This is a genomic window from Adhaeribacter sp. (assembly GCF_057359045.1).
In genome coordinates this window covers 1-45,788 of record NZ_JBMQUD010000132.1, presented here as the reverse complement: position 1 = coordinate 45,788, position 45,788 = coordinate 1, and the positions used below count along the sequence as shown (strand labels likewise).

Sequence of the window (45,788 nt, the reverse complement as noted above, 5' to 3'; positions counted from 1 at the left end):
TATTCACTAATTTTTGAATAAAAATCTTCGTCAGAAATTCGTTCTTTCATTCCTTCGTCCGATGCAGAAGATAATTTGTGCAGAAAATGACCATCCAACACTACTATTCCTAATTCCCTACCAAAGTCTTTAACCTCTTGTCTCCTGTCTGTGGTTGCAACTATTGCGTTAGTAGCTTTGGTGGCAATACGCAATCCCTGGACCCAGAAAATTCTCTCAATAGCTTGGGGGGTTCTTTTGTTTTTGGAATCTACTATAGTTATTTCACGAGAGACAGACGATGTCCTACTATAAAGCCAAAGGTCAATATCAGTAACGTCAAAACCTTCATAAACAAATGGTACGCCACGAACAACATAATACCCTGATTTAAGGAAGTAATTTCTTAATAATTCTTCCATTTTATATCCTTTTGGTAAAGGTTCTCCTACTTTACTCATAATTATAATTTACCTCCTGTTCGAAGAATTGATAACATATCATTAGTAGCTTTAGGACTCATGCTAGTTTGCTTTCTCCGAATTTTTTCCCGATTGTGCTCTGGGCCACTAAATTTAGTAACAGCTGCAGTTGGTAATGCAGTTAATGAGTGTTCGCTTACATCACCTTGTCGAATAGCTTGGAGAGCAAGTTCACCAACTTCTTTTTTTAGAAGTTTTAACATTGGGCCAGAACGTCCATTTTTTATCCCATCCGCAACTTGAACAACACCTTTTAACTCCAATATTTTATAATCTTCTGCAATTGCTCGGACTGGACCAACCCATTCACCTCTAACTAATGCGGATAATAACGCATCTACCATAGTTATTTGCCCTCTCGCATATGAACTTTTTGTCATTCCATATGTGATTGAACTAACAAAAGCCTTTGCAAGGTCAAATGCATCATCGACCATAGAATCGCTAAATTTAGAAAATGCCGATGGAAGAGTTAAAAATCCAACATTTTCTGTTGGATTACTTACTACACTTATATCAAATAAACCAATAGCAGCTACTTTTTGAAATAAACTGTCCCCTAATAAAGCTTGTGACTGTTCAACACTTAAACATGCGCATTTTTTTAGTATTTCTGTTAACTCATTAAGTTTCAACTGCTCTTCAGGTTTAAGTGAATCAAGGACAGTTTTTATTTTTAATGTTGTTTCTCTTCTGAAAAGATTGCCATTAAAGAGTAATTTATCTTTAGTTGAAATGTTTTCAGAATCTACAAAACCAATGGTTTCAGCATCTTGAAATATCTGATTAATTTCTTGTGCGGGAATTTTATATGTATCGGCTAGCTCTTCGGATATATCACTTACTAAAATTGGTGAAATTGATGCACGTTCAGCCAAACTAATTACTGCTATTTCATTAGGTTTTGGACCAAATGTGTCAAATATATCAGAAGTGTGTTGTAAAGCACTGCTAGTAGTAACACCAAGAACCGCAATTCCACTCGAACTCTTATCAATAAGTTCTTGCTTTTGAAGGATATCAACAAGCTTTGGGAGTTCAAATGTAATATTAATATTGGCTGCTTGGGCTAAAACTGCTAATCGGTCATTTTTAATAGTTATGTCTTGATTTGCAGAAATAGCTGAAAGAAGAATTCCTGCTTTGCCAGCAACAAAAGTACTATCATAGCCATTTTGATTTGTAACAGCTTGTAGTTTATTTGTATGGTGAATCAGCCATGAACCTTTAGTTTTTTTATCCATAATTACCAGTGATATTTACATATATTGGGTTCTAATTAGAAAGTGCTAATTAAAGCACTCAAATATACTTTTATTAGACAATAAAATAAAATGCCCAGCAAACAATCCATGTGGATGGTCCGAGCCGGAGAAGATGCTTACCTGGTGGATGATTTTCTAACGAAAAATGTAGTAGCCATCGGCTGGAATCAGGTAGGCGATTTAAGCTAGGTAAAAGATTTAGAAAGCCTGAAAGCCAAACTGCAAGCCGCTTACCCGGATTATACAACCGGCAAAATAAATAATGTTGCCGGCCAGATTTACCGCTTCCGCTTCGAGTTTGCCCCGGGCCAGAAAGTAGTAACCTATAACCCTGCTACCCGCACCTACCACCTCGGCGAAATACTTTCGGATTACGAATATTCCCAGACCAAAACCGAGTTTTACCACACCCGCCAGGTAACCTGGCAAACCGGCATTCCGCGCGATAATTTATCTACGGCCGCCAAAAACAGCCTGGGCGCCATCATGACCTTGTTTAAGCTCCCCGATTTCCTGGCCGAAGAACTGCTGAACCCCGGCACCACCACCGCTCCTAACCCGCAGCCCCTAAGCCCCGAGCCCGCTACCGCCGAGAGCACCGCCGAAACCCTGGAAGAAATAAAAGAAGACATTGAAGCCAAGGCCTACGGGTTTATAGAAGATAAAGTGTTAGCCCTAAACTGGGAGCAAATGCAGGAATTAGTGGCCGGCATATTAAGAGGCATGGGCTACAAAACCCTCATCAGTCCCAAAGGCGCCGACCGCGGCAAAGACATTATTGCCTCCCCGGACGGCCTGGGTTTGCAGGACCCTAAAATAGTAGTAGAAGTAAAGCACCGCACTGCCAGCATGGGCTCGCCGGAAGTCCGCAGTTTCCTGGGCGGCCTCCGCTCCGGGGACAAAGGCTTGTACGTATCTACGGGCGGCTTCTCCAAAGAAGCCCGCTACGAAGCCGAGCGCGCCAACATCCCCCTCACCCTCATCGACCTGGCCATGCTCGTGCAACTCATCATCCAGCACTACGACAACTTCGACTCCGATACCCGGGCGCTAATACCATTAAAGAAAATTTACTGGCCGGTTTAATATTTATTTTTTACTTTAGTGAAATATATAAAAAATTGAATATTTACAGGTATGTCGAAATTTATTACGGGGAAAGAACTAGGAGAAACCATTTATAATATTATTTGGGAAGCAGAGAGCGAGCTTTTAATCGTTTCGCCATACATTAAATTAGACGCTTATTTTAAAAAGCTTTTCAATAAGCACCTTACTAATCCAAAAATTCAGATTACGATTGTTTTTGGTAAAAATGAAGGTCAGATTAACAAAAGCTTTAATAAAGAAGACTTAGAATATTTTAAGCAATTTTTAAATGTAAGTATTGTTTACGTTCCCAACCTGCATGCTAAATATTATGCAAATGAATACCAGGGCATTTTAACATCTATTAACCTTTACGATTATTCGTTTATTAATAACATTGAATTTGGAGTGCTGTATGAAAATAAGTTTTCAGGTAACTTCTTTAAAAGAACAGATGAAGATGCCTGGCAAGCTTGTATGAATATTGCCGATGCCAACCAACTTGTTTTTGTAAAAAGACCAGTGTTCCAAAAGAAATTGTTTAGTAAAAACTATATGAGTTCTAAAATAATTATAGATAGAACTGAAGATTTCTATAGTGGTAAAAGCATTCAGAAGAGTTTAGTAAAACTTTCTGATATAAATAAGGAGCTTGATTATGCTGAAAGTTATTCAGAAAGACCTACCAGAGAAGAAATAATAAAACCGGCATATCAAACTCAAGAGATTATAGAAAAACCAGCCCAGCCCACCCAAAACGAACCAAAATTGCCGGCAGCTCCGCCTGGTATGGGCTATTGTATAAGAACTGGAGTTATCATTCCATTTAATCCGGAGAAACCTCTATGTTACCAGGCTTATAAAAGTTGGAGCCAATTTGAAAATGAGAATTTCCCTGAAAAATATTGCCATTATTCTGGTGAACTTTCTAATGGAGAAACCACTATAAAACGTCCAATTTTATATAAAAACTGGCGTAAATCTCAGCAAGTTTACCAGTTCTAAAAATTTGCATTGCTCCTGCTTTTAAATTCTTCTAATTATCCACCGTAAAAACACTTCATCATGATTAAAACCTTACTAGAGCAGAAATATGGTCAATTTGTTACAAACCAATTGTTAACTGAACAAAATGAAGTAATAAAAGAGAATTGGAATAAAGATGGAGTTGAAGAACAGAAAAATGTAATTCAGACTATAAAAAGCTTCAAAGATTTAAATGGAGATAATTTAGTACCAGATAATTTCTGGAACCAGCCCGTAGAATGGGGCTTTGATTTTTCCAGCTGGGTAGGCAACTACGACAATAAAGAATTTTTTATTATTGGTGCAGAACCGCATATCCATAATAACTACCAGTTAGTTTACGATTTTGGCAACCTTAAAGGTAAAACTTTACATGAATCGGCTAATGAGCATTACGCAAATAAAAACGATATATGGCATTACCTAACGAATATATTTGTTGATAATCCTACCCCTGATAGTATCACCGAGTTTTTAAATAAGTGTTATATCACCGACCTCTGCCATGTAGTACCAAAAGGCTGCGGACAGGTAAATACTATTTGTGAAAAGCTATCAATCCAACCAGGCGAGTGGTATAAATTCAGGACGGCGGTGGCTAAACGGTTTCTGCTGGAAGAAATAAAAGCAGTCAATCCAAAGGTGGTAATTCTACATGGCAATGCTTCCCGCGAATTTTTTCAATATGAGCTTGGGGTAAAATATACCCATGTATACCCAATCGACAATTGTAAATATACTATAAAAGTTGGGGCGTTAGAAGGTTACAAAATTATTTCCATACCACATTTAAAAGGTGACATGAAAAATAAATTGTGGAAATGCAAGCAGCATCCTGAACGGCCGCTAAGTGCTAAAAAGCTTTTAAACGAAATTATCAGCCAAGATAATACTATGCTTCTTATGCCGCAGGAAACAACTATCAAATCTGATACGGATATTAAAAGTTGGGTGGATGGTGCCTTTCAGAGGTTGCGCGAAGCCACCAGCATTGCAGAAGTTGAATTGATACCAGACTACTTAAAAATATTACCCCAAAATAAGTTAAGTACCGAGAGCTACCCGGAATTAAAATATAGCCTTACAGTTGAGGAAATTCAGGATTTAAAAGGGAAAGGGTTAATACAAGAAAATAACACCTTTTCAGCTGACCTGCCGGCTACTGACTTAGACCCAATTGCCAAGTTGTTATATGCTATTGCCTGGAAGAACGGCGATTTACAGAAGGTTAAACACATTGTGGCAGGAGTTCTAGATTGCAAAGAAACTGATACCCATAACTGGGAAGAGGGCATTGTGTTTTACCAGTTTGGCCGCTATCTTTCTAAAACTCCTGGTGAACCTATTATAGACCAGCATGTATTGCGCGCCTTTGGTATTTCTCAGACAAATGACTTATCAGAGATAAAAAGGCTCAGAAAGCGTTCTGTTATCACAAAAAAAGAAAACAAGATAATTAAAGCTTATAAGAGTTGGTTACAAACGGGCGAAGGCTTGCAGGAGAGTTTAAGGAAAGAAGAAGGTTATACTTACCACCTGGATAAGCTGTTATTTGCTATTGGTAAGACAGTCAAAATTAAATAAAAAAGATAAGAACTATGACTAAAGGCTGGTCTGTTGTAGTGTCCGCATTTTCTTTCACTTCTGTCCATTTGCTTTTCTAGCGGCTCCGCCAGCGATAGATTAGGCTCTCGCTGATGCCTAATGATTTGGCTATTTCTCTTACCGAGCGCCCGTTGGCAATCATCTGCAGCGCCTGCTGCTTGAAGTCAGAACGTACTTGCGACACTACTCTTTAATCTTTTTTCTTTCATTCCGGTTTGCTAAGTTAAGCAAATCAACTGTCCGTATTTATTAGCGCATCTCACACTAGTTGAATAGGTGCCAGCGAATATAGCATTTTATAAGTGCTTTTAGCCTGCATCAACACTAAATCTACAACAGAGTACTTCAACTTTTGCTTGACAGACTTACCGTTCTGTTAAACGCGTGCAAGATAGATAGTAGATTAATCTTTCAATGAAAAATACTGAAAATTCAGTATTGCCCTTTATTTAATTACTTAAGAAATTTCCGAAAATTAGTAACTCCACTTATAAATAATATATTCCTAAATAATTAGAAGTATGCAGTTTTTACTAAAGAGTTTTTTGTTAATATTTCTTAATTTAATTATTGTCTTCACAAGTTGTGCGCAAAAAAATAAAGTTTATTCTAAAGGTGTTGTTCGAAAAGGTAGAGAAATATTGGAGTTAAAGATTATTGAAACAGACCCTATTTTAAAATTAGCTAAAGAGACTGTACCATTTGATCGATCATTCTTTATTAAACTCAAACGCCCATTAAGAGGAAACAACGCTGAAATATTAGCAACTAGGGTTAAAAAAACTGATTCTACAGAAATTATAAAACCTAATCCGAATTTAGAAATTAAAAAATCTATATCTAGGGAGTTTAAAAGTCCATTAAATAAAGAAAGAACAATTAACGTGCCTTCCCAAATTTCTTCCATTATTTTAAAATCAAATAAAAATAATCAAGAAATCATTATTGATAAAAGTGTTTATCCTTCTACTAATGGCAAAGTTTATGAAGATAATAGCAGTTCAGAATTTGTTTACATAGAAATTCCAAATTTGAGGCCAGATCAAGGGTATGATTTGGAACTTTTATGGGCTGATACCATTAATGAAATATATTCATTTACTACTATTCCCCCTACCTTGGAAAAACGATTAAAACAACAAATAATTCCGCAGCTAGGTGTCGCAACTCCAATTTTTAAGAATGGTAAAAACTATTCTTTTGAACCAAGTTTAATGTTAGGATTCTATATTCATCCTAGGAGTATTGATCCTGATATACCCTTCTATAACTATAGCTATTTTTCTCTACAGCGATTTTCTTATTTTGCTGGACTAACAATTAATAGTATAGCTGAAGAAAATTTAAGAGGTGATCTAATAGGCAGTAGTAATATAATGATTGGTATTGGATATCAGCCATTCAATGCCATAAGGATTTCATATGGAGGGTTATTATTTAGTGAGATCAGTCCGAATAAGCTTATGGCAGATAGAAAATCTTTAGCAATTACTTCTTATATTGCCTTAACTATAGATATAAAATTAAAAGATATTCTTGGTGGAATAGTCACTACTTTAGGTTTTAAATAGTTATGAAAAAACTATCACTTATAATAGGATTGTGTTTTTCTTTATACTCTTGTTATGATTATAAAAAGGATATGGAGCAATTAGATAAGAATCTATTGCCCAAAGTAGAGATTACACCGTCTAATGGAGCCCTTGCCAATGGAGTAGACACAATTAAAATTAAAGTATACTTTCCAAAGAATTCAGATAGGAGTCTAGTTAAGGTAAATTTTATAACAAAAGAGGGGGTGTTTTATGAAAATGGTAAGGCAGAATATTCAAGTTCAGAAGTATTTGCCCAAGGTGATGACCGATTCATTTTTGCAAACCTTAGAACAACAACTAAGCAAGGAAGACATAACATTACTATTGAGGTACCAGATGTTTATAAAAAGTTTACATCAGCCGTGTTTTTAAATTCTTATCCTTCTACAATAAGAACTAATAAAAATAAATTTGCTGTTGCAAGTACATTCAAAGATGAAATTCAGTTGTTCGCCAATCTTGGTGCTCATAAGGGACTACCTTCTGAAGGAACTGTCGTCAAATTTATTGTTGCAGATAGTATAAATTCAGATAACTCTAGAAGTTTTCGAGGTTTAACAAGAACCGATGCGAATGGTCAAGCCTCTGTATTTTTCACTCCTGGCTCTTTGAAGGGCTATACGGGACTAATTTCGTACAAAGCAACTACTTCAAATGAATCTGGAGATATTATTATAGCCAATGGTTCCTTTGAGGTAGTTGAACCTGAAAAATAGATGATAATAATTATTTAATGGTGAAAGCAAATAGAATTAAAGGTAGTTAACCCTTAGCTTGTGCGAGCATGTTCCCACATAGTACGCATTTAACGATGTGTAAAGCATGCCAAAGTTATCCGGAAAATATTCTTAGCCCAATGATAAAACTTTTGCCATGTATAAAAGGCTACGGCAGAACAACTCTTAATTAGCGCGCATTACACTTTGCTAAACGCGCGCTAATTAAGGCAAGGACTCCGGAAAAGCGCTTGGTTAAAACTAAAGCAAAAGGGCATCTGAATCCAGATGCCCTTTTATTTCAATGCTATCGGCTGGCAGCAAAATCAGATACTATTTTATCTGAAATGTAGTCCTTGTTTTACCGGTTTTTCCAATAGGTTTTACCTATTTAGCCAGATTTTCAGATTTTTATAGCCGTAGTTATTAAATGCCAGCGCCGGTTATTTATCTTTTTTACCGTTGTAATTGCTCCATTGCGCCACACCTTCGGGTTCGGCACTGGTTATTTCGGCACTTTTAAGTTTACTTAATTCTTTGTTCATTTTTTCGGTGGCCTTCATTTCTTTTTCAATGCCTTTTTCCCGGTCTTGCAAGCCGGCGGTTTCTTTTACGTGGGCAATCGGATCGGCTACATAATCCCAGCTTTTGCCGGTTATTGGCATTTCGCCTTCGTTCCATGGTCCGCGGGCGCTTTCTCCCTGCGATAAATTAAAATATTGGTTTGTAAAGCGCGGGTCGGCTTGTAATACCCCCGGCGGATAGTTGGGTTTAATAGAGGCCAGCGCCGCTTCAAACATTTCGTAATGGGCTACTTCCCGGGTCATTAAAAAAGAAAGCGTTTCTTTTACGTAAGGGTCATCGGTAAACTGCATCAGGTATTCATAAACCAGCTTGGCCCGCGATTCGGAAGCAATATTAGACCGCAAATCTACCGTTAGGTCGCCGTTAGAATGGGTGTACGACGAACACCACGGAATACCCTGGCTGTTGGTTAAACGGGGGCCACCGGCGCTTAATACCCCAAATTGCGGGTTAGATAATGCCTGGTGGATTACGGTTTCTTTGGCCGCTTTCCCATTCATTACCGCCATTATTTCCGATTGATCCGCGGCATCCTTCAACTCGCCATTTACACCTTTTAGCAACATCTGAATGGTAGCGCCCACAATTTCCAGGTGACTGAATTCTTCGGTGGCGATATCCATTAACATATCATATTTATCCGGATAAGGTTGTTTAGCCGCAAATGCCTGGGTGAAATATTGCATGGCGGCGGCCAGTTCGCCGTTTTCGCCCCCAAACTGCTCTAACAATAAAGCAGCAAACCGGGGATCGGGTTTAGAAACCCGGGCATTAAACTGTAACTCTTTTACGTGATGAAACATATCTTTCTTGTTTTTAAAGTCTGTAAACTAAGAAAACGATAAGTACTTAGGTTTGTTCGGTTTAATACTTAACTTGGCCCGGAAGCGCTGTAAATAAGGGTTTTATAGTATCATAAATTTTTTATTTACAAGGTTAGTCTACGCCAGATAGTATTTAGGTTGCCGGCCCCTGATGGTGCCAGGGTTCCCTGGGGCCTTTGCGAGCAATTTAATGCTGCCTAACCGGCTACTTGCGCGGGAAGTGGAATTGCTATTGCTGGAAATGGTTTTAGGCCCGCTTCCTTTTTCCCCGGCAGCGTTATTTTCGGGTGCCTTTTGTACCTGCGCCGTACTACCAGAAAAGTCTATAGCGGTATTATCGGATTTTGTAGATTTGTTTTATCATGAATAGTAGCGGAATGGCCCAAACGCTGCTAAATTAATTTTAAACCCAGGAGAATAGAAATTTAATGAATACACCAACATTCAGGTTCGCTTTGCTATTCGTGCTTTTCCTAACGCTGCATCTTACCGCTTTTGCCAAAGAAGTGTGGCCGGATGGCACGCCTATACCGGACTGGTTCCGGCAAAACCAACGGACGGATATAAATAAGTTGGGCAAGCAGTACCGCATTACCGACTATAACGTTGCCCACGACAGTACCCGACTTCAGACCCAACTTATCCAGGCGGTTATAGACAAAGCCGCGGCGGACGGGGGCGGCGTGGTAATTATTCCCCAAGGCGTTTTCCTGAGTGGTTCGCTTTTCTTTAAAAAGAACACCCACCTGCACCTGGAAGCCGGCGGCAAGCTAAAAGGCAGCGACGACATTAGTAATTTCCCGCTGGTTACGACCCGGATGGAAGGGCAAACCCTGAAATATTTTGCGGCGCTGGTGAATGCCGACGGTCTGGACGGATTTACCATCTCGGGTAAAGGAACGATAGACGGCAACGGGCTGCGTTACTGGCGTTCGTTCTGGCTCCGGCGGCAATTCAATCCCCAAACCACCAACATGGATGAAATGCGGCCGCGGCTGGTGTACATCTCCAACTGCAAAAACGTGCAGCTATCGGGCGTAAAATTAATAAACTCCCCTTTCTGGACGACGCACTTGTATAAAAGCGAAAACGTAAAGCTGCTCGACCTGTACATTTACTCGCCCAAAGAACCGGTAAAAGCGCCGAGTACCGATGCTGTGGACATTGACGCCTGTAAAAACGTGCTCATCAAAAACTGCTATATGTCGGTGAATGATGATGCGGTAGCGCTCAAGGGTGGCAAGGGCCCCAGGGCCGACAAGGACCCGAATAATGGCGGCAACTATAACATTATTATTGAAGATTGCACTTATGGGTTCTGCCACGGCGCTTTAACCTTAGGCAGCGAATCGGTGCACGACCGCAATATTATTTTGCGCCGGATTAAGGTAAACCATGCCGAACGGTTGCTTTGGCTAAAAATGCGCCCTGATACCCCCCAGAATTACGAATACGTGCTGGTAGAAGACATCGAAGGCCAGAACATTGGTAACTTTATATTTATACAACCCTGGACCCAGTTCTTCGACCTGAAAGGTGAACAGGTATCGGGCACGTCTACGAGCCGCCACATAACCATGCGCAACATAAAACTGGATTGTACTAATTTTTTTAATGTGGGTGCCGCCAAAGAAACCAGACCGGCGCAAGGCTTTGGCTATCAATTATCGGACTTTAGGTTTGAAAATATCCAGGTAACCGCCAAGAACCATCTGGAAATAAATACGTCTGTTATCGAAAATTTTAAAGGGAAGAATGTAACCGTTAACAAGCAGAAACTTTTCTAAAAAATATTGCTCCTTAAAGATGCGCCGGCCAAAATAATCTCCCGCCGGCGCAACCTGAAGCCGGAAAAAAGAAGGCCCAAGCGTGCCCGCGCCATATACCACCTAAGGCTTCAGCTCCGCAAGCGCAGAACAGTTGTAATACAAGTACTAGATCTAACCGGCAAAGCGTTAGAAACAATCCTGAAAAAAAGCAAAATTATTTTTGTAGCCCTAAATCCGGTCTTTTCTGCTCTGTCGTATGTCCGGGTATATTCTAAATTTTATTTAAAATAATGCTATGAAAAAAAATGGTCTTTTTTTCCGGGGAGTACTTTGTCTGTACTCGGCGGCGGTTCTTTTAACATCTTGTGCTAAAGAAGAATTAAACCCAATAGCGCAAGTGGGTGGTGCCCAAACCCAGGAAGCTAAAGTTAGCCGTACGGTTACTGTTTTTTACGCCTTAACCGATAACAACCAACTGGTAAAATATACAACCGGTAACCAGGTACAAGAAGCCGGTGCCGTACAGATTATGGGTTTGAACGAAGGCGAAAAAATAATAGCTATTGATTTTAGACCGGCTACCGGCCAATTATACGGCGTAAGTAACGGAAGCCGCCTGTATATTTTAAACCAAAATACCGGCGCTGCTACGGCCGTTGGCACCCAGCCTTTTACCCCGGCCATCGACGGCATGCAGGTCGGTTTCGATTTTAACCCTACCGTAGACCGCATCCGGCTGGTAACAGATAAATTGCAAAATTTACGCCTGAACCCCGAAACCGGGATGGTAGCCGCCACAGATGGTAACCTGAAGCCGGGTAACCCGGCGATAACCGCCGTAGCGTATACCAATAGTGTGGCGGGTGCTGCCACTACTACCCTGTACGATATAGATGTAGAAACTAACAAATTGTATGTGCAAAACCCGCCTAATGCCGGTACTTTGGTAGAAGTGGGACGTTTAAACGTGCAGGCCGTGGGCGAAGCCGGTTTTGATATTGCTCCGGATAATTCTTTGGCTTTGGCCGTTTTATTTGGCCGCGGCGGCGGAACCGAAAACCAGAAAGAAGACAGCAACGGAAATAAATACCGCTTTTACGCCATCGATTTGCAAACCGGTAAAGCCACTAATTTAGGCAAAACAGACCGTACTTTAATTGGCCTGGCCATACCCACCAATCCGGTAGCTTACGCGGTAGATGCGGGTAACAAGTTGCTTATTTTTAATCCTTACCAAGCGGGTGCCGTTGTTTCTAAAACCATTACGGGTTTAGCTACCGGCGAAAAGGTTTATGGCATTGATATGCGTCCGGCTACCGGCCAGTTATATGCTTTGGGTAGTTCTAACCAGGTTTACACCGTTAATTTGGCTACCGGCGCTTTTAGTGCCGTTGGCGTACCTTTTACCCCGGCGCTTACCGGAGCGTACTTTGGCTTCGACTTTAACCCCACCGTTGATCGCATACGGGTGGTAAGCAATACTGGGCAAAATTTGCGTTTAAACCCGGTTACCGGTCTGGTAGCAGCCGTAGATGGTCCCTTAAACCCGGGAACCCCGGCCGTAGATGCCAGTGCCTACACCAATAATTTTGCCGGCGCAACTACTACAGCCCTTTATAACATAGATTTTAACGCAGATGCTTTGTATATGCAAACCCCGCCCAACAATGGTACGCAGGTACTGGTGGGTAGCCTGGGTTTAGCCACCGCTGCCCACAATGGTTTTGATATTGGCGGCACCACGAGCAATGCCTTGGCGTTGCTGCAGACAAATGGCCAGGCAAGTATTTACACCATTAACCTAAGCAACGGCCGGGCCGCTAAAGTTTCTGATTTAGCGGGTACTCCGCAGAGCTTTGCCTTAGGGTTAGGGTTTTAAATTATATTTAACTTTTGCTTAACCTGCCCGGCCCGGTTTTCCTGGTCGGGCGGGTTGTTTTTGTTTTTACCTTTAGCGCAACATTCGTGGCCACGGCTTAGCCCGGTAATATTGCAATCAGCCGGATTACGTATTGCCAGCCAGGTTTATTGCTTCCGCTTAGATTTATTCAGAACTAAAAAAGGATGAGTTTTGCTTTTGATTTTTCGGTTTACCGCACTACCAGTCGTTGCCTCAGGGTGCCAGTGGGGGCGGTGAGTTCTACTATATAAAGGCCGGGAGCCATGCCGTTGGTGGTAATAAGCGCTTCTAATTGGCCGTTTACCTGGTAGTTTACTTCATATACTGGGTGCATTGCATAATGGTCAAATACCCGCAGTACAGCGTTGCCGGTGCCCAATTGCTGAGCCTTTACGGTAAAGTTTACTACCGCCGGATTGGGGTAAAGCAGCAAAGAAGTCTTGCCTTCGCCCGTGTCCGTTTGGGTCTGCTCCGGCGAGGCTTCCGTGTCTTTTTCTCCGGCCATCAGCGCCTCGGCGGGTAGTTGCTGCACGGGCACTTCTACTACTTTGTACTGGTAAGTTTTGGTGCGGGTCTCATTAATGGTACATTTTACCGGATAGCCCTGTTCATTGTAGTCATATACCCGGTCTTCAATAATGCGGCCGTTTGCCCGGCGGCGGGCCAGGTTGGTGAGGCCGCCGTTTTCCAAGTCAAGCTGGTACCAGCGCTCTACAAACATATTCTGGATGGGGTTGGGTTTGTTGTCGTGGAAAAAGTGGATTAATTGTGGATTTTCCAGTTTTTTGTAGTTATTGGCCAGTACTCTGGCGTACTGGATGTTGTTGCTTTTATCCAGTGTGTATTGGGCCTGGGTATACACTTCCAGAGCACTCATTTTGCCGCTGTTACTGGGTAGCGGCGTGCTCTTGTTTATGGTAAGGTGCACCTGTTTTCCGTTGCCGGCAGCGTTGGTAATTTCTTGCAGTAAGGTTTCTTCGCACAATACCCATTTGCCTTTTACAAGCAATTCCTGCGTAATTTTTACCAGGGTGCCTTTCTCGTCATAAAAGCAGCGGTACTTGCTGTTGGCGCTTATTTTAGACAGCAGCTTGCCCGTGGCCTTGTCATAGTTGTAGGCCATGGTTTCGCTGGATACCAGCTTCTGATCTTTCAGGTATTCGCGCTTGTGGGTTGCCGGCCGCCCCTGTCCATCATAGGTAAATGCGTGGCGGTACTGGTTTTTGTCGAAGGTTTCTACGAGCTGGGTGAGCCGGTGCACCGCCTGGGTACCGCCCGAAGCGGCAGTTTGGGCTTGGGTGTAGGTGGCTACAAACAGCAACAGGGCAAGGCAAAGAATTCGCATAGTAGGCATTAGTGGTATGGTATAAAAGGCCAGATAAATAACACGGGTAATTATTAGCTAAGGCCTAACGCGCGCTACACTTGCCCTGACAACGGTGGTTCTGTCTTGCTGGTTTTAGCCTGCTTCCCCCAAACAGGTTAAAATATTAAGCTTCATCAATTTCGGGTGAATATAGAAAATTATCTATTAACCTGATTGCCAGAAATACAAATATTTTTTACCAAAATTAAAATATTTGTTCGCTTCATTTAATGCTATTGCCGGCACCTCGCTGGTGCTAATTTCTGCCGGGCTCTAGCACTCTAGTTAGCTACCTTGTTTATAGCGGCCAGAGGCTGTGGCAGGAGGCACGGGCAAGGACGCCCGCGCTAACTATCACCACACCGGAGGCTTAATTTTCTAATATACAGGGTAAAAATTTGCAATAAGAGGCAAAAAAGGCGCAGTAGTTACTTCTGCGCCTTTTTATATTGTTTAAATTATTCAGGATAAATATTTAATTATCCGGTTACGGTAACCCGCCGCCGCCCATGGCTCCATACACGTGGCCAGTGGTGTAACTGGCATCGGGAGCGGCTAATTGCACGTAAATAGAAGCCAGTTCGGCTGGTTGTCCAGGGCGCTCTAGGGGGGTATCGCCGCCAAAGCTTTTGAGTTTTTCCATGGTGGCGCCGCCACTCACTTGTAAGGGTGTCCAGATGGGGCCGGGGGCTACGCCGTTTACCAAAATACCTTTGGGGGCCAGTTGCTTGGCCAGCGACCGTACAAAATTAGTAGTAGCGGCTTTGGTTTGGGCATAATCGTACAACTCGGCCGAAGGCGTGGTGGCCTGCTCGGAGGTAGTAGCAATAATTGCGGAGCCCGCTGGCAAGTGCGGCAAGGCCGCTTTTATAATCCAGAACGGCGCGTAAATATTCGTTTTAATGGTGCGGTCAAAATCTTCAGAGCTAATATCCAGGATAGATTCGTGGGTTTGCTGGTAAGCGGCATTGCTCACCAAAATATCTAACCCGCCCAGTTCCTGCACCGCCTGGGCTACCAGTTTCCGGCAAAAAGCTTCGTCGGTAATATCGCCCGGAATGGCCACCGCTTTCCGGCCTTCAGCCTGAATCAGGGCAATTACTTCCTGGGCATCCGGTTCTTCGGAGGGGTAATAATTAATAGCTACATCGGCCCCTTCGCGCGCGTACGCAATGGCGGCAGCCCGGCCCATGCCCGAGTCGCCGCCCGTTATCAGGGCTTTACGACCGGTTAAGCGGCCACTGCCTGTATAACTTTCTTCGCCGTGGTCGGGGCGGGGCTCCATTTGCCCCGCCAATCCGGGCCAGGGCTGCTTTTGTTCTTTAAAAGGAGGCTTGGGATATTTTTCCAGCGGGTTTTCCAGCTTTGCTTTATTTTTGTCTTTCATTGGGTTACAAGCTTAATTTTATTAGTAATTAAACCTGTAAGTAACCCGAAAGGTTGTTCTACGCCGCCTAACTTATGCCCCGAATCATTGGAAAACTTGGTAAATATTTTACCACCAATTACCTTTAACCAGAAAGCCAAAGACCCTGCTCAATGAAAAAGTTACTGCTACTCGTAATTACCGGTTTTTTAGCCTCTGCCTTTACGCAGCATACCGTTAGCTGGGTAGCTATTGGCGATTCTATTACCTACCTGAACGACCACCCGGAACAAACCGGCAACCGCATAACCAAAGGTTACCTAACGGGCGTAACCGAACAACTGCCCATGGTAAAATATATTAACCAGGGCCATAACGGCTGGACAGCCGGGGGCATTGCCGACAAGATTGAAACATTGGGTTTAATTAAAGCCGATGTGTATTCGGTATTTCTGGGCACGAACGATTGGTGGCAGGGGCGGCCCATTGGTATGCTGGCCGATTACCAGAACAACACCGGCAACAAAACTTTTTACGGCTCTTACCGGCTTATCATAAATAAAATCCGCAGCCTGAATCCCCATGCACCCATTATTTTAATAACGCCCATGCAGCGGGTAGATTTTGTGTACATTGCCAATGCCAAAAACAACGCCCACGGCTCTTACAAAGATAAAAACGGGCAAGATCTGGCGGCTTTTGCCGAGGCCATTAAGGCCATTGGCAAGCAGGAAAAACTCCCGGTGGTAGATTTGTACAACAAAAGCGGCATGACCCTGGAAACCCTGGTTAAGTTTAAACGCTTAAAAGACCCCGCTACCGGCGAGTACAAAAATTACTCTTACCCACAGTTTGTAAATATTCCCTTCAACCCCGAAACCGACGAATACCCGTACCCGCCCGCTGCTATTGACATGACCTACGATGGCCTGCACCCTTCTGATAAAGGCTACGCGGTTATTTCCCGGATGGTAACCAATGTGATGAAAAAAGAATTAAAACTAAAGCCAACCAAAGCGCGCTAAACGGTTAGCCGGGGTTTATACCACTAGTACGCCTGTAAGTAAGTTGCAGGTTTTTAATATTAAGTTGTAAAGCAATTATAAGTTTAGGTAAATATGTAAACTCCGGTTTTTGTTCCGCGTTTAAACAGTACTTTTGCCGGCGCTTTTACCTATTTATTAAAACTAAACCGGATTGCAACAACTATGAAAAAACTATTTATTCTTTTTTTAACAATTTTGGGAGTACAAATGGCCCGAGCCCAGGAAATTCAGTTTGGGTTAAAAGCCGGCATAAATACGGCCAATTTAATTTATAAAAATCAGGGCGAAGGCGAATTTAAAGTAGGCGCCCACGGCGGTGCTTTAGCCCATATTCACTTGTCAGATTTATTTGCGCTTCAGCCCGAAATAATGATTTCGATGCAAGGTACTAAGCGAATTGTCGCCAATACCGATGTGAATACCAACCTGAATTACCTGAACGTACCGGTACTGCTGCAATACATGTTCGATAACGGTTTTCGGGTGCAGGCGGGACCCCAGATTGGCTTTATGGTTAGTGCCCACGACGAAGTAAACGGTTCTAAAAGCAAGCGCATCCAGTACTATAAATCTACCGACTTTTCGATTCCGGTAGGCGCCAGTTATGTGCATGACTCCGGTTTGGGGGTTGATCTTCGCTGGGTGTTTGGCCTGACCAATATTAACGATGTAGGCAACCGCCGGCCGGTTACCCGCAACAGTGTGGGCCAATTTGGTATATTTTATATGCTGCACTAAGAGTACCATTCTTAATAATAAACCCTGGGCTACAGGCAGCAGCCTGTTTAGTTGCCCATCTTTTTTACAAAAGCAAGAACAAAGGCCGGTACCGGGTGAACTAAAAATCCGGCCGGCCTTTTTGTTAAAGAGGCAAAATAATTTAGATTACAGCCCTAAAACTTACCTGCGCCTATGAAAACCAGCATTCGTTTGCAACTATCGGTTATGATGTTCCTTGAATTTTTTATCTGGGGTGCCTGGTTTGTAACGTTGGGTACTTTTTTGCTCTCGAACCTGAAAACCACGGGTACGCAGGTGGGTGTGGCTTTTTTAACGCAATCTATCGGGGCCATTCTGGCGCCTTTTATTATTGGTTTAATTGCCGACCGCTTTTTTTCGGCGCAATATATATTGGGTATTTTACACCTGGCCGGGGCCGTTTTACTCTGGAGCGCAGCCCAGGTAACCGATTTCGATAGCTTTTACCCGCTTATTCTGGTTTACATGATTTTGTACATGCCCACTTTGGCTTTGGTTAATTCGGTGTCTTTCCGGCAAATGCAGGACCCCGGCAAAGAATTTCCGCCCATCCGGGTGTTGGGTACCATTGGCTGGATTGTAGCGGGCTTTACCATTGGCTACTTAAACTGGGAGCAAAACGGCGCTTTAGACCTTACTTTTAAAATGGCCGCTATTGCCTCAGCGGTATTGGGTATTTTTAGCTTTACGTTGCCCGCCACGCCGCCGGTTAAGAAGGGCGGCAAAGCTTCTTTAACCGATATTCTGGGTTTGGATGCGCTGGGTTTATTAAAAAACAAATCTTATTTATTGTTCTTTTTGTCGTCGGTGGCTATTTGTATTCCGCTGGCTTTTTACTACAATTTCACCAATCCGTTCCTGAACGAACTGGGCATGGCTTCGGCGGCCGCTAAACAATCTTTCGGGCAAGTTTCGGAGCTGCTGTTTATGTTGCTGATGCCTTTATTTTTTGTACGGCTGGGCGTTAAAAAGATGCTGGCTTTGGGTATGCTGGCCTGGGTGCTGCGTTACGTTTTATTTTCCTTCGGCGATACCGGCAGTAATTACTGGATGCTGCTGGTGGGCATTGTGCTGCACGGCATGTGTTACGATTTCTTTTTTGTTACCGGGCAAATTTACACCGATAACCTGGCTGGCGAGCGGTTTAAAAGCGCTGCCCAGGGTTTAATTACCCTGGCTACTTACGGCGTGGGCATGCTCATCGGTTCGCTTATTTCGGGCGTAATCGTAGATAAATGGCAGGAGCCCACGGGTCAGCACAACTGGCAAATGATTTGGTTAATACCCGCCGCTATTGCAGCCGTAGTAGTGGTATTGTTTCTGTTGCTTTTCCGCGATAAAAATACTGCCCCTCAGCCGGTGGCCGCGGCTGTTTAGATTGGCCAAAAGTTTAACTACAACTTCCTAAACGCATCCGTTTAAACCTTACGAACCAGTACACACGGGCACGTAATGTAAATATTATTAAGGGGCCAATCGTTCTGCATTCATGAAACGCTTACTAATTATATTTTTGTGCTGTTGCGTACTAATCGTTACTACGTTTCTTTTGTTTGAAGACATAGAAACCTGGATAACCACCAATGTCCATTCCGATAAGTCGGTTACTACCTATACCCTGCTGAGTTTTCTTTTTATGGCCCTGGATACGCTTTTACCGGTGCCATCGAGTTTACTCATGATTTTAAATGGCAAAATATTAGGGCCTTTCTGGGGTACGTTGCTTTCGCTGGTTTCAAGCCTTTTATCGTCGGTGCTGGGTTTCTGGTTGGGCCGCAGCGCCAATCCGTATTTCGATAAATTTTTCTCTGTGCAAGACAAAGCTTTTAGCAATAACCTTTTTCAAAAGTTTGGCAATACGGCCATTACCATTTCTAAAGCTTTACCGGTGTTATCAGAAGCTATTTCTTTTGTAGCCGGCACCACGTCTATGCCCTTTAAAATATTCCTTTTGTATTCGGCTATTGGTCATTTGGTGGTATCGGTGGCGTATGCGTGCCTGGGCAGTTATTCCAATAATATTCATTCGGTGTTGGTTACGCTTATTATTATAGTGGTGGCGGTGCTGTTTAGCTGGGTGGTGCAATTGGTGTTAAAACGAAATCATGGCAAAAACGAACCAGTACCGGAAAAACTGTAATGAAAAACCAAGCCACCAACTCAATTTATTTAGGTACGTGTAATACCTGAAAGTATGAAAGCCCTGCCATAGGGGTAAATAATAGATTTTCTATTTGCTTTTGTCATTCCAAAAGGGAGTTTTTTGGGTAGAAAGCCATACCGGCAACCAACTGTATGGCTTAATTACCTGGTTTATTTTCTAATCAGAAGATTCTTATTACAATGACGGACTTAGATAGAAAAAGTTATCTGCTGTGATAGAAACTGTTATTTACTATTTGGTGTAAATTATTTGCCGCACTATTCCTTCGCCAAGTTTAAAAATTATAAATCAAGGCTTATAAGAGTTCCTTTGCTTTTTGAATACTTATTTAATCCTGGTAATTAAATTATACCAAATCGTATTTATAAACTTCCATAGCTATTTTGTTGAAACCTGGCGGGTTTAGGTACGGCAGCTTCTTTTTACTATTGGGTATTATACGAGCACCAGCCTTTAATCAGGGAAATAACAAACAATTACAACAACGTTTCGGGGGTGGGTTTAACCTGGTAAATATCCCAGATAGAAGAGGCGGGCTTGGCTTCTTTCATTTGGGCCATTATAATACTATCGCCATTGCTGCGGAGGTTAATCATGCCAAACTGAATTAAGTTCTTCGCCAGATTGGTAGAACGGGCCAGCTCGGTGGAGAAGACCAAAGGTTTTTCGGCGCGGGAATATTTCCCGGCGCAGCCAATAGCATCGGCCCGCGGGTGCGAATAAGATTCGTTGTCGCCGGAAGAGATAACCGTGGCCAGCGGGTTCAGGGCTGCCATAAAGTCTACGGTAAATTCAGAAGCGCCGTGGTGACAGGATTTGGCTACGTCGGCTTGAAAGATATTGCGGTTTGGGTAGTGCTGGAGCAGGTGCGTTTCGCTCGGAATATTCAGGTCGCCGCCAAATAAAAGCGAAGTATCGCCGTAACTGACTTTTAATACCAGGCTATGGCCATTTACAGTATGGGAATCGTCTTCAAAATAAGGAAAAGCCAAGGCACCCTGGTACTGGGTGGGTACCGGCCCCAGAAATTGGATTTGTAAAGTTTTATTCCCAATGGTTTCTTGGAGCGCCGGGGTACTAAAATCGGCCCGGATAAAATTACCTACCCGCCCTTGCGCAATAGCCTGGTTAACGGCAATCGTAAATTTGGCCATTAAATCCTGCAAAGTTCCCTGCGCCTGGAAAGCATTTAACTGGGCAATAGAACTAAAAGTAGTAATCAGTTTGGTATTGGTACCGCTGCCCGTGGTTTCGCCTAAAACCGATTTCCAGTTGGCCGGATACCCCGGTTTTTCTTTGTTAAATTTAGCTATGCCGTTGTGGAAGATGGTGCCAAAGGTATAATGGTTGTTGTTGATAATATCAATCAGGCCTTTGTAATGGTCTTTATCGAAATGGCTGACAAAAACATAATCGAAATGGACTTTTTCGTTTCTATCGAAATAATATTTGTACTGCCACTTACTTAAATAATTAGCCAAATTTGCGCCCGGGCCGCCGTCGATGAGCATTTTAAAAGAATTGCCTACTTCCAGCAAGGCGGCATCGCCCTGTCCCACGTCCACGTAAAAAACTTTCAGGCCGGGTTCGTCGCCGATATGCTGGCTTTCAATCCAGCCTTCAGTCCCAAACGCTTTTACTTTGGTCCAGAGGCCTTGGTGCTGGTTTAACAGCAACACGTAAGAACCCATCAGGATGGTATTATTTTTACCAGTTCCTTTGCCATTTTTCAGGATGGTTTTGTAAGTATGGGCGTACAAACTCGTTACAATTTTATAGCTCATAAAAATAGGGTTGGGGAGGGCCGCTTTAAAAACCTTAGAAGTTAATGAATATTTTTAATGAAAGCGCAACATGCTGTTTATAAGTTACTAATACGGTGTTTTAAACCAGGTAGTGGCAAATAATATTAATTTATAGCGCCTCATGTACCCTCGTAAAGAACAGTATTGCCGGGAATAGTAGCCTAAAGGTTGGGTTAAATTTAAAAGAGAACTTTATGGTGAGATTTTACTGGTTTGGCCGGTTTATAGTTTGGGGCATACACAGCCATAATGCGGGCTGGCGGGGTAGCGGTTTATAACTTTCTTACCCGGATGCCCATGGCCGCCGCCGGGTTTTTGATTAAGAGTTGGTCAAAATCTTTTTCGGAAAAGCCCACACGCTGTAAGCGCGGGAAAAGCTCTTTAAAAATATTGGTGTAACCCTGGAAATCTTTTTGTGATTCGTGGGGTTTGTACCAGCCGGCATCGTGCGAAATTAAGGTGCGGTGGAGCAAACCGGCTGCTTTTAAACGGGCAATATTTTCGGCGTAGTTATCAAAATTGCCCCAGCCCAGGCCATCTAAACTAACCCAGGCTCCTAAACGGGCCGCTTGCAGGTGTAAATTGGGGTCTTTTTCGGTTTGGGCGTGTACCCACACAAAAGCATCGGGTTTTACGCCGGCTTCCTGTAATATTTTTATTTGGGCAAAGGCCGTTTGGCCGGGGCCGGTGTGCGAGCAAATAGTAAGGCCGGTAGCCAGGTGCGTTAGGGCGGCCGCTTGCACCAGTTTCTGGTGTATGGGCGATAATTCTGCGGCAGCATCAACACCAATTTTAATAAAACCGGGCCGCACGGCAGTGTTATCAATGCCTGCTTTAAATTCGGTTATCCAACGTTGAGCTAATTGGGCGGCAGTTTCGGTAAAAGCCCAGGGTGGTAAAAAAATATTATTGCGGGCACCGTAATAACCCGTGTTGGTGATAATCTGGAGCTTACTTTCTTTAGCCAGCAGTTGCAGCAGGCGCACATCGCGGCCCAAAAAAGCCGGCGTACAATCAAAAATACTTTTTACCCCCGCTTGCCGGGCAGCGTGTAAGTAAGGCAATACTGTTTCGGCTACGGCAGCGGGTTGCCACCGGTCAAAACTTATTTTGTCGGCTCCAATAAAATCTACCAGAAAATGCTCGTGAATAAGGGTTTTACCTAATTGCTGCGGTGTCACCGGGCCGTTTACCGTCAGGATAATGTTACGCGATTTGGTTTTAGCGGCGACTAAACCGCCTAAACTGGCCAGTATAAAAGCGCGGCGAGAGAGTTTAGGCACCATGTATTTGCAGGCTTGGGTTAACTGGTCTTGTTTTGGCAATATTATTTCCGGGCCGTATTGGGTACAAACTATTACGGGGCTTGCCTGCCCGGGTAAATCCGCAAAAGCATTTCACGTAGGTTGCCAACAGGCGCGACCGACTATAGTAAAAGCTAATTGCTGTCTTCGTTTTTTATGCCTTTCAGTAACGCGTATATGGCCATGGCATGTCCGTGCCCTAAGTCAAAATCTTCTTTTAACCAGCTTACAATATCGCCGGCTTTTACCCCTGCCTTAATAGTGCCGTTTTGGGTAAACCCTTTTTGTTCGGCCAGATTTTTAAAGTCTTCGGGGTCTTTACCGGTCTTGGCTTTAATATTATTGAGGTACGCCTGAAACGACATAATTGGTACGGTTTATTTTTTGATAATTACCTGCTTTACTTAGTTTGTGGTAGTAAATATGGGAAATAATAACAATTGCTAAAATTATAAGCGGAAATACGGTTAGTTCGCCAAAGCCATCTACCACCCAATGGCTAATGCAGGCCGCAATGGTGGTAAATACAAAGCCGGCGTAGGCCCACTCTTTTAAGGTGCCTTTTATAAAAGGTAAAATTAAAACCAGCGCCCCTAATACTTTAAAAACAGATAACATTACGCCAAAATAAGGCGGGTAACCCAAGTGCCTGATGCCTTCTACGGCAAGCTGGGTGTGGGAGGTTAAGGCTGGCATAACTCCTTCAAATAGAAATATTATTCCGGTTGCTACCCAGTAAATGATTTTGGTTGTTCTGATGGTTTGCATACGTCTTTACTTTAAGGATGTAGGGCAAAGTAAATCAATTAACCTTATTTAAAAGGGGTATAATAAAGGCAATTTGAAGGGGCATTTGCGACAAATTTACCACAGCATGTTCTTTAAGATTAGCCGTTGCTAATCTGGGTAAATGGCTCGGGTTAGCCATATTTAATTTGTCTGTTTTTTGCTTTTTACCTAACTCATTGGATTACAAAGTTTATTAGCTGAAAACTAAAATGTGAATATTTAAGAATTGAGTAGCTTATTTTCTTTTTGTAACCAATGTTTTTAAAAAAGCCGGGTAGGTTTCGCCTTGGGCAGTACCTTGTCCGTCCATAAAAGCGCCGTAAGTCATGCTATCGCCAAAGCAAATTATTTTCTGGTTCTTTTTTAACAGCCGGTTCTTTTTTAAATAAACATACAGGTGTTGTGCAATAAATTGGTAGCCGGCGGCAGTGGGGTGCAAACCATCGGCTTTGTTAAAATTGGCCTCGTTAATAATTAAAGATTGAACACTGCGGTTAGGCGACCCAACTGCTTTAAATAGTTGGTTTAAGTCCAGGAAGTGGATTTGCTGGGCCGCGGCAAACTGACGTAGAAGGCTGTTCATAGAATCGAGTTTGCGGTTGGGATCTTCGGTAAAGAACGCCCGCTGGTGCCGTCTGAAAAGATATGCCGTATCTACGGGCGGCGGGCTCATTAAAACCACGGGTATTTGCCGGGCTTTTAGTTTATTTACAAGGGTGGTATAGTTGGCTAGAAACTGCGCGTACGAAATAAATTTTTTAGAATTAAGCATGTCGTTGGCACCCGCCATTATAATTACTAAATCGGGTTGCTCGGCCAGTACATCTTTATCCAGGCGCCTTACCAAGTCTTGTGTGTTGTTGCCGCCAATGCCTTTATTTAGCACCTCGCGGTGTACGGCGCAGGAAGCTAGCATCAGCAAAAGAACGCCGGTAATTAACCAGTTTACTACTTTAACTTTATTATTATTTAATTCGGGCATTGGTTTGTGGTAATTGAGCTCTTAAAAAGAGACTAAATAAACTTTTGTTAAATAGTATATCGGGCTTAAAATTAGAAGCTTTGTTTTACATTTAATAAAAGCAGCCAGGCAAAAGCTAACCAATAAGCCGGTACCAGATTAAAATACCCCGTACTGCATTTTGCGTACTTAGTCTTACCTTTGGTAATTATTCGGCAGCAATATTGGCCCTAACCCATGCGCATGAAAAGCAAATTAACCGATGGCCTTAATTTTATATCTAAATTTACCTGGCAACGGGCATTCAATGCCGTTCAGGTTACCGGCAGTTATGTGCTTTCTAAAATCACGAAAAAGCCGCATTACTGGGGTAGTCCTTTAAGCATTTCTTTTGAACCCACTACCAGTTGCAACTTGCGGTGCCCCGAGTGCCCCAGTGGCTTACGGTCTTTTACCCGCCCTACCGGCATGCTGCCCGATAATTTATTTAAAAAAACTATTGATGAGCTGCACCAGAAGCTGTTGTACCTGATATTTTATTTTCAGGGCGAGCCTTACCTGCACCCCAATTTTTTAGATTTGGTAAAATATGCCGCCGGCAAGGGAATTTATACGGCTACTTCTACCAATGCGCATTTTTTAAACGACGAGAATGCCCAAAAAACGGTAGAATCGGGACTGGACCGCATTATTATTTCGATTGATGGCACCACCCAGGAAACCTACCAGGCTTACCGCGTAGGTGGCCGCCTGGAAAAAGTACTGGCCGGCACCCGTAACCTGGTAAAATGGAAAAAAGAACTTAAATCAAAAACGCCTTACATTGTATTCCAGTTTTTGGTGGTTCGGCCCAACGAACACCAACTTGATGATGTAAAAAAACTGGCCCGGGAATTAGAAGTAGACGATGTTTGGTTTAAAACCGCGCAGATTTACGATTATGAAAAAGGCTCGCCGCTAATCCCAACCATCGATTATTATTCCCGGTACCAGCAGCAACCCAACGGAAACTTCACCATTAAAAATAAACTGCTGAACCACTGCTGGAAAATGTGGCACTCCTGCGTTATTACCTGGGATGGCCTGGTGGTACCCTGTTGCTTCGATAAAGATGCCCAGTACCGCCTCGGCGATCTGAAAAGCCAAACCTTTAACCAGTTATGGCGCGGAACTCCGTACCGGCAATTCCGTAAATCGCTTCTGAAGTCGCGGAGCGAAATTGACATGTGCCGCAACTGTACGCAGGGTACTAAAGTGTGGGGCTAGGCCGTTGCTAAACTATGGACGAAGCAGAAGCAGATAATAATATTGTACTGGTAACGGTAGCTACTTTCCCGGAAGCCATAGAAGCGCACATTTACCGCAGCCGTTTAGAAACCGAAGGTATTCCGGCCGTAATTGCCGACGAAAACGTAGTTACAAACCAGCCATGGCACTCTATTGCGTACGGTGGAGTAAAGTTGCGGGTGCGCGCCCAGGATCAGGAAAAAGCTTTAACCCTGATAAACGAAATGCGGTATGGTACAGAGGCGTTTGCGGGGAGCCTGGGCACCGAAGAAGCTGAGCCCGGTAGTGCCCCCACCTGCCCGGTTTGCGAATCGAAAAGAATAAAACAGAAATCTAATACCGGTACCTGGTCGTTAATAAAGTCTATCCTGTTTTTGTTTCCGGAGCGTACCCGCAAAAAAATGGTATGTTTAAATTGCGGTTACCGTTGGCAGGCCGAACTCTAAAGTAATATTATGCTGGAGATAAACAATTATTTTAGCCTGCTGTGGCGCAAAATAGATTTGTGGATAAAGCAACTGATATTGATGTTGCCCAACCTGCTGATTGCGGTAATTGTGCTAACCCTTACCATTTTTGCGGCCCGCTTTATCCGGAAAGCTACCGAAAGGTTATTGCCGCGTTTCTCGCACAGCGTAGCCCTGAACAACCTGGTATCGTCGCTGGTATACATGTCGGCTTTAATGATTGGGCTGTTCTTTGTACTGAATATTTTACGCCTCGATAAAACGGTTACTTCTTTACTAGCCGGGGTTGGTATTATTGGTTTGGCTTTGGGTTTTGCCTTCCAGGATATTGCGGCCAATTTTATTTCGGGGGTTATTATAGCCGTGCGCAAGCCTTTTGGGGTAGGCGATGTAGTAGAGTCTAATGAATATTTTGGCACCATAGAGCGCATTAACATGCGTACTATTGATATCCGGCGGGTAACCGGCGAACTGGTAAAAGTACCTAACCGCAAGGTTTTCGAAAATGTAATGGTTATTTATACCCACTACGGCATTAGGCGGGTAGATATTAAAGTGGGTATTTCGTTCGGCGAGGACCTGGAGCGGGTGCAAAAAATTGTAAAAGAGGCCATGACCGGCATAACCGGAATGGTCGAAAACAAAGAAGTAGAGGTAGTGTACGAAGAGTTTGGCGATAGCTCTATTAATTTCCTGGTACGTTTCTGGATTAAATACCAGCGGCAGTTTAACTATGTAAATGCCCGCAGCGAAGCCATAATTAAAATCAAGAAAGCTTTTGATGCGAATGATATTGTTATTCCATTCCCAATTCGTACCCTCGATTTTAAAATAAAAGGCGGCGAAATGCTACGGGAGCAACTAACCGTATTAAACGAGAACGGCAACGAGCCCGAAGATCAAAATAAAAGCTGAAAGAATTTATTCTTTCAGCTTTCGGATTAACTGTTTTGGTTAAGATATTTTATTTACCGTGATCATCTACTTTTTTTCCTAAGTCTTCTACCTGTACCAGAAAGGCATCAATGTCGGCATCGGCTAAAGGTCCGTAAGAGTTAGAGATGGTGCCTTTGGTACCATCGTTGCATTCTATGGCGTACAAAATAGCCATATCGTCGGGGTTGGTTTCGCCTTCAAACCGGTAAAAATTCACGATTTTTACTTCTTCTGGCCCATAGGTTTTACTATTGTCATAAGAACAAAGGCGACCATCTGTAACCCGAAAGTCTTTGGTATATCCTTCCTGGTTAAGTTTAGCCTCTAGTTTAACCTGGGATGTTAATTCTTCTTTGTCTTGCATAGTGATATATTTTTAAGCGTTAGTTACCAAATATAGTATAGCTGCTATACGCAAAAAATAGAAAGAGTTAACCCGAAACGCAATAAAAATTAGCTTTTATGTGTTTTTGACCCTTTAAACCAGGTTTATCAACCGATTAATGAAGTCTTAAAAAGTGCTATAAATTGCGTCGTTTTAGTTCTTTAACCGCGTAATCGGCAGCCCGGGCCGTTAAAGCCATATAGGTTAACGATGGATTTTGCGTAGAAGTAGAAGTCATGCAGGCCCCGTCGGTAACAAACACATTTTTGCAGGCATGCATCTGGTTCCAGTTGTTTAACACCGATGTTTTGGGATCATGGCCCATGCGCACGCCGCCCATTTCGTGTATATCGAGGCCGGGCGCTTGTTTAGAGTCGGAAGTACGAATATTTTTAAAGCCGGCTTTGGTAAACATTTCGGTGAGCTGTTCAAAATAATCTTTGATCATTTTTTCGTCGTTGTTGTCGTAGCCAATCGATATTTTAAGCTGCGGAATACCCCATTCGTCTTTTAATTGGGGATCTAAGGCCACGTAATTGGTTTCTTTCGGAATGGTTTCGCCCATCATGTGGCTGCCTACATTCCAGTTACCTAATTGGGGGTTCAGGAGGTTTTCTTTTAACGTGGCACCCAAACCATCGCGGCTTTGGGTCTGGCCCCGCGAGGCACTCAGGCCGGCGGCGTACCCCCGCAGAAAATCGGTGTCTTGTTTAAATACATTCCGGAACCGCGGAATATACCCGCTGGTCGGGCGGCGGCCATCGGTGGTAGTATCTAAAAAGCCATCGTAAGAAGCCGAAATACGCGCCCGGTAATTATGGAATGCTACGTATTTACCCAGTACGCCACTATCGTTGCCTAAACCGTTCGGGAACCGGTTAGAGGTAGAATTTAGCAATAATAAATTGGTATTAATTGCCGCCGCATTTACAAAAATAATGGGCGCATAAAATTCAATGGCTTCTTTGGTTACGGCATCAATAATCCGGACCCCAGTGGCTTTTTCTTTTTTCTCGTCGTACAAAATAGATTGTACCACCGCTTGCGGCCGTAAAGTTAAATTGCCGGTTTTGGCGGCCCAGGGCAGGGTAGAGGCGTTGCTGCTAAAATACCCGCCGTAAGGGCAGCCCCGCTGGCATAATACCCGGTTCTGGCACTTGCCGCGGCCTTGTGCATGGTGTATAGCCTGGGGCTCGGTTAAGTGGGCACATCTTGAAATAATAACGTGCCGGTCTTGGTAGTTGGCTTTAACCTGTTCTTTAAAATATTTCTCGACGCACGATAATTCCAGGGGCGGTAAAAATTCGCCGTCGGGCAACTCCGGTAACCCATCTTTATTACCCGAAATGCCGGCAAATTTCTCAGTATAACTGTACCAGGGGGCTAAATCTTTGTACCGGATGGGCCAGTCTACGGCAAAGCCGTCGCGGGCCGGGCCTTCAAAATCGTAATCGCTCCAGCGTTGGGTATGGCGGGCCCACATCAGCGATTTACCGCCTACCTGGTAGCCTCTAATCCAATCGAAGGGTTTTTCCTGTACGTAGGGGTGCTCCTGGTCTTTTACAAAAAAGTGCATGGCATCTTCCCGAAAAGCATAACACCGGCTAATAATAGGGTTGGCTTCTGTAATTTCGCGGGGTACTTGCCCACGGTGCTCAAACTCCCACGGGTTTTTAAAGGTGGTAGGGTAATCGGTTACGTGTTTTACATCGCGCCCGCGCTCCAGTACCAGCGTTTTTAATCCTTTGCCGGTTAATTCTTTGGCGGCCCAGCCCCCACTAATGCCCGAACCAATAACAATGGCATCGTAGGTACGGTTTTTAATGCTGTCGGTATTTAAATTTGCCATGGTGTAATTACAATATTTATCTTTTAGCAGAAGCCGTTACGGGTACACAACCATGAAACCGGGCGGGTGCCAGTTCATACTTATAAACATCGCGCATTACGAATTCTGAACTTAAATAACCCTGAATGGTTAAATTTTTCAGGTAAGGGAAAAAAGGTTCTTTTTCGGGTGGCAATACTCTGGCGGCTTCTTCGCGGGTTTTTAATATTTCTAGCCGTTGGGCAGGTGTACAGGCTACAAAAGAACGACCAAAGCTGGCTTTTACGGTTTTGTCGAGTTCCGTCAGGCCGTTTATAAAACGGGTTTGCTCTTTGGGTGGGTAGCAATCGGTCAGCATTTTAAGAATAAACTGGTGCACCCCTACCTCTTTGGCCCCCGGCGTATCGGTACGCGGAATAATGGTATCTACTACTTCGGCGAGCAGCAATTCCAGATCAGCAGAAATTAACCCTGACGCGCTATTGGCTACAGTTTGGGTATTCCAGGATTGTGCCCAGGCTGGTAAACTAATGGTGCCGCCCACCACCAAAGCCAGGCTGCGCAAGGCCGTACGTCTTTTCATATACAGTTAAAGAAGAATTTTCTTTTTAAGTTCAATTACAAGTGCTTAAGGTACAGGCCAAGATAAGTTTATCCAATAGCTCGCTAAACCGTATCGGGCTTTTTGCCGCAGTACTTTAGCGCAAGCGTAGCCATAAAAGCAGATTAAATATAGATATTGTTATCCTTAACCTTTGTAATATTTTATATATTTTTTAAGAAAAGAAGAATTATAGCCAATTTATTAGCTATTAAACAAGTATAAAAGGCATTGTGGCAGCATAATTACCTCATTTTAAAGAATATGAGACCTGCTTGTAAGTGGATTTGAATGGCTTGGCGAAATAATAAAGCGGATTTATGCCAGGAAAGTTTAACCGGTAAAAAGTGAAGCGCCTAGATAGAACGGGTTAAATAAAAAGCCCGCACCAGAACTAATATTTTCTGATACGGGCGCTAGAAATTCTATTAATTAATGCTTTAAGCAGAAGTACGCGAAGAAGCTTTTATTTGGTCATTTATTTTATTAAAGTCGATGGAAGAGCAAGCGCCGCCGCAACCTTTGGCACAGCCGCTTTTACTGCTAAAACTTTTATACACCAGCCGGGCCACGTAAAAGGCCGCTGCTATAAATACCAGGAAAATAATTAGCTGTTGCACCATCATGATTTATTAACCCTGCAAAGATAAGAAAAGTTTATTTATAGGTTTTATTCCAGTAGTTGCCGATAAACCCGCAAATTTCGTCGTGTACCAACCCGTTGGTGGCCAAGGTTTCTTTTCCGAAAATAGGGTCGCCGGAACCACCAAACATACTTACGCGTCCGCCGGCTTCATGTACCAGCAGTACGCCGGCGGCCACATCCCAGGGCTTTAGGTTATACTCAAAAAAGCCTTCAAAGCGGCCGGCGGCTACGTAAGCCAAATCGGCGGCTGCCGAGCCCAGGCGGCGTACACCGTGCGATTGGCTCATAAAGGCGCCCAGCAATTCCAGGTAAGTAGGCAGCAAGCCAAAATCGGTGTAAGGAAACCCGGTGCAAATCAGGCTGTCCTGGAGCTTGTTTATTTGGGAAACCCGCATGGGGTTGCCGTTTAAAAACGCGCCACCACCTTTGGTTGCGTAAAAGCACTCGTCTTGGTTTATTTCGTATACCAGGCCCACAATAGGCTCGTTATGCGCCACCAAGGCAATGCTAATGCAGTAAACAGGTAAACCATGAATAAAGTTGGTAGTGCCATCGAGCGGGTCTATAATCCAGTTGTACACTTCGTGTTTTTCCTGGGCAGTACCTTCTTCGGTAATATAGCCGGCTTCGGGCAATATTTGGCGCAAACCAGCCACCAACTGCTCTTCGGCGGTTTTATCTACGTACGATACCAAATCATTAACGCCTTTGTGTTCTATTTTACTGGCATCAAAAGTTTTTGCTTCTGTCCGGATAAATTCGCCGGTTTTTTTGGCCAGCACCATTACTTCGTCACAAATTTTAGTCAGGTTCATATTTTTAGTAAAAAACTTTCGGGTTTAAGTAATTAACAATCTGGTAAGGCGGCCATAGCCAATATTTTAGCGGTACGGGTTGCCACTACGTTTTAACAGCGGGTTTTTGTAATAAATATAGGCGGCCCGTAAAGCCAGGGTTAATACAATAGGTAATACGGCCGGATGAAATTCCTGGGGGAATATTTTCCAGGAAACCGCAATAATGGTCAGTAATACGGCAAATATTAAAAAGTAGTATTTAATGAATTTATTCTGACGCCGACCGGCAAGCAGCAACGCTACGGGAAAGTGCAACGGAAAGGCCCATAAAACATTCAGGTTATTGCCAAAGGTTTTGTGATCGGTGCCAAACCATAAAAAGGTTAGTACTATGCCCAGTATTCCAACCAAACTAAACAACAACATATCGAGCCCGTAGCGGGCCGTGTTCTGGCGGAACTGAAAAAAAGTAATAACCGCGACTAGGGCAAATAAAAGCCAGAATACCAGGGTGGGGGTAATGGCAGTAGGCTGGGCAGGAGGAGCAGTGGCTTTAAAAACCTGGCGCGTCTCGGCTACAAAGGGCCGCGTGGCGTTACGGGCGTTTGTAACCGAATCAGGTTTGGGCACAATGCTGGCGGGTTCAAAGCCTTCCATTAAAAAATCGGGCAAAAACATGTATTGCAGCGGGGTTGCTTCTTTATCGGCGGGTAAGCCCATGAGTAAGTCTATGCCTAAATCTACCCAGGGGTGCGGCCGTTGGTAAATATTTACCAGTTGCCGGAAAGTAAGTGGGTTGGCCTTAGGCTGGTTATTAAAATTTAATTTATCGCGCAACTCAAACATAAATACATCGCGGATGCGGGTGGCGCAGTTATCGTAAAAGAAATCGTAAAAGTAAGAGCGGTATTCTGGCTGGTAATTGTATTCTAAGAAATTAACTATTTTTTGTTTTTCGGCCGGGTCTAAATCAAGTACCTGTTCGTACACCGAGCGGTTATCGGCCTGGCTGTTGCGCAATAAATTATCGTAATACCCCATAGAGAGTTGGTACGGTAATTTGCCCCGCACAAATTTTACGTAAAAATTAGGGGTGTTAAAATCGAAAGTGCCGTAGTTAAAAACAATATCGAGGGCCTGAGCCGGATCGTACACCCGGATAGCGCTATGGCCATACATGGAGTAAAGCTCTTCGCCCGGCGAAACCGTAATCAGGCTAATGCGGGTTTCCGGCGATATTTCGAGTGCTTTGGCTGGCAATATACCCCAAACGGCAAAACAACCGGTAAACCAAACTACCACTTTCCAGATTTCCTTAAAGCGCATATGTAAACTCATATTTTATTCTAAAATAATGTTTTAAGTAATTTTTATAAGCCGACTATACTGGTTAAAAGGCGGACTTGCCGGCTAATGATGAAACCAAAACTAAATATTTAATAATTATTTAAGTTAGCTGGTGTTTTAAGCAATTTATAAAGTGGCTACAAACGACGCTACTGCCGCCGGCAAAGCTACGCCGGATTTACTTTAACCCTTCTACTACAATTACAAACTCGCCTTTTATGGTTTTGGTCGCAAATTGCGCAATCACGTCGGTTAGCGAGCCATTTACTGTTTCTTCAAATAATTTGGTAAGCTCCCGCGATACCGATACTTGCCGTTCCGGACCTAAATATTCGCTAAACTGGGTTAAGGTTTTAATTAAGCGGTGCGGCGATTCGTAAAAGATCATGGTGCGCGTTTCGGTGGCTAGTTCCTGCAGCCGGGTTTGCCGGCCTTTTTTTTGCGGTAAAAAGCCTTCAAATGTAAAGCGCTCGGCACTAAAACCCGATTTTAACAAAGCCGGTACAAAAGCGGTGGGGCCGGGTAAACATTCTATTTTAATATTGTGGCGCAGGCATTCGCGTACGAGTAAAAAACCAGGATCCGATATACCCGGGGTGCCCGCATCCGATACCAGAGCCATTTTTTCGCCTTTGCTTAACCGCTCTATCAGGTGGGCCACGGCTTTGTGCTCGTTGTGCAGGTGGTGGCTGTGCATGCGTTTATCCAGACCCAAATGATGCAGTAACTTGCCGCTGGTGCGGGTATCTTCGGCCAGTACGGTATCTACTTCTTTTAAAATCCGGATGGCACGCAGGGTAATATCTTCCAGGTTGCCAATGGGCGTGGGTACTAAATATAAACGGGTTTCCTCGTCTGCTGCCATGCGGCAAAGTTAAATAATTATGTTGGGAGATAATAGTTTAGGTAGCCAGATGGTTGGGATGGCCGGTTATTTGTTTTGCAAAACTATATTATTCGTTCGTCAGGAATTGGGTAGCTATTTCGTCGATGGCGGCAGCCAGCTTGCGGTCGCGGTGGGTTACGGTATTGCCGGCATCAAACGTATAAAGCTCAAAATAAACTTTGTTGTACACATTGGCCCACCACGGATGATGGTCTATTTTATCGGCCACTGCGGCTACGGCTGTCATAAAAGCAAAAGCTGTTTTAAAATCTTTAAAAGTAAAGCTCTTCTTTAATTTGTTATCAGATTCCTGCCACATACCTAAAACGAAAGAACGGTTAATTTTAAAATGAATTATTGAAGCGCATTATTATACGTGAAAAGCTCTAAATTAATAAGTAGAGGATAAACCGGAGCAGTTGCCATATAACCTTAATACGAGGTCCGGTAATATTTAGGCAACCGCAGCGCTGTAATAGGTAAACAGTCATAAGATTAATAAACCAAGTTACTTAAATAAGCAGCGATTTTGACCCATTAATATAAATATTAAGGCCTAAACTTTTAATTATAGCCTTTTTTAGATAAAAATGCCTATTTACCCAAACCAGTGCCTTTGTTGGTCGTATAGAAAAGCCTTTTAAAAAGAATACCCCAAATTAGTTACCACCCAATATTATGGAAAAGAAACCCACTTCGGTACCCGATCAGCATCAGGCCCAACAGCCTGGCTTAGAGCACAAAATGAATCCGGAACCGGAGATTATCCGGGATTCTTATAAAGGAAGCGAAAAATTAAAAGGTAAAATTGCTTTAATTACGGGTGGCGATAGTGGGATTGGCCGGGCGGTTGCTGTCCATTTTGCCCGCGAGGGTGCCCACGTAGCCATTGTATATTTAAACGAAGATCAGGATGCCCGCGACACCAAAGCCTTGGTAGAGAAAGAAGGCCGGAAATGCCTTTTAATTCCGGGCGACCTGCGCGACGAACAGTTCTGTAAAAGTACCGTTGAAACAACCGTGCAGGAATTGGGTGGTTTAAACATTGTGGTAAACAACGCCGCAGAACAACACGAACAAGAAGAACTTACCGCCATTTCGGCTGAACAGTTAGAGAAAACTTTCCGGACCAATATATTCTCGTTTTTCTTTGTTACCCAGGCGGCTTTAAACCACTTGCAAAAAGGCGACGCCATTGTTAATACCACTTCGGTTACCTCTTTCCGGGGCAGCAACCACTTAATGGATTACTCGGCTACCAAAGGGGCCATTACCTCTTTTACCCGGGCGCTGTCGCAAAACCTGGCCGAAAAAGGTATTCGGGTAAATGCTGTAGCACCAGGTCCTATCTGGACCCCGCTGATACCGGCTACCTTGAGCAGTGTAGGCGATTTTGGCAAAGATACACCGTTGGGCCGGGTGGGGCAGCCCTCCGAAGTAGCACCAGCTTATGTGTTTTTGGCTTCGGAAGATGCTTCTTATATTACCGGCCAGGTTATACATGTAAATGGCGGCGAAATGGTAGCGGGCTAAAAAAGAATAAACCTCAGCTAGTTAAAAACAGTATTAAGCAAATATCTCTAAATTAAACCTGAAAACTTAAACAAACCAATTAAATAACCGCAATAAATAAGAAAGATATGGCACCTGTAAAGAATAGCGAAAGACGTATTCGGGTTATCGAAAGCAACACCGACTACGAAGAAATGCAAGCCGGTCATATTATTCCGGGCGCAGATCCTCCAAAGAACGATCATGCCCGGGGTGGATTTGGCGACCGCGACGGCCGTAATGGCTTTGGCACCGATACCAGCGATGGCGCTACGGCTATCTCGCTGAATGAAGATACCGGAGACAGCCGCGTACACACTGATGGTTTAGCCATTAGTTCGCAATTAAACAACCGGACTGCTGTAACCAATGTTGTTGACGATGACGATGACCTGGAAGACGATGACGATTTAGATGATGTTGATATTGACGATATTGGTGATGATGATATTGACGACACCGACTTTGATGACACTGACTTTGATGATGCAGATTTAGACGATGATTTAGATCTGGATGAAGATTTGGATGAGGATGAAGAAGATGATATTTAATTAAAATAGAGAAAGCAATATGCCTTATAAAAGCAATTCAACGAATAAGCAGTCTAAAGACAATTTAGGCGACCCAACCGGACGTGGCCAGAGTAAGGCTGGTTTTAAACCAGTTAATCCCGAAAGCGAAAGCGAAGAATTTGAGCGTTTGCGGGCCGAGTATACCGACGATATAGACGAACCAACTATTGATACCAAAAGGGGAAGTCATCCGAACCGGAATACAAATAAACCGAAGATTGATAAACCGCCGTATAGCTAACCTGTAAAAAACTTTTTGCTAAAAGCGCCAGCCCCTAAAGGCTGGCGCTTTTATTTTATCCGTTCTGTGCTGTTTGGTAGCCCTATTCTTATCAAATAGTTTGATGCTCTTTTCATAGCTGCTAATAAAATATATTCTAACCAACCCAGACATCTTGCAAGAACCTTATGGTTTGCCTATGCAGAAGACTCCTTTAAAATTCTTTGAGTCCTATGGAACGACAGACCTAAATAAGTCAACTCACTTAGTTTGCTGCGATGGAAATTAATATTTACTAGCTGCAATCACCTGTTAGATTTTATCTCTACCCATTTTAAATTGATCTGGTAATACAAAATATTGGTATAATCATATAATTTGGTTGTGATATTAGTTGGGGTTATAGTTGAATTATTAAATTAAGAATAGTATCTTATTGTTTATGGTATATTAGATGGTGACGTAATAATTAAATTTTTATTAATTGGTATTTTTGTTTTTATGATATAAGTATTTGGTTTGTGGTGAGTTTCACTAGTTTGAATTGTATATTATTTATATATTTAATATGGAAATATTAACAAAATATAAGTTTTAATATTTTTTTATAATTAATAATTATTGGATATGAATTAATAAAATTATATTGCGTTCGTAAAATTGCCTTAAACGAAAAGTTACATTAATAGTTTGTTTAAAAAGTAAAAAATCGAAGTAAGTAAAAGCAAACGCAACTGTGTATGAAACACCATTTACAAAAATTTAGAACTCAAGCCCGTGGCCTGTTCCTATGGGGATTGGTCGCTTTGTTTAATTTTGTCCTTACCGATGCATTTGGGCAAAATCCGCTACCTGCCGGGCACGAGGGGAGCTGGAGTAACATGAGTAAAACTGGCTGGACTGCCTTTGGCTTAGGTACAGATTTGCCATCTAACCTTAAAGGTTCTTCTACTGGAGGTAGTGCTAACTTAAATAGCGTTGGCGATTACATTTTGGTTCAGTTTGATGTAAATCCCGGTGATCGGCCGGGAGCGCTCAGTTATAGTATAAACATGAGTGGTTTATCTAGTGCTATTTTCGACGGCGAATTTAAAGTAGAAGAATCAGCAGACGGCACCAGTTGGGCTGGACTGAAAACTTTTACAAACGATTTAAGACCGGTAGGAGCATCATCGGGGGTAAATGCCGGTACGCAATGGATACATCCTGTAAATCAAAATACCCGCTATATCCGTTTCCGCTTTTCGGGTGCTTCGGCGGCTAACCGGTCGGTTTATTTAGATGCCATTAGAATTGATAAAATATCGGGTCCGGAAATTAACGTAACGCAAGAGGGCGTCGATTACCTTACGGGTGCTACTTATACTTTCCAATCGCAGAATATTGGTACCAACAGCAACCCGATTGTCTTTACTATTCAAAATGTTGGTTCCACTAATCTAACCCTTACCGGTAACCCGCTTATAAGTATTACGGGAGCCAATGCCAACGAATTTATTATTAACCATGTTGCTACGGCTACTACTATAGGTGCTGGCAGTGCTTCTACTTTTAGTGTTTCATTTGCTCCGCGGGGTAGTATTGGTGGCCGTAATGCAAGTATAAGAATTGCTAACGACGATTCGGACGAAGGCGACTATATTATTAAACTAACCGGGGCAGGCGATGTGTTTGCTTCTACTGTTACTGCAATTGCGCCAACTGCTGGCCAGATTGGTAGCCAAGTTGTAATTACAGGTACTAATTTAATAAATACAACTGCGGTAACTTTTAATGGGGTTGCCGCCAGTATTGATAATAAAACCGACGACCAACTGGTGGTAACAGTACCGGCGGGTGCAGGTACGGGCGTAGTGGCGGTAACCAACATCCGGGGTACTGTTGTAGGTCCGGAATTTACCGTTATTGCTCAGGCAGCCCCTGAAATTACCGGCTTTACACCGGCTGAAGGGCCAATTGGCGACACCGTTGTAATTACCGGTGCTAATTTTTCGAGTGCAACCATTGTTAGATTCAATACTATTCCTACTGCTTTTACAGTAAATAATGCCGGTACAGAAATTACAGCCACTGTGCCTGCTAATGCTACTACTGGTCGGGTTTCGGTTACTACGCCGGGTGGCACAGTAGAAAGCGCTGATGACTTTACCGTATTAATGCTTCCGGTAATTAATAGCATCTCTCCGAATTATGGTTCAGTTGGGCAAATTGTAACCATAACCGGGATAAATTTTGTGGATGTTGTTGACGTAAGTTTTTATGGCATACCCGCTAATTATGAACCGGTAAGTGATAGTGAAATTGTAGCTGAAGTTCCGCAAGGAGCTAGAACCGGTGCAATTACGGTAACCACCCCCGGAGGTACTGCCTCTAGCGAAACCTTTAACGTGGTGGTGCTTTCGCCATTTATTTCAGAACTTTCTCCGGCTTCGGGTCAGGTATTTGATGTAATTACTATTACCGGAGTTAATTTTACTGATTTATTAGAGGTAAGTTTTAGTGGTGGCATACCCGCCGCTTTTGAGTTGATGAGTGATGAAGAAATAATGGTTGAGGTACCGGATGGTGCCATCTCAGGACCCATTACCGTTACAACCAGCGGTGGTTCGATAGAAAGTGAAGTGTTTACGGTTGTAGTACCGGAGCCAACAATTACCGAAGTAAATCCTACTTCTGCTTTAGTGGGTTCTTTAATTACCATTACCGGTAGTAATTTTACAACTACCTCCAATGTAAGCTTTAATGGTATTTCGGCTACTTTTAACTTGGTAAACGATAGTCAGTTAGAAGCCTTGGTGCCAGTCAATGCCATTACAGGTGCCATTACCATTACTACTGCCGGCGGCGTGGCTACCAGTGCTACTTTTACGGTTATTATACCCAATACTACTTACACCTGGCGCGTAGGCTCCGGCAACTGGTCGGACCCTAATAGCTGGACACCTGTACGAAATGCACCCACTACTGCTGATATTTTAATTTTCGACGGTGAAAAAACTTCTAACCCAACTATAAACTTAGATTTTGCTTCGGCACAAACAGTTGGGCAGCTAAGATTTTTAAATAACATAACAGCTAACTTAAGCGTAGCTTCTGACAAAACTTTGTCTTTAGACAATGGAGTAGCAGGTACCGATTTTTCTATTGCGGCTGGCTCTACCGTAAATGTTACTAATTCGGCGGCTAACGCTAAATTAAATATCTTAATTACTGCCGGTGAAACCGGAGTAGTAGCCGGAAACCTGGTATTTCAGGGGGCAGCTGGTACAGCGGCACACCGCATTACGGCCGAAGAGTTAGATGGTTTAAGCTTCCAGGGTACATTCCGGACAGCAACTGGTTTTGTGGGGAATCCTTTTGGTACGACTAACCTGAACACAGTGCGTTTTACGGCTGGTTCAGTTTACCGCAACCAGGCCGGCGATTCGCCTTTTGGCGCGGCTGCCCCTAGCTCAGTTTTATTATTCGATCCCAATAGCCTTTACCGGCACGAGACTAATACGGCTCCGGATTTAAATAACCGGGTGTACAGCAACTTTGAAGTAAACAGCGCTGCTTTTGCCCAAATTGTAGCCGGCACCGGTAACTTAACCCTGAACAATCTAACGGTAACCAGCGCCACTAATTTTGATATTAACTTAAGTGGTATTATAACCATAACTGGTAATATAAATGTTGCCGGCGGCGCTTTAAATTTTGTACCAGCAGCAGTTAATACCATTAACATGAGCGGTACCGGTACTAAAACTATTTCGGGAACCGGTATTATGTCTTTAGGTGCCAATGCTCGTTTGTTTGTGCCGGTAGGTGTAACGGCAGATTTGCAAAAACAAATTATTGGTTCAGGTAACGTAATAGTAGATGGTACTATAAAGACCAATGTAACGGCAGGTTTTGCCGCCGGCGAAAATACCGCGCTGCAAACCGGTTTAACAGCTACTTTAAAGCCAGGCTCTACCGTAGATTATTACGGAATTGGAGCGCAATCTATCAGTCCGGTAAATTATGCTAACCTGGTTATTTCGGGTAACCGCTTGGGTGCAAATATTACCTTGGACCCCGGTACTATCCGGGTATCCGAAGCCTTTACCCGGCCGGCTACCAACATCGGGTTTATAAACACCGGCAACACCGTTGAGTTCACCGGCGCAGCCCAGACCATACCGGTAATTACGTACAACAACTTAATTGCTTCGGGTAACGCCAATAAATCTATTGCCGGTAATATTCAGGTTAATGGTGCCTTAACGGTTAGTACTTCTACCATTAATACTGGCGCTAACAAAATAACTTTAAACAGCAATGCTACAATTAACGAAACCCAAACCAATTATGTAATTGGTAAGGTAGAGGCCACCCGCACGGTAACTGCCGGCGTTTCGCAAAACTTTGGCGGCTTAGGACTTACCTTAAATCCGGCGGCAGGTAGTGTTAGCCCCGGTACTACTACGGTTGTTCGTTCAACAGGTATTGCTCCTATTCAACTGAGCGATGAAGCCATGAGTATAACCCGGCTTTATGACATTACAGCGCAGAACAGCAGTGGCTTAAATACCTCCATGACCCTGAAATATGCGCCTAACGAATTAACCAATGGTCAGATAGAGTCAGAAATGCACATGTTTAAAAACAGTGGTGATAATTTCTGGGGCGAACAAGCGGGTGTTTATACTTATAACACAGTAGCCCGACAAGTAACTTTAGCCGGGGTAACGGGTTTCTCTTCCTGGACTATGGGGCAGAAGAGCCTGCTACTGCCAGTACAGTTACTCAATTTTACTGCTACCCGTCGTGGCCAGGCGGTACAGTTAGAATGGACTACCGCAATGGAAAAAGACAACAAAGGTTTTGAGGTGCAGGTTTCTACTGATGCCGAGTCATTTACAAGTGTTGGTTTTATAAATTCTAAAAACAGCAACACCAATTTAACCCAGACTTACAACTTTGTTGATAACAAAACGAAACCCGCCAACACGCTTTACTACCGTTTAAAACAAATAGATTTTAGTGGTAACGAAACGTACTCCGCTATTAAGCCAGTAATTTACGAAAACGAGCAGGTAGCGCTGGAAGTTACGGCATTCCCAAATCCGTTCGACGAAAACTTTACGGTAGTAGTTAACGCCGATGCGCAAAAACGGGCCAGTATAACTATTACCGATGCCATGGGCCGCAAAGTGTTAGAGAAAACAGTAACCCTGAATAAAGGCTCCAACGATATTAAATTTGAATTAGGCAAGCAATATCCAGCCGGTATTTACATCATTAACTTAACCACTAATAATTTCCAGCAGCACCTGCGCATGGTTAAGAAATAAGAATTTTTCATACGCACTTTTAAAAAGGGAAGCTAGTGGCTTCCCTTTTTTTGCTTTACCGGTAAAAAATACCTTTAAAAGATATAGCGTTAATAAAGAAAAGCAATTGGTTTATTAAAGTTCTTGCCTTAATTTTGGGCCGGACTTACAAGCCCCATCATGCAACACGATAGCTTAATATTTGATTTAATCCGGCAGGAAAAAGAACGCCAGATGCACGGCCTGGAACTTATTGCTTCCGAGAACTTTGTTTCGGAACAGGTAATGCAAGCCATGGGTAGTGAATTAACAAATAAATACGCCGAAGGCTTACCCGGCAAACGCTATTATGGTGGTTGCGAAATTGTAGACCAAACTGAGCAATTAGCCATTGATCGCGCCAAAGAATTATTTAAGGCTGCCTGGGTAAACGTGCAACCACACTCTGGCGCGCAGGCCAATGCCGCGGTAATGCTGGCGGTACTCAATCCTGGCGATAAAATATTAGGTTTCGATTTAGCCCATGGTGGGCACCTTACCCACGGCTCGCCGGTAAACTTTTCGGGTAAACTGTACCAGCCGGTATTTTATGGCGTAGAACCCGATACTGGCCTGATTGACTGGGAAAAAGTAGCAGCCATTGCCCGGCGCGAAAAACCAAAATTAATTATTTGTGGTGCCTCAGCTTACTCCCGCGATTGGGATTACGCGGCCTTGCGGGCCGCCGCCGATGAAGTAGGCGCTTTATTAATGGCCGATATTTCGCACCCGGCCGGTTTAATTTCCCGGGGGTTATTAAAGAATCCTTTCGATTATTGCCATATTGTAACCACTACTACCCACAAAACCTTACGTGGGCCACGGGGTGGTATGATAATGCTGGCGCAGGATTTTGATAATCCGTTTGGTTTAAAAACCCCGAAAGGCGAAATCCGGTCTATGTCGTCGTTGTTAGATATGGCTGTTTTTCCGGGCACCCAGGGTGGGCCGTTAGAGCACGTAATTGCCGCTAAAGCGGTTTCGTTCTTCGAAGCTTTATCAGATGATTACCTGAAATATATTACCCAGGTACAGAAAAATGCCCAGGCCCTGGCCAAAGGTTTTACTGATCGGGGATACAATATTATTTCCGGTGGTACCGATAACCATTTAATGTTGATAGATTTACGCTCGAAAAACCTGTCGGGTAAACAAGCCGAAAACACCCTGATTAAAGCCGATATTACCATTAATAAAAACATGGTGCCTTTCGACGATAAATCACCGTTTGTAACGTCTGGTATGCGCATTGGCTCGGCTGCCATTACCACCCGCGGGCTGGTAGAAAACGATATGGAGCGCGTAGTTTCCTTAATTGACGAAGTACTGCAAAACCACGAAAACGAATCAAAGATAGCCGCAGTGAAAGGGGAAATTAACGGCTGGATGAAAGATTTTCCTTTATTTAAATAACTAAGTTAAAAGCAGGAACAGACCCCGTGGCGGCAGAAGCAGAAGAAGAGGAAGTACAAGGCGAACACGAAATGTCGTTTATTGACCACCTGGAAGAACTCCGGTGGCACATAATAAGGGCATTTGCATCAATTGTGGTGTTTGCTTTTGGCGCTTTCATGGCCAAATCATTTATTTTCGGCACCCTGATTCTGGGCCCCTCCCGACCCGATTTTTTTACTTACCGGAAATTGTGTGAGTTAGGCGATTACCTGGGAAACCCTGGTTTGTGCATCGATAAAATTTCGTTTACCCTGCAATCGCGGGAAATGAGCAGCCAGTTTACCACGCACATTACAGTATCGTTTATTATTGGCTTAATCCTAGCCTTCCCTTACGCATTTTGGGAGGTTTGGCGGTTTATTGAGCCTGGCCTTTACCCAAATGAACGTAAAAATTCGCGGGGAGCGGTGTTTTTTGTAACCATTCTGTTCCTGACTGGGGTGCTTTTTGGGTATTTTATTGCTGCGCCCTTGTCCATCAATTTTTTATCTTCTTACCAGGTAGACCCTTCCATCATAAATGAATTTGATTTAGCGTCTTACATTGGCACCTTAACCCGCCTGACCCTGGCCTGCGGGATTATGTTTGAGTTGCCCATGATTGTGTATTTCCTGGCTAAAGCCGGTATTGCCTCGCCGGAACTGATGCGTTTGTATCGGCGCCACGCAATTGTGGTTATTTTAATTATTGCGGCCTTTATTTCTCCGCCCGATGTACTGAGTATGACCATATTTGCCGTACCACTAATTGCGTTATACGAAGCCAGTATTTTTATTGCAGGATTTGTACAACGGCAAACCTTACGGCGGTTAAATCAAAATGCCGGTTAAGGCGGTAGCCCAGCTAAAAGCAATATTTTAAAGAATATTATTAAATAAATTACTGCTTAAGTGTTTTGTAGCAGTAGCGTAAATATTTTCAGAATAAAAAAGCAAAAGATATAATGGCCCGGAAAATAGCAATTGGCGGCGACCATGCCGGTTACACGTATAAAGGTATGCTGATAAAGTGGTTGCAGGACAATGGCTACGAGGTGCAGGATTTCGGGCCTAATTCAGATGCCTCCGTTGATTATCCTGATTACGTGCATCCGTTGGCTACCGCTATTGATAACGACGAGTTGCAAACCGGTATACTTGTGTGCGGCAGCGGCAATGGCGTAGCTATTACGGCCAATAAACACCCAAAAGTACGCGCTGCCTTGTGCTGGGCACCCGAGTTGGCCCAATTGGCCCGTCAGCACAACAATGCCAACGTATTATGTATTCCGGCCCGGTTTGTTTCCGAAGCGGTAGCAACTGAAATGCTGCAAACTTTCCTGAATACCGATTTCGAAGGTGGCCGGCACGCTAACCGGGTTAATAAAATTCCTTGCTAACGGTACTTAATGGACTAATATATTCATGGGCTGATGTGCTAATTTGAAGATTAGTTAACAAATAATTTTACTCCACAATTTTACGCATCAGGAAAATTGTTGGACGAACAATAAAGTAAAATATAGAAGACGAAATTTCTATAGAAGCAGCGGCATCCGGGACAAAGCGACCAAGTGAATCTATTTTTAAACCAGCACCCCGTTAACCAATTACCACTTCAGCACATTTTTACATTGGCCCATTAACTACCGGATTCTTTTATAAATATTTTTGCCTTCTACCGGTATGTACCGCGAAAATAAATCCGGGATTTTATACATCAGCTCCGGCATCAAGCCCGCTTCATCTATAATATACTCTGGCACTGAACTGGCTACGTTGCGCCTTATCTTAAAAATGGCGTAGTAGGTGTTCAGGTATTGGAAATCAGCTTGGGCTAATTGCCAGTTAATGTAAGGCGTGGCGGCCCGGTTATAAGCATAATAATTGAAATCGTTGCCTAAAACCAAAATGCGCGCATCTTTTACAGCGGTGTATTTTTTGTCGGGTTGTAAGAGCAGCCGCGAAATATCTAAGCTGGTATAAGGTAAGGCGGGTAGTAAAAAGCTATACCGGGTTATTAAGGTAAATCCTACTATTACTAAAAAAAGTGGTTCCGTTAGCCACAGCCGTTTCCGGCCGGTCCGCAAAAACGTGTAAGTACCAAAGTAAACCAATGCCGGCAAAAAAATGAGCCACGACACGGCCGAAATTATGCTGCCGGCGAGGGTAACCAGCACGGCAACGCCAATCCACCAGAGCATTAACTGAAAAAATTTAAGCTGGTAGTTAAGGGTAGGCGTATGAATAAGCGCAAAGAAAACCGAAAAGCTCAGGAATAATACTGGCACCAATAGTATTTTAAGCAAATCTAAAGGTGGCAAAAGCAAGGTTATCGAAAATTCCCAGGCCGATAATATGTTATACTGCACAAAATTGGGTACGGCATCGGCGTACAGAAAAATGGTAAAAGCTACGGCGTACGGAAAAAAGAACCCGCAAAGCATTAAAAGAGAACTCCGGAAAGCATTAAAGGCAAATAAAATAAGCGCCAGAAAAGCCCAAAGCAAAAACAAGAGCAAGGGTAAATAACAAAGCGCGGCTAAACCTAAAAAAAAGCCGGCCTTAAACAATTTAGGATTGCTGGTGCCTTCTTTAGAGGGCAGAATAAAATAATGAATCGAGAAAACTAAAAAGGTAAAGCCCAGCAGTAACGGCGAAAGAATATCAAATTCCAGGAAAATGCTGCCAAAAACAAAGTAAAGCAGAGCCGGCATAAAAGATTTATCGGGCAAAACCCCGGTTTGGTTAAAAATACGGTTTAGCCGCATACCCTGTAAAAAAAGCAGCAACGAAGCCAATAACCGATACACCAGAATGTTGCGGCCAAAGGCTACATCGAGTAATTGAAAAACAAAAGCGGCCAGCGGGGCCGTGTTGTCGTAAACCTCGCCGTAAAGGGTAGCCCCTTCGGCCAGACGTTCGCCCAGTACAAAAAACTTAAGTTCCGGCAGGGTAACCGGCAGGTTTAACAAAATAAGCGGTACCCGGATAGCCAGAAACAGCAGGACCAGCACCAGCAGCCGCGACAGTAATATTCCTTTAAAATAACTAATCAAGAGGTTGTGTAATTTTTGTAGGCAGTAATTTTTTACTTA

Annotated in this window: 42 protein-coding genes; 21 read left to right on the top strand and 21 right to left on the bottom strand. The window is 43.4% G+C overall.

Going from position 1 to position 45,788, the window contains the following annotated elements; genetic code table 11:
* From ACO1R6_RS21245 to ACO1R6_RS21235, 3 genes are all read right to left on the bottom strand, one after another.
* A partial coding sequence (locus ACO1R6_RS21245) for a hypothetical protein (protein ID WP_486267123.1) occupies window positions 1–440 on the bottom strand: 440 nt, incomplete at its 3' end.
* Window positions 441–442: 2 nt separating this feature from the next.
* Window positions 443–1,705, bottom strand: coding sequence for a hypothetical protein (locus ACO1R6_RS21240; protein WP_486267122.1), 1,263 nt, complete (start codon window positions 1,703–1,705; stop codon window positions 443–445).
* Window positions 1,706–1,924: 219 nt separating this feature from the next.
* Window positions 1,925–2,134 (bottom strand): hypothetical protein, encoded by a 210-nt coding sequence (locus tag ACO1R6_RS21235; RefSeq protein WP_486267121.1) that lies wholly within the window; start codon window positions 2,132–2,134, stop codon window positions 1,925–1,927.
* Window positions 2,135–2,212: 78 nt separating this feature from the next.
* Here ACO1R6_RS21235 and ACO1R6_RS21230 point away from each other — a divergent pair, with 78 nt between their 5' ends.
* Genes ACO1R6_RS21230 through ACO1R6_RS21220 form a run of 3 tightly spaced genes read left to right on the top strand, consistent with a single transcriptional unit; the run spans window position 2,213 to window position 5,425 of the window.
* Window positions 2,213–2,812 carry a restriction endonuclease gene (locus ACO1R6_RS21230; protein ID WP_486267120.1) on the top strand — a complete coding sequence of 200 codons (600 nt, stop codon included), beginning with the start codon at window positions 2,213–2,215 and terminating at the stop codon, window positions 2,810–2,812.
* A gap of 51 nt (window positions 2,813–2,863) precedes the next feature.
* Window positions 2,864–3,820, top strand: coding sequence for a phospholipase D family protein (locus ACO1R6_RS21225; RefSeq protein WP_486267119.1), 957 nt, complete (start codon window positions 2,864–2,866; stop codon window positions 3,818–3,820).
* 60 nt (window positions 3,821–3,880) lie between these two features.
* Complete coding sequence (locus ACO1R6_RS21220) at window positions 3,881–5,425, top strand: uracil-DNA glycosylase family protein (protein WP_486267118.1); 1,545 nt, start codon at window positions 3,881–3,883, stop codon at window positions 5,423–5,425.
* A 76-nt stretch (window positions 5,426–5,501) separates the two neighbouring features.
* On the opposite strand, the gene ACO1R6_RS21215 is transcribed toward ACO1R6_RS21220, so the two are convergent.
* Entirely contained in the window at window positions 5,502–5,630 is a 129-nt protein-coding gene (locus ACO1R6_RS21215) for a helix-turn-helix domain-containing protein (protein WP_486267117.1), read from the bottom strand.
* A 337-nt stretch (window positions 5,631–5,967) separates the two neighbouring features.
* On the opposite strand from ACO1R6_RS21215, the gene ACO1R6_RS21210 reads away from it, so the two are divergent.
* The gene (locus ACO1R6_RS21210) at window positions 5,968–7,017 is read left to right on the top strand and encodes a hypothetical protein (protein ID WP_486267116.1); all 1,050 of its coding nucleotides are present in this window, start codon (window positions 5,968–5,970) and stop codon (window positions 7,015–7,017) included.
* A gap of 2 nt (window positions 7,018–7,019) precedes the next feature.
* The gene (locus ACO1R6_RS21205; protein WP_486267115.1) at window positions 7,020–7,757 is read left to right on the top strand and encodes a hypothetical protein; all 738 of its coding nucleotides are present in this window, start codon (window positions 7,020–7,022) and stop codon (window positions 7,755–7,757) included.
* Window positions 7,758–8,200: 443 nt separating this feature from the next.
* Here the strand turns inward: ACO1R6_RS21205 and ACO1R6_RS21200 are convergent, their stop codons facing one another.
* Window positions 8,201–9,145: a manganese catalase family protein gene (locus ACO1R6_RS21200; RefSeq protein ID WP_486267114.1), complete on the bottom strand. Its 945-nt coding sequence runs from the start codon at window positions 9,143–9,145 to the stop codon at window positions 8,201–8,203.
* Window positions 9,146–9,594: 449 nt separating this feature from the next.
* On the opposite strand from ACO1R6_RS21200, the gene ACO1R6_RS21195 reads away from it, so the two are divergent.
* The gene (locus ACO1R6_RS21195) at window positions 9,595–10,953 is read left to right on the top strand and encodes a rhamnogalacturonidase (RefSeq protein ID WP_486267113.1); all 1,359 of its coding nucleotides are present in this window, start codon (window positions 9,595–9,597) and stop codon (window positions 10,951–10,953) included.
* 277 nt (window positions 10,954–11,230) lie between these two features.
* On the top strand, window positions 11,231–12,814 hold the full coding sequence (locus tag ACO1R6_RS21190; RefSeq protein ID WP_486267112.1) for a DUF4394 domain-containing protein: 1,584 nt from the start codon (window positions 11,231–11,233) through the stop codon (window positions 12,812–12,814).
* Window positions 12,815–13,025: 211 nt separating this feature from the next.
* Here ACO1R6_RS21190 and ACO1R6_RS21185 read toward each other — a convergent pair whose 3' ends face one another.
* Both ACO1R6_RS21185 and ACO1R6_RS21180 read right to left on the bottom strand, forming a co-directional pair.
* Window positions 13,026–14,189 carry a T9SS type A sorting domain-containing protein gene (locus ACO1R6_RS21185; RefSeq protein ID WP_486267111.1) on the bottom strand — a complete coding sequence of 388 codons (1,164 nt, stop codon included), beginning with the start codon at window positions 14,187–14,189 and terminating at the stop codon, window positions 13,026–13,028.
* 499 nt (window positions 14,190–14,688) lie between these two features.
* On the bottom strand, window positions 14,689–15,588 hold the full coding sequence (locus ACO1R6_RS21180; protein WP_486267110.1) for an SDR family oxidoreductase: 900 nt from the start codon (window positions 15,586–15,588) through the stop codon (window positions 14,689–14,691).
* Between the two features lie 152 nt (window positions 15,589–15,740).
* Here ACO1R6_RS21180 and ACO1R6_RS21175 point away from each other — a divergent pair, with 152 nt between their 5' ends.
* The 4 genes from ACO1R6_RS21175 to ACO1R6_RS21160 all read left to right on the top strand — a co-directional run bounded on the left by ACO1R6_RS21175 (window position 15,741) and on the right by ACO1R6_RS21160 (window position 19,512).
* Window positions 15,741–16,592, top strand: a complete 852-nt coding sequence (locus ACO1R6_RS21175) for an SGNH/GDSL hydrolase family protein (RefSeq protein WP_486267109.1) — start codon at window positions 15,741–15,743, stop codon at window positions 16,590–16,592.
* A 183-nt stretch (window positions 16,593–16,775) separates the two neighbouring features.
* A complete protein-coding gene (locus tag ACO1R6_RS21170) occupies window positions 16,776–17,351 on the top strand; it encodes a porin family protein (protein WP_486267108.1) in 576 nt (191 codons plus the stop codon).
* Between the two features lie 174 nt (window positions 17,352–17,525).
* Window positions 17,526–18,749: a nucleoside permease gene (locus ACO1R6_RS21165; RefSeq protein ID WP_486267107.1), complete on the top strand. Its 1,224-nt coding sequence runs from the start codon at window positions 17,526–17,528 to the stop codon at window positions 18,747–18,749.
* A 112-nt stretch (window positions 18,750–18,861) separates the two neighbouring features.
* Window positions 18,862–19,512 carry a TVP38/TMEM64 family protein gene (locus ACO1R6_RS21160; protein ID WP_486267106.1) on the top strand — a complete coding sequence of 217 codons (651 nt, stop codon included), beginning with the start codon at window positions 18,862–18,864 and terminating at the stop codon, window positions 19,510–19,512.
* A 500-nt stretch (window positions 19,513–20,012) separates the two neighbouring features.
* Here ACO1R6_RS21160 and ACO1R6_RS21155 read toward each other — a convergent pair whose 3' ends face one another.
* From ACO1R6_RS21155 to ACO1R6_RS21135, 5 genes are all read right to left on the bottom strand, one after another.
* Entirely contained in the window at window positions 20,013–21,320 is a 1,308-nt protein-coding gene (locus ACO1R6_RS21155) for a ComEC/Rec2 family competence protein (protein WP_486267105.1), read from the bottom strand.
* Window positions 21,321–21,613: 293 nt separating this feature from the next.
* Complete coding sequence (locus ACO1R6_RS21150; protein ID WP_486267104.1) at window positions 21,614–22,666, bottom strand: phosphotriesterase family protein; 1,053 nt, start codon at window positions 22,664–22,666, stop codon at window positions 21,614–21,616.
* A gap of 113 nt (window positions 22,667–22,779) precedes the next feature.
* Window positions 22,780–23,010, bottom strand: coding sequence for a DUF4287 domain-containing protein (locus ACO1R6_RS21145; RefSeq protein WP_486267103.1), 231 nt, complete (start codon window positions 23,008–23,010; stop codon window positions 22,780–22,782).
* On the bottom strand, window positions 22,985–23,413 hold the full coding sequence (locus tag ACO1R6_RS21140; protein WP_486267102.1) for a DoxX family protein: 429 nt from the start codon (window positions 23,411–23,413) through the stop codon (window positions 22,985–22,987). The genes ACO1R6_RS21145 and ACO1R6_RS21140 overlap by 26 nt, the downstream gene beginning before the upstream one ends.
* Window positions 23,414–23,669: 256 nt before the next feature.
* Window positions 23,670–24,416, bottom strand: coding sequence for an SGNH/GDSL hydrolase family protein (locus ACO1R6_RS21135; protein WP_486267101.1), 747 nt, complete (start codon window positions 24,414–24,416; stop codon window positions 23,670–23,672).
* A 222-nt stretch (window positions 24,417–24,638) separates the two neighbouring features.
* Here ACO1R6_RS21135 and ACO1R6_RS21130 point away from each other — a divergent pair, with 222 nt between their 5' ends.
* From ACO1R6_RS21130 to ACO1R6_RS21120, 3 genes are read left to right on the top strand one after another with little or no spacing between them, the layout of a single operon-like run.
* Window positions 24,639–25,661, top strand: a complete 1,023-nt coding sequence (locus ACO1R6_RS21130) for an SPASM domain-containing protein (RefSeq protein WP_486267100.1) — start codon at window positions 24,639–24,641, stop codon at window positions 25,659–25,661.
* A gap of 14 nt (window positions 25,662–25,675) precedes the next feature.
* Window positions 25,676–26,128 carry a putative signal transducing protein gene (locus ACO1R6_RS21125; protein WP_486267099.1) on the top strand — a complete coding sequence of 151 codons (453 nt, stop codon included), beginning with the start codon at window positions 25,676–25,678 and terminating at the stop codon, window positions 26,126–26,128.
* 9 nt (window positions 26,129–26,137) lie between these two features.
* Window positions 26,138–27,064, top strand: coding sequence for a mechanosensitive ion channel family protein (locus ACO1R6_RS21120; protein WP_486267098.1), 927 nt, complete (start codon window positions 26,138–26,140; stop codon window positions 27,062–27,064).
* 49 nt (window positions 27,065–27,113) lie between these two features.
* Here the strand turns inward: ACO1R6_RS21120 and ACO1R6_RS21115 are convergent, their stop codons facing one another.
* The 8 genes from ACO1R6_RS21115 to ACO1R6_RS21080 all read right to left on the bottom strand — a co-directional run bounded on the left by ACO1R6_RS21115 (window position 27,114) and on the right by ACO1R6_RS21080 (window position 33,894).
* The gene (locus ACO1R6_RS21115; protein WP_486267097.1) at window positions 27,114–27,449 is read right to left on the bottom strand and encodes a hypothetical protein; all 336 of its coding nucleotides are present in this window, start codon (window positions 27,447–27,449) and stop codon (window positions 27,114–27,116) included.
* Window positions 27,450–27,606: 157 nt separating this feature from the next.
* The gene (locus ACO1R6_RS21110) at window positions 27,607–29,319 is read right to left on the bottom strand and encodes a GMC oxidoreductase (protein ID WP_486267096.1); all 1,713 of its coding nucleotides are present in this window, start codon (window positions 29,317–29,319) and stop codon (window positions 27,607–27,609) included.
* A 16-nt stretch (window positions 29,320–29,335) separates the two neighbouring features.
* Complete coding sequence (locus ACO1R6_RS21105) at window positions 29,336–29,881, bottom strand: gluconate 2-dehydrogenase subunit 3 family protein (protein ID WP_486267095.1); 546 nt, start codon at window positions 29,879–29,881, stop codon at window positions 29,336–29,338.
* A 458-nt stretch (window positions 29,882–30,339) separates the two neighbouring features.
* A complete protein-coding gene (locus ACO1R6_RS21100; protein ID WP_486267094.1) occupies window positions 30,340–30,525 on the bottom strand; it encodes a FeoB-associated Cys-rich membrane protein in 186 nt (61 codons plus the stop codon).
* 31 nt (window positions 30,526–30,556) lie between these two features.
* Window positions 30,557–31,360 (bottom strand): inositol monophosphatase family protein, encoded by an 804-nt coding sequence (locus ACO1R6_RS21095; RefSeq protein WP_486267093.1) that lies wholly within the window; start codon window positions 31,358–31,360, stop codon window positions 30,557–30,559.
* Between the two features lie 66 nt (window positions 31,361–31,426).
* On the bottom strand, window positions 31,427–32,680 hold the full coding sequence (locus ACO1R6_RS21090) for an Lnb N-terminal periplasmic domain-containing protein (RefSeq protein WP_486267092.1): 1,254 nt from the start codon (window positions 32,678–32,680) through the stop codon (window positions 31,427–31,429).
* A 187-nt stretch (window positions 32,681–32,867) separates the two neighbouring features.
* Complete coding sequence (gene rsmI / locus ACO1R6_RS21085; protein WP_486267091.1) at window positions 32,868–33,554, bottom strand: 16S rRNA (cytidine(1402)-2'-O)-methyltransferase; 687 nt, start codon at window positions 33,552–33,554, stop codon at window positions 32,868–32,870.
* A gap of 88 nt (window positions 33,555–33,642) precedes the next feature.
* Window positions 33,643–33,894 carry a 4a-hydroxytetrahydrobiopterin dehydratase gene (locus tag ACO1R6_RS21080; protein ID WP_486267090.1) on the bottom strand — a complete coding sequence of 84 codons (252 nt, stop codon included), beginning with the start codon at window positions 33,892–33,894 and terminating at the stop codon, window positions 33,643–33,645.
* 359 nt (window positions 33,895–34,253) lie between these two features.
* On the opposite strand from ACO1R6_RS21080, the gene ACO1R6_RS21075 reads away from it, so the two are divergent.
* The 7 genes from ACO1R6_RS21075 (at window position 34,254) to rpiB (ending at window position 44,090) form a co-directional block, all read left to right on the top strand.
* Window positions 34,254–35,108 (top strand): SDR family oxidoreductase, encoded by an 855-nt coding sequence (locus tag ACO1R6_RS21075; RefSeq protein WP_486267089.1) that lies wholly within the window; start codon window positions 34,254–34,256, stop codon window positions 35,106–35,108.
* A 107-nt stretch (window positions 35,109–35,215) separates the two neighbouring features.
* Complete coding sequence (locus tag ACO1R6_RS21070) at window positions 35,216–35,680, top strand: hypothetical protein (RefSeq protein WP_486267088.1); 465 nt, start codon at window positions 35,216–35,218, stop codon at window positions 35,678–35,680.
* 19 nt (window positions 35,681–35,699) lie between these two features.
* On the top strand, window positions 35,700–35,942 hold the full coding sequence (locus ACO1R6_RS21065) for a hypothetical protein (RefSeq protein ID WP_486267087.1): 243 nt from the start codon (window positions 35,700–35,702) through the stop codon (window positions 35,940–35,942).
* Window positions 35,943–36,661: 719 nt separating this feature from the next.
* Entirely contained in the window at window positions 36,662–41,239 is a 4,578-nt protein-coding gene (locus tag ACO1R6_RS21060; protein WP_486267086.1) for an IPT/TIG domain-containing protein, read from the top strand.
* Window positions 41,240–41,398: 159 nt separating this feature from the next.
* Window positions 41,399–42,670, top strand: a complete 1,272-nt coding sequence (glyA, locus tag ACO1R6_RS21055) for a serine hydroxymethyltransferase (protein WP_486267085.1) — start codon at window positions 41,399–41,401, stop codon at window positions 42,668–42,670.
* Window positions 42,671–42,696: 26 nt separating this feature from the next.
* Window positions 42,697–43,542 carry a twin-arginine translocase subunit TatC gene (gene tatC, locus ACO1R6_RS21050; protein WP_486267084.1) on the top strand — a complete coding sequence of 282 codons (846 nt, stop codon included), beginning with the start codon at window positions 42,697–42,699 and terminating at the stop codon, window positions 43,540–43,542.
* A gap of 113 nt (window positions 43,543–43,655) precedes the next feature.
* The gene (gene rpiB / locus ACO1R6_RS21045; protein ID WP_486267083.1) at window positions 43,656–44,090 is read left to right on the top strand and encodes a ribose 5-phosphate isomerase B; all 435 of its coding nucleotides are present in this window, start codon (window positions 43,656–43,658) and stop codon (window positions 44,088–44,090) included.
* 246 nt (window positions 44,091–44,336) lie between these two features.
* On the opposite strand, the gene ACO1R6_RS21040 is transcribed toward rpiB, so the two are convergent.
* Window positions 44,337–45,749, bottom strand: coding sequence for a hypothetical protein (locus ACO1R6_RS21040; protein ID WP_486267082.1), 1,413 nt, complete (start codon window positions 45,747–45,749; stop codon window positions 44,337–44,339).
* Between the last annotated feature and the right edge of the window lie 39 nt (window positions 45,750–45,788).

What these genes read in the sequence shown, in the direction of transcription:
- ACO1R6_RS21130 (WP_486267100.1), top strand. Translation starts at nt 24,639, where the DNA reads ATGAAAAGCAAATTAACCGATGGCCTTAATTTTATATCTAAATTTACC.
- rsmI (WP_486267091.1), bottom strand. Translation starts at nt 33,554, where the DNA reads ATGGCAGCAGACGAGGAAACCCGTTTATATTTAGTACCCACGCCCATT.
- ACO1R6_RS21125 (WP_486267099.1), top strand. Translation starts at nt 25,676, where the DNA reads ATGGACGAAGCAGAAGCAGATAATAATATTGTACTGGTAACGGTAGCT.
- ACO1R6_RS21090 (WP_486267092.1), bottom strand. Translation starts at nt 32,680, where the DNA reads ATGAGTTTACATATGCGCTTTAAGGAAATCTGGAAAGTGGTAGTTTGG.
- ACO1R6_RS21155 (WP_486267105.1), bottom strand. Translation starts at nt 21,320, where the DNA reads ATGAGCTATAAAATTGTAACGAGTTTGTACGCCCATACTTACAAAACC.
- ACO1R6_RS21190 (WP_486267112.1), top strand. Translation starts at nt 11,231, where the DNA reads ATGAAAAAAAATGGTCTTTTTTTCCGGGGAGTACTTTGTCTGTACTCG.
- ACO1R6_RS21110 (WP_486267096.1), bottom strand. Translation starts at nt 29,319, where the DNA reads ATGGCAAATTTAAATACCGACAGCATTAAAAACCGTACCTACGATGCC.
- ACO1R6_RS21105 (WP_486267095.1), bottom strand. Translation starts at nt 29,881, where the DNA reads ATGAAAAGACGTACGGCCTTGCGCAGCCTGGCTTTGGTGGTGGGCGGC.
- ACO1R6_RS21240 (WP_486267122.1), bottom strand. Translation starts at nt 1,705, where the DNA reads ATGGATAAAAAAACTAAAGGTTCATGGCTGATTCACCATACAAATAAA.
- ACO1R6_RS21060 (WP_486267086.1), top strand. Translation starts at nt 36,662, where the DNA reads ATGAAACACCATTTACAAAAATTTAGAACTCAAGCCCGTGGCCTGTTC.
- ACO1R6_RS21200 (WP_486267114.1), bottom strand. Translation starts at nt 9,145, where the DNA reads ATGTTTCATCACGTAAAAGAGTTACAGTTTAATGCCCGGGTTTCTAAA.
- ACO1R6_RS21100 (WP_486267094.1), bottom strand. Translation starts at nt 30,525, where the DNA reads ATGATGGTGCAACAGCTAATTATTTTCCTGGTATTTATAGCAGCGGCC.
- ACO1R6_RS21120 (WP_486267098.1), top strand. Translation starts at nt 26,138, where the DNA reads ATGCTGGAGATAAACAATTATTTTAGCCTGCTGTGGCGCAAAATAGAT.
- ACO1R6_RS21220 (WP_486267118.1), top strand. Translation starts at nt 3,881, where the DNA reads ATGATTAAAACCTTACTAGAGCAGAAATATGGTCAATTTGTTACAAAC.
- ACO1R6_RS21160 (WP_486267106.1), top strand. Translation starts at nt 18,862, where the DNA reads ATGAAACGCTTACTAATTATATTTTTGTGCTGTTGCGTACTAATCGTT.
- ACO1R6_RS21210 (WP_486267116.1), top strand. Translation starts at nt 5,968, where the DNA reads ATGCAGTTTTTACTAAAGAGTTTTTTGTTAATATTTCTTAATTTAATT.
- ACO1R6_RS21230 (WP_486267120.1), top strand. Translation starts at nt 2,213, where the DNA reads ATGACCTTGTTTAAGCTCCCCGATTTCCTGGCCGAAGAACTGCTGAAC.
- ACO1R6_RS21115 (WP_486267097.1), bottom strand. Translation starts at nt 27,449, where the DNA reads ATGCAAGACAAAGAAGAATTAACATCCCAGGTTAAACTAGAGGCTAAA.
- ACO1R6_RS21065 (WP_486267087.1), top strand. Translation starts at nt 35,700, where the DNA reads ATGCCTTATAAAAGCAATTCAACGAATAAGCAGTCTAAAGACAATTTA.
- rpiB (WP_486267083.1), top strand. Translation starts at nt 43,656, where the DNA reads ATGGCCCGGAAAATAGCAATTGGCGGCGACCATGCCGGTTACACGTAT.
- ACO1R6_RS21205 (WP_486267115.1), top strand. Translation starts at nt 7,020, where the DNA reads ATGAAAAAACTATCACTTATAATAGGATTGTGTTTTTCTTTATACTCT.
- ACO1R6_RS21170 (WP_486267108.1), top strand. Translation starts at nt 16,776, where the DNA reads ATGAAAAAACTATTTATTCTTTTTTTAACAATTTTGGGAGTACAAATG.
- ACO1R6_RS21225 (WP_486267119.1), top strand. Translation starts at nt 2,864, where the DNA reads ATGTCGAAATTTATTACGGGGAAAGAACTAGGAGAAACCATTTATAAT.
- ACO1R6_RS21175 (WP_486267109.1), top strand. Translation starts at nt 15,741, where the DNA reads ATGAAAAAGTTACTGCTACTCGTAATTACCGGTTTTTTAGCCTCTGCC.
- ACO1R6_RS21195 (WP_486267113.1), top strand. Translation starts at nt 9,595, where the DNA reads ATGAATACACCAACATTCAGGTTCGCTTTGCTATTCGTGCTTTTCCTA.
- ACO1R6_RS21095 (WP_486267093.1), bottom strand. Translation starts at nt 31,360, where the DNA reads ATGAACCTGACTAAAATTTGTGACGAAGTAATGGTGCTGGCCAAAAAA.
- ACO1R6_RS21180 (WP_486267110.1), bottom strand. Translation starts at nt 15,588, where the DNA reads ATGAAAGACAAAAATAAAGCAAAGCTGGAAAACCCGCTGGAAAAATAT.
- ACO1R6_RS21185 (WP_486267111.1), bottom strand. Translation starts at nt 14,189, where the DNA reads ATGCCTACTATGCGAATTCTTTGCCTTGCCCTGTTGCTGTTTGTAGCC.
- glyA (WP_486267085.1), top strand. Translation starts at nt 41,399, where the DNA reads ATGCAACACGATAGCTTAATATTTGATTTAATCCGGCAGGAAAAAGAA.
- ACO1R6_RS21135 (WP_486267101.1), bottom strand. Translation starts at nt 24,416, where the DNA reads ATGCCCGAATTAAATAATAATAAAGTTAAAGTAGTAAACTGGTTAATT.
- ACO1R6_RS21080 (WP_486267090.1), bottom strand. Translation starts at nt 33,894, where the DNA reads ATGTGGCAGGAATCTGATAACAAATTAAAGAAGAGCTTTACTTTTAAA.
- ACO1R6_RS21140 (WP_486267102.1), bottom strand. Translation starts at nt 23,413, where the DNA reads ATGCAAACCATCAGAACAACCAAAATCATTTACTGGGTAGCAACCGGA.
- ACO1R6_RS21070 (WP_486267088.1), top strand. Translation starts at nt 35,216, where the DNA reads ATGGCACCTGTAAAGAATAGCGAAAGACGTATTCGGGTTATCGAAAGC.
- ACO1R6_RS21075 (WP_486267089.1), top strand. Translation starts at nt 34,254, where the DNA reads ATGGAAAAGAAACCCACTTCGGTACCCGATCAGCATCAGGCCCAACAG.
- ACO1R6_RS21145 (WP_486267103.1), bottom strand. Translation starts at nt 23,010, where the DNA reads ATGTCGTTTCAGGCGTACCTCAATAATATTAAAGCCAAGACCGGTAAA.
- ACO1R6_RS21165 (WP_486267107.1), top strand. Translation starts at nt 17,526, where the DNA reads ATGAAAACCAGCATTCGTTTGCAACTATCGGTTATGATGTTCCTTGAA.